53 protein-coding genes (1 of these 53 running past the window's edge) are annotated in these 53,626 nt (G+C 59.5%); 25 read left to right on the top strand and 28 right to left on the bottom strand.

The window, feature by feature from the left end:
- Positions 1 to 1,986, top strand: partial view of a DUF4175 domain-containing protein gene (locus Q4G20_RS05280; protein WP_303342333.1) — the 3' portion only. It extends 405 nt beyond the left edge of the window; the window shows 1,986 of its 2,391 coding nt (coding positions 406–2,391); the start codon falls outside the window, past its left edge; its stop codon occupies positions 1,984 to 1,986.
- Between the two features lie 3 nt (positions 1,987 to 1,989).
- Complete coding sequence (locus tag Q4G20_RS05285) at positions 1,990 to 2,142, top strand: hypothetical protein (protein WP_303342334.1); 153 nt, start codon at positions 1,990 to 1,992, stop codon at positions 2,140 to 2,142.
- Positions 2,143 to 2,496: 354 nt separating this feature from the next.
- Here the strand turns inward: Q4G20_RS05285 and Q4G20_RS05290 are convergent, their stop codons facing one another.
- Complete coding sequence (locus Q4G20_RS05290) at positions 2,497 to 3,129, bottom strand: ribonuclease T2 (RefSeq protein ID WP_303342335.1); 633 nt, start codon at positions 3,127 to 3,129, stop codon at positions 2,497 to 2,499.
- Between the two features lie 176 nt (positions 3,130 to 3,305).
- On the opposite strand from Q4G20_RS05290, the gene Q4G20_RS05295 reads away from it, so the two are divergent.
- Positions 3,306 to 4,040: a DUF1013 domain-containing protein gene (locus Q4G20_RS05295; RefSeq protein WP_303342336.1), complete on the top strand. Its 735-nt coding sequence runs from the start codon at positions 3,306 to 3,308 to the stop codon at positions 4,038 to 4,040.
- An 87-nt stretch (positions 4,041 to 4,127) separates the two neighbouring features.
- Positions 4,128 to 4,367 carry a hypothetical protein gene (locus Q4G20_RS05300; protein ID WP_303342337.1) on the top strand — a complete coding sequence of 80 codons (240 nt, stop codon included), beginning with the start codon at positions 4,128 to 4,130 and terminating at the stop codon, positions 4,365 to 4,367.
- 8 nt (positions 4,368 to 4,375) lie between these two features.
- On the opposite strand, the gene Q4G20_RS05305 is transcribed toward Q4G20_RS05300, so the two are convergent.
- Together Q4G20_RS05305 and Q4G20_RS05310 are read right to left on the bottom strand one after the other, a co-directional pair.
- Positions 4,376 to 4,630 (bottom strand): GlsB/YeaQ/YmgE family stress response membrane protein, encoded by a 255-nt coding sequence (locus tag Q4G20_RS05305; protein ID WP_303342338.1) that lies wholly within the window; start codon positions 4,628 to 4,630, stop codon positions 4,376 to 4,378.
- A 70-nt stretch (positions 4,631 to 4,700) separates the two neighbouring features.
- Positions 4,701 to 6,167, bottom strand: a complete 1,467-nt coding sequence (locus Q4G20_RS05310; RefSeq protein WP_303342339.1) for an NAD-dependent succinate-semialdehyde dehydrogenase — start codon at positions 6,165 to 6,167, stop codon at positions 4,701 to 4,703.
- 151 nt (positions 6,168 to 6,318) lie between these two features.
- On the opposite strand from Q4G20_RS05310, the gene Q4G20_RS05315 reads away from it, so the two are divergent.
- The 3 genes from Q4G20_RS05315 (at position 6,319) to Q4G20_RS05325 (ending at position 7,970) form a co-directional block, all read left to right on the top strand.
- Positions 6,319 to 6,984: a DUF1236 domain-containing protein gene (locus tag Q4G20_RS05315; RefSeq protein WP_303342340.1), complete on the top strand. Its 666-nt coding sequence runs from the start codon at positions 6,319 to 6,321 to the stop codon at positions 6,982 to 6,984.
- Between the two features lie 109 nt (positions 6,985 to 7,093).
- Positions 7,094 to 7,510, top strand: coding sequence for a BLUF domain-containing protein (locus Q4G20_RS05320; RefSeq protein ID WP_303342341.1), 417 nt, complete (start codon positions 7,094 to 7,096; stop codon positions 7,508 to 7,510).
- A 34-nt stretch (positions 7,511 to 7,544) separates the two neighbouring features.
- Positions 7,545 to 7,970: a BLUF domain-containing protein gene (locus Q4G20_RS05325; protein WP_303342342.1), complete on the top strand. Its 426-nt coding sequence runs from the start codon at positions 7,545 to 7,547 to the stop codon at positions 7,968 to 7,970.
- A 53-nt stretch (positions 7,971 to 8,023) separates the two neighbouring features.
- Here Q4G20_RS05325 and Q4G20_RS05330 read toward each other — a convergent pair whose 3' ends face one another.
- Both Q4G20_RS05330 and Q4G20_RS05335 read right to left on the bottom strand, forming a co-directional pair.
- Positions 8,024 to 8,218 (bottom strand): DUF1127 domain-containing protein, encoded by a 195-nt coding sequence (locus tag Q4G20_RS05330; RefSeq protein WP_303342343.1) that lies wholly within the window; start codon positions 8,216 to 8,218, stop codon positions 8,024 to 8,026.
- A 181-nt stretch (positions 8,219 to 8,399) separates the two neighbouring features.
- A complete protein-coding gene (locus Q4G20_RS05335) occupies positions 8,400 to 9,116 on the bottom strand; it encodes a 16S rRNA (uracil(1498)-N(3))-methyltransferase (protein WP_303342344.1) in 717 nt (238 codons plus the stop codon).
- 11 nt (positions 9,117 to 9,127) lie between these two features.
- On the opposite strand from Q4G20_RS05335, the gene ubiA reads away from it, so the two are divergent.
- The 3 genes from ubiA (at position 9,128) to Q4G20_RS05350 (ending at position 12,596) form a co-directional block, all read left to right on the top strand.
- Positions 9,128 to 10,066 carry a 4-hydroxybenzoate octaprenyltransferase gene (ubiA, locus tag Q4G20_RS05340; protein WP_303342345.1) on the top strand — a complete coding sequence of 313 codons (939 nt, stop codon included), beginning with the start codon at positions 9,128 to 9,130 and terminating at the stop codon, positions 10,064 to 10,066.
- A gap of 62 nt (positions 10,067 to 10,128) precedes the next feature.
- Positions 10,129 to 12,282 carry an OmpA family protein gene (locus Q4G20_RS05345; RefSeq protein ID WP_303342346.1) on the top strand — a complete coding sequence of 718 codons (2,154 nt, stop codon included), beginning with the start codon at positions 10,129 to 10,131 and terminating at the stop codon, positions 12,280 to 12,282.
- Positions 12,279 to 12,596, top strand: coding sequence for a hypothetical protein (locus tag Q4G20_RS05350; protein ID WP_303342347.1), 318 nt, complete (start codon positions 12,279 to 12,281; stop codon positions 12,594 to 12,596). Before Q4G20_RS05345 ends, Q4G20_RS05350 begins: the two co-directional genes overlap by 4 nt.
- Before the next feature lie 256 nt (positions 12,597 to 12,852).
- Here Q4G20_RS05350 and Q4G20_RS05355 read toward each other — a convergent pair whose 3' ends face one another.
- The 4 genes from Q4G20_RS05355 to gyrA form a co-directional block, all read right to left on the bottom strand.
- On the bottom strand, positions 12,853 to 14,034 hold the full coding sequence (locus tag Q4G20_RS05355) for an amino acid aminotransferase (RefSeq protein ID WP_303342348.1): 1,182 nt from the start codon (positions 14,032 to 14,034) through the stop codon (positions 12,853 to 12,855).
- A complete protein-coding gene (sseA, locus tag Q4G20_RS05360) occupies positions 14,035 to 14,889 on the bottom strand; it encodes a 3-mercaptopyruvate sulfurtransferase (RefSeq protein WP_303342430.1) in 855 nt (284 codons plus the stop codon).
- 74 nt (positions 14,890 to 14,963) lie between these two features.
- Positions 14,964 to 16,040, bottom strand: coding sequence for an AI-2E family transporter (locus Q4G20_RS05365; protein WP_303342349.1), 1,077 nt, complete (start codon positions 16,038 to 16,040; stop codon positions 14,964 to 14,966).
- A 69-nt stretch (positions 16,041 to 16,109) separates the two neighbouring features.
- Entirely contained in the window at positions 16,110 to 18,803 is a 2,694-nt protein-coding gene (gene gyrA, locus Q4G20_RS05370; protein WP_303342431.1) for a DNA gyrase subunit A, read from the bottom strand.
- A 311-nt stretch (positions 18,804 to 19,114) separates the two neighbouring features.
- Between gyrA and Q4G20_RS05375 the strand changes: the two genes are divergently transcribed.
- The 15 genes from Q4G20_RS05375 to Q4G20_RS05445 all read left to right on the top strand — a co-directional run bounded on the left by Q4G20_RS05375 (position 19,115) and on the right by Q4G20_RS05445 (position 30,797).
- On the top strand, positions 19,115 to 19,942 hold the full coding sequence (locus Q4G20_RS05375) for a hypothetical protein (RefSeq protein WP_303342350.1): 828 nt from the start codon (positions 19,115 to 19,117) through the stop codon (positions 19,940 to 19,942).
- Positions 19,943 to 19,970: 28 nt separating this feature from the next.
- Complete coding sequence (locus tag Q4G20_RS05380) at positions 19,971 to 21,740, top strand: DNA-directed RNA polymerase (RefSeq protein WP_303342351.1); 1,770 nt, start codon at positions 19,971 to 19,973, stop codon at positions 21,738 to 21,740.
- A 94-nt stretch (positions 21,741 to 21,834) separates the two neighbouring features.
- Complete coding sequence (locus Q4G20_RS05385; protein ID WP_303342352.1) at positions 21,835 to 22,068, top strand: hypothetical protein; 234 nt, start codon at positions 21,835 to 21,837, stop codon at positions 22,066 to 22,068.
- Positions 22,061 to 22,696: an ssDNA-binding protein gene (locus Q4G20_RS05390; protein WP_303342353.1), complete on the top strand. Its 636-nt coding sequence runs from the start codon at positions 22,061 to 22,063 to the stop codon at positions 22,694 to 22,696. The genes Q4G20_RS05385 and Q4G20_RS05390 overlap by 8 nt, the downstream gene beginning before the upstream one ends.
- Positions 22,696 to 23,115 carry a RusA family crossover junction endodeoxyribonuclease gene (locus Q4G20_RS05395; protein WP_303342354.1) on the top strand — a complete coding sequence of 140 codons (420 nt, stop codon included), beginning with the start codon at positions 22,696 to 22,698 and terminating at the stop codon, positions 23,113 to 23,115. Before Q4G20_RS05390 ends, Q4G20_RS05395 begins: the two co-directional genes overlap by 1 nt.
- Before the next feature lie 3 nt (positions 23,116 to 23,118).
- Positions 23,119 to 23,487: a hypothetical protein gene (locus Q4G20_RS05400; protein ID WP_303342355.1), complete on the top strand. Its 369-nt coding sequence runs from the start codon at positions 23,119 to 23,121 to the stop codon at positions 23,485 to 23,487.
- 134 nt (positions 23,488 to 23,621) lie between these two features.
- Complete coding sequence (locus Q4G20_RS05405) at positions 23,622 to 25,121, top strand: toprim domain-containing protein (RefSeq protein ID WP_303342356.1); 1,500 nt, start codon at positions 23,622 to 23,624, stop codon at positions 25,119 to 25,121.
- The gene (locus tag Q4G20_RS05410; protein WP_303342357.1) at positions 25,121 to 25,333 is read left to right on the top strand and encodes a hypothetical protein; all 213 of its coding nucleotides are present in this window, start codon (positions 25,121 to 25,123) and stop codon (positions 25,331 to 25,333) included. Before Q4G20_RS05405 ends, Q4G20_RS05410 begins: the two co-directional genes overlap by 1 nt.
- Entirely contained in the window at positions 25,330 to 27,150 is a 1,821-nt protein-coding gene (locus Q4G20_RS05415) for a DNA polymerase (protein ID WP_303342358.1), read from the top strand. The genes Q4G20_RS05410 and Q4G20_RS05415 overlap by 4 nt, the downstream gene beginning before the upstream one ends.
- Before the next feature lie 232 nt (positions 27,151 to 27,382).
- Positions 27,383 to 28,099, top strand: a complete 717-nt coding sequence (locus Q4G20_RS05420; RefSeq protein WP_303342359.1) for a DNA adenine methylase — start codon at positions 27,383 to 27,385, stop codon at positions 28,097 to 28,099.
- Entirely contained in the window at positions 28,096 to 28,845 is a 750-nt protein-coding gene (locus Q4G20_RS05425) for a hypothetical protein (protein ID WP_303342360.1), read from the top strand. The genes Q4G20_RS05420 and Q4G20_RS05425 overlap by 4 nt, the downstream gene beginning before the upstream one ends.
- Entirely contained in the window at positions 28,824 to 29,324 is a 501-nt protein-coding gene (locus Q4G20_RS05430) for a dATP/dGTP diphosphohydrolase domain-containing protein (protein WP_303342361.1), read from the top strand. The genes Q4G20_RS05425 and Q4G20_RS05430 overlap by 22 nt, the downstream gene beginning before the upstream one ends.
- A 10-nt stretch (positions 29,325 to 29,334) precedes the next feature.
- On the top strand, positions 29,335 to 29,613 hold the full coding sequence (locus Q4G20_RS05435) for a hypothetical protein (RefSeq protein ID WP_303342362.1): 279 nt from the start codon (positions 29,335 to 29,337) through the stop codon (positions 29,611 to 29,613).
- A gap of 32 nt (positions 29,614 to 29,645) precedes the next feature.
- The gene (locus Q4G20_RS05440) at positions 29,646 to 30,521 is read left to right on the top strand and encodes a hypothetical protein (RefSeq protein WP_303342363.1); all 876 of its coding nucleotides are present in this window, start codon (positions 29,646 to 29,648) and stop codon (positions 30,519 to 30,521) included.
- Positions 30,522 to 30,635: 114 nt separating this feature from the next.
- Positions 30,636 to 30,797 carry a hypothetical protein gene (locus tag Q4G20_RS05445; protein WP_303342365.1) on the top strand — a complete coding sequence of 54 codons (162 nt, stop codon included), beginning with the start codon at positions 30,636 to 30,638 and terminating at the stop codon, positions 30,795 to 30,797.
- A gap of 582 nt (positions 30,798 to 31,379) precedes the next feature.
- On the opposite strand, the gene Q4G20_RS05450 is transcribed toward Q4G20_RS05445, so the two are convergent.
- The 19 genes from Q4G20_RS05450 to Q4G20_RS05540 all read right to left on the bottom strand — a co-directional run bounded on the left by Q4G20_RS05450 (position 31,380) and on the right by Q4G20_RS05540 (position 52,830).
- Positions 31,380 to 31,592 carry a hypothetical protein gene (locus tag Q4G20_RS05450; protein ID WP_303342366.1) on the bottom strand — a complete coding sequence of 71 codons (213 nt, stop codon included), beginning with the start codon at positions 31,590 to 31,592 and terminating at the stop codon, positions 31,380 to 31,382.
- Positions 31,593 to 31,602: 10 nt separating this feature from the next.
- Complete coding sequence (locus tag Q4G20_RS05455) at positions 31,603 to 32,121, bottom strand: N-acetylmuramoyl-L-alanine amidase (protein ID WP_303342367.1); 519 nt, start codon at positions 32,119 to 32,121, stop codon at positions 31,603 to 31,605.
- Positions 32,118 to 32,297, bottom strand: coding sequence for a hypothetical protein (locus tag Q4G20_RS05460; protein ID WP_303342368.1), 180 nt, complete (start codon positions 32,295 to 32,297; stop codon positions 32,118 to 32,120). Before Q4G20_RS05460 ends, Q4G20_RS05455 begins: the two co-directional genes overlap by 4 nt.
- Before the next feature lie 338 nt (positions 32,298 to 32,635).
- Positions 32,636 to 33,415, bottom strand: coding sequence for a hypothetical protein (locus tag Q4G20_RS05465; RefSeq protein WP_303342369.1), 780 nt, complete (start codon positions 33,413 to 33,415; stop codon positions 32,636 to 32,638).
- A gap of 247 nt (positions 33,416 to 33,662) precedes the next feature.
- Complete coding sequence (locus tag Q4G20_RS05470) at positions 33,663 to 34,211, bottom strand: hypothetical protein (protein ID WP_303342370.1); 549 nt, start codon at positions 34,209 to 34,211, stop codon at positions 33,663 to 33,665.
- Positions 34,212 to 34,241: 30 nt separating this feature from the next.
- Positions 34,242 to 34,544 carry a hypothetical protein gene (locus Q4G20_RS05475; RefSeq protein ID WP_303342371.1) on the bottom strand — a complete coding sequence of 101 codons (303 nt, stop codon included), beginning with the start codon at positions 34,542 to 34,544 and terminating at the stop codon, positions 34,242 to 34,244.
- Between the two features lie 67 nt (positions 34,545 to 34,611).
- Positions 34,612 to 35,496, bottom strand: coding sequence for a DUF5309 family protein (locus tag Q4G20_RS05480; RefSeq protein WP_303342372.1), 885 nt, complete (start codon positions 35,494 to 35,496; stop codon positions 34,612 to 34,614).
- A gap of 19 nt (positions 35,497 to 35,515) precedes the next feature.
- Positions 35,516 to 36,439, bottom strand: a complete 924-nt coding sequence (locus tag Q4G20_RS05485) for a hypothetical protein (protein ID WP_303342373.1) — start codon at positions 36,437 to 36,439, stop codon at positions 35,516 to 35,518.
- A gap of 8 nt (positions 36,440 to 36,447) precedes the next feature.
- A complete protein-coding gene (locus tag Q4G20_RS05490) occupies positions 36,448 to 36,693 on the bottom strand; it encodes a hypothetical protein (protein ID WP_303342374.1) in 246 nt (81 codons plus the stop codon).
- A 49-nt stretch (positions 36,694 to 36,742) separates the two neighbouring features.
- Positions 36,743 to 38,734, bottom strand: a complete 1,992-nt coding sequence (locus tag Q4G20_RS05495; RefSeq protein WP_303342375.1) for a hypothetical protein — start codon at positions 38,732 to 38,734, stop codon at positions 36,743 to 36,745.
- Positions 38,735 to 38,741: 7 nt separating this feature from the next.
- The gene (locus tag Q4G20_RS05500) at positions 38,742 to 40,334 is read right to left on the bottom strand and encodes a hypothetical protein (RefSeq protein WP_303342376.1); all 1,593 of its coding nucleotides are present in this window, start codon (positions 40,332 to 40,334) and stop codon (positions 38,742 to 38,744) included.
- Positions 40,306 to 41,022 (bottom strand): hypothetical protein, encoded by a 717-nt coding sequence (locus Q4G20_RS05505; RefSeq protein WP_303342377.1) that lies wholly within the window; start codon positions 41,020 to 41,022, stop codon positions 40,306 to 40,308. The genes Q4G20_RS05500 and Q4G20_RS05505 overlap by 29 nt, the downstream gene beginning before the upstream one ends.
- Positions 41,023 to 41,364 (bottom strand): hypothetical protein, encoded by a 342-nt coding sequence (locus tag Q4G20_RS05510; RefSeq protein ID WP_303342378.1) that lies wholly within the window; start codon positions 41,362 to 41,364, stop codon positions 41,023 to 41,025.
- Between the two features lie 58 nt (positions 41,365 to 41,422).
- Positions 41,423 to 46,561 (bottom strand): hypothetical protein, encoded by a 5,139-nt coding sequence (locus tag Q4G20_RS05515; protein ID WP_303342379.1) that lies wholly within the window; start codon positions 46,559 to 46,561, stop codon positions 41,423 to 41,425.
- A gap of 9 nt (positions 46,562 to 46,570) precedes the next feature.
- Positions 46,571 to 48,463, bottom strand: a complete 1,893-nt coding sequence (locus Q4G20_RS05520; protein WP_303342380.1) for a lytic transglycosylase domain-containing protein — start codon at positions 48,461 to 48,463, stop codon at positions 46,571 to 46,573.
- Positions 48,464 to 50,260 carry a hypothetical protein gene (locus Q4G20_RS05525; RefSeq protein ID WP_303342381.1) on the bottom strand — a complete coding sequence of 599 codons (1,797 nt, stop codon included), beginning with the start codon at positions 50,258 to 50,260 and terminating at the stop codon, positions 48,464 to 48,466.
- Between the two features lie 15 nt (positions 50,261 to 50,275).
- The gene (locus tag Q4G20_RS05530; protein ID WP_303342382.1) at positions 50,276 to 50,584 is read right to left on the bottom strand and encodes a hypothetical protein; all 309 of its coding nucleotides are present in this window, start codon (positions 50,582 to 50,584) and stop codon (positions 50,276 to 50,278) included.
- Between the two features lie 157 nt (positions 50,585 to 50,741).
- Complete coding sequence (locus tag Q4G20_RS05535) at positions 50,742 to 52,352, bottom strand: hypothetical protein (protein ID WP_303342383.1); 1,611 nt, start codon at positions 52,350 to 52,352, stop codon at positions 50,742 to 50,744.
- Positions 52,353 to 52,362: 10 nt separating this feature from the next.
- Positions 52,363 to 52,830 (bottom strand): hypothetical protein, encoded by a 468-nt coding sequence (locus Q4G20_RS05540; protein ID WP_303342384.1) that lies wholly within the window; start codon positions 52,828 to 52,830, stop codon positions 52,363 to 52,365.
- Between the last annotated feature and the right edge of the window lie 796 nt (positions 52,831 to 53,626).

Genomic DNA, 53,626 nt, shown 5'->3' on the forward strand with positions numbered 1-53,626 from the left:
CGTGATCCGCTGGGGCTGCGGCTGATGGGGGCTGTGGCCGCTGTGATGGCGATCCTGTTTGGCGGGGTGGCACAGATCGGGCAGGGGCTGAGCGCGATTGCCGCGACCGCGACGGTTTCGCGTCCTGCTCCGGTCGTTGTTGGCCCCGCTTGGGAAGGTTGGGCGGAACCCCCGGCCTATACCCGGCGTCCGGTGATGTATCTGAATACGCTGGAAGATGATGCGGTTGATCTGCCCAAGGGGTCGGTTCTGACCTTTCGCCTCTATGGTGGCGGGGCGGTGGTGCAGGATGTCGGGCCGGACCTGTCGGGCGGGGATGCGCCGTCGTTTCGGGCGGATCAGTCGGGCGTTGTGACGGTTGGGGATCGTCGGTTCGCGGTTTCGGTCGCGCCGGATGATCCGCCGGTGATCCAAGCCGGGGCGGCGCCCGTGCGGCGTGCCGATGGTCGGCTGGTGCAGGACTACACCGCCAGCGATGATCACGGTGTGGCCCATGCGCAGGCGGTTATTACGTTGGATTTACCGGCGGTTGACCGGCGGTTTGGTCTGACTGTCGCCCCCGAGCCGCGCGACGATCTGGACTTGAACCTGCCTTTGCCGCGTGGTGATCGTCGGCAGGTGCGCGGCGAGTTGGTGCAGGATCTGGCGCGGCATCCGTGGGCCAATCTGCCGGTGGTGCTGACCCTGCGCGCGGTTGATGGCATTGAACAAGTGGGGGAATCCGCGCCGATGCCCACGATCCTGCCGGGGAAGCGGTTTTTTCATCCTTTGGCCGCCGCGCTGATTGAACTGCGCCGCGACGTGTTGTGGTCGCGCGACAACGCCCCCCGCAGCGCCGAGATTTTGCGCGCCGTGACCTGGCAGCCTGATGGGTTTGTCGCGGATGATCTGTATGGTGAATTGCGCGGTGCGGTTCAGATGCTGGAAACGGGCCTGACCCCGGAACAGCGCGACCGGCTGGCCGATGCGTTGTGGCAGGCCGCGATGCAGTTAGAGGATGGCGGCTTGTCCGACGCGCTAGAGGCGATGCGCCAAGCCCAGCAAAAACTGTCCGAGGCGATCCGCCAAGGCGCCAGCCCCGATGAAATTCAACGGCTTATGGATGAATTGCGTGCGGCGACGGATGCCTATACCCGGATGCTGGCCGAACAGGATCAGCGCGACCCGGCGGAACGGTTCACCCGCAATCAGCAAAGCCAGCCCATCACCGGCGATCAGATTCAACAGATGATGGATGAGATTCAGCGTCTGATGAACGAAGGCCGCATGACTGAGGCGCAGGAATTGCTGAACCAATTCAATCGCATGATGGAAAATCTGCAAATCCGGCAGGGGGATGGCCGTGGGGGCGGCGATGGTCCGGGCGGCAGCGGCGCGCAGGGGCAGGCGATGAACCGGCTGGCCGATACGCTGCGCGATCAGCAAGATTTGTCGGATGATGCGTTTCGCGATTTGCAGGGATCGGGGCAGAGGCAGAGCGGTGATTTGGCCGACCGTCAGCGCGCCCTGCGTGAAGATTTGGGCCAGCAGCGCGGATTGCTGCCCGGTCAGGGATCGGATGCGGGCGACCACGCCGCGCGTGAATTGGACAATGCCGGTCGCGCCATGGAACAGGCCGAACGCGCTCTGCGTGACGGCGATACGGGCCGCGCGATGCAGCATCAGGCCGATGCGATTCAGGCGATGCGTCAGGGGATGCGCGCCTTGGGCGACATGCTGACGCCACAGCAGGGGGCGCAGGGGGAACCGGGCGAATCGTCGGATCAGGCGGGGGGGCAGGGCGCGGCACAGCGTCCGGCATTGGACCCGTTGGGGCGTCAGGCCGGAGGGGGCAGCACGATCACCAGCGACGACCCTCTGGCCGAAGGCGCAGACCCGGCGCGGCGGGCGCGCGATCTGCTGGACGAAATCCGCAGGCGCAGCGGCGAACGCGCGCGGCCTCAGACGGAACGTGATTATCTGGGGCGGTTGCTGGATCGGTTTTGAACGATGTTGGACACCGTTAAAGTGGGCGTTGTGATGGCTGGGGTGTTCGGCATCCCGTTCCTTATCGGGGATGCGCCGCTGGTTCTGATCGTGGCTCTGGTTGCGGTGTTTGTCGCGGCGGGGTTGTGGCTGGCGCATCGGTTGTTCGACGATTAACCGCGCGGGGGTCTTTAGTGTCCTGCTGATGCGGTTGCGTTGACCAACAGAGCGACGGCGCCCGAGGATAGTGCGGATGCCTCCGGCGGGGATATTTGGACACAGAAGATTTTGCGCGTTGCACCCCATACCGCACGGGCGGCACAGGCACACACCACCCCGCCGGCACATGCGGGCAAGGTGGTGTGGCATCTCCTGTGACGGCCATCGGCGTCCCCGCCTGTTCCGTATGCCTCTTATGACACGAAAGCGTTAAGAAAAGCCTAACGCCATTATCTTCTGTGTGAAAATATCCTGCGGGGGTCCGGGGGTGCAAAACCCCCGGCGCGTGAGGCATTAGACCACGCTGAAACCTTACCGCATCCCCGGCATCGACACGCGCGGGCGGGGGCAATCGCGGCGGGTGTCGGGGGCGCAGTCGCGCGGGTGCAGGTCGCGGGTCAGGCAGATGCGCACCTCTTGCAGGGCATCGCCGGAACAGGTCACGGTCACGCCGTCGGGCGACATATCGGGGTTGGATTCCAGAAAGGCGGCCTCGATCACGTTCGGGGGCAGGGTGATGTTGCGGGTCAGGGCCTGCAAAACGTCGGGGATGTTGACCGCATCCCATGCCTGCCGCGTCGTGTCGTAATAGCCCCGCGCCGACAGCCCGGTGCAGCGGCCATGTTTCTGCCATTGATACCAAGCCAGCCCGCCGGACCCCATAATATCCGCCATGGCCTGACTTTCGCGCCGCGCGGGGTCGCGTTCGGGGGTGGTGCAGTATTCCGGCCAGCCCTGTTCATATTGCGGCCACAGCCCGTGAACCGTGAATCCCAGCCCGCTGCCCCTGCGACATTCCGGGGCGTTGCGGGCGTCGCCCGTGCGGTCGCACCATGCCGGCGACCATGACAGCGCCAGCACGTAATAATCAAACTGCCCGGCCACGTCGCGCGCGGCAAGGGGGGCGGGCAGGGCCAGACACAGGGCGGCAAGACAGGCTTTCATACCCGCCACCATAACCGCAATCGCGCCGGGCGGAAACTGCGGAATTTGCTTTCCTTGGGGCGCGGGAAATGCTAAAGAAACCGGCAATTCCCCCGAAAACGTGGAATGACCTGCGGGTCGAATGCCGTTTTCCCGGCTTTTCCAGTCATGTTCGGGGCCGCGCCAAGGAGATGCACATGAACAAGCCGCTGATGGCCAAGGCAACCGCCGTGTGGCTGGTTGATAACACCACGCTGAGTTTTAAACAGATTGGTGATTTCTGTGGTCTGCACGAATTAGAGGTGCAGGGGATTGCCGATGGTGATGTGGCCGCGGGCGTCAAGGGCTATGACCCGATTGCCTCGCATCAGTTGGATGCTGATGAAATCAAACGCGCCGAGGCCAGTCCCACCTATAAGCTGCGCCTGAAGCACAACCCCGCGGCCGAGGGCGAAGAAAAACGTCGTGGCCCGCGTTACACGCCGCTGTCGAAACGTCAGGATCGCCCGATGGCGATTTTGTGGCTGGTCAAATTCCACCCCGAACTGGCCGATGCGCAGATTGCGAAACTGGTTGGCACGACGAAACCGACGATTGCCTCGATCCGGGAACGCACGCATTGGAACATTCAGAACATGGCGCCGATTGATCCGGTGGCCTTGGGGCTGTGCCGTCAGACCGAACTGGACGCCGCCGTTCAAAAGGCCGCGAAAAAGCGCGGGGGCGAAGGCGATGTGATGACCGATGACGAACGCCGCAAACTGGTCAGCACCGAAGCGTCGCTGTCGATGCCGGACGAACCGCGCCTGCCGTCGTCGATTGCCGGGCTGGAAAATTTCAGCCTGACCCGTGACGATGAAAAGCCGGAACCGGAACTGGATGCCGACAGCTTCTTCAACCTGCCGGATGGCGATGACGACGACGACGCCTGATCTGGTCCTGTTGGCCAGCGGGTATCATGCCGCTGAAATGAACCCTGCCGCAGCGTGTTTGCCGCGGCAGGGTTTTTTATTGTGCTGATGGATAATCAGATCCACGTCACGCATCAGAATTGGGCCGTGGGCATGGGTGGGATGCGGCTATGTGTGGCCGCATCGCAGGCTGATGAGGCCGCCCGGCTTTTGCGTGATCTGCCGCCGTCGCGCCGCCCGCGCCGGTCGTGGTATTACTGGGTAATCCTGACCCTGCGTGTGTGGTGGGGCGGGATGGGCGCCGCCCCGGTGCCGGTTCCGTCCGGCATCGTCCTGCGCCGGGATTAATCGCGCGATTAGTTGCGCCCGCGAATGGCGCGCACGCCCCAGATCAGGATGCAGGCGCCGATGATGCCGACGATCACCTGACCAATCGCGCCGCCTGCGGTGCTGCCAACCAGTGCGCGGAACAGCCAGTTGCCGAACACCGAACCGATGATGCCCAGCACGATGTTCATCAACAGACCCGTATTGGCCTTCATCAGATTTGACGCGATCCACCCCGCCAAACCGCCCAAAATGATCGACAAGATCAGCCCGAAACCTTCCATAACATGCCCTTTCTGGTCACAATTTCGGGAATAATGCGCGGCGGGGTGGTTGGTTCCGCCGCGCTGCGGGTCAAATCGACAGGCAGATATATTTCAGTTCGGTAAAATCATCCAAACCGTGATGGCTGCCTTCGCGCCCCAACCCCGACTGTTTCACGCCGCCAAAGGGCGCAACCTCGGTCGAGATGATGCCCGTGTTCACGCCGATGATGCCGTATTCCAGAGCCTCTTGCACGCGGGTGATGCGGCCAATGTCGCGGGCATAGAAATAGCTGGCCAGACCAAAGATGGTGGCGTTTGCCTGTTCGATCACCTGTTCTTCGGTGTCGAATTTGAACAGAGGGGCCAGCGGGCCAAATGTTTCTTCGGTCGCGACCTTCATATCGGTGGTGACGCCGGTGGCGACGGTGGGTTCGAAAAACAGCCCGTCCAGCGATTTGCCGCCGGTGATGATCGTGCCGCCCTTGGCCGTGATGTCGGCGATGTGGTCCTGCACCTTTTCCACGGCGTCTTTGTTGATCAGCGGCCCCAGTTTCGTGTCGCGGTCCATGCCGTCACCGATTTTCAGATCATCAACCGCCGCCGCCAGCTTTTTGGCAAAGGCGTCATAGACCCCGGCCTGAACGTAAATCCGGTTCGCACAGACACAGGTCTGGCCGTTGTTGCGGAATTTTGATGCAATCGCGCCCTGAACGGCGGCGTCCAGATCGGCGTCATCGAACACGATGAACGGCGCGTTGCCGCCCAATTCCATGCTGCATTTCAGCACCTGATCGGCGGCCTGTTTCAGCAGGATGCGGCCCACCTCGGTCGATCCGGTAAAGGTCAGTTTGCGCACCAGCGGGTTTTCGCAGAACTCCTTGCCGATGTCGGATGACCGCGACGACGGGATGACCGACAGGATGCCTGCGGGCAGGCCCGCGCGTTCACCCAGAACCGCCATGGCAAGCGCCGATAGCGGCGTTTCCGCCGCAGGCCGCACGACAAAACCGCAACCAACGGCCAAGGCAGGCCCCGCCTTGCGCGTGATCATCGCGTTCGGGAAATTCCACGGCGTGATCGCGCCCACCACGCCGATGGGCTGGCGAATGACGGTCAGGCGTTTGTCGGCCTGATGACCGGGAATGGTTTCGCCATAGAGCCGCTTGGCCTCTTCCCCGAACCATTCGATGAAGGACGCGCCATAGGCGATTTCGCCTTCGGCCTCGGTGATGGGTTTGCCGCCCTCGGCGGTCAGGATTTTCGCCAGATCGGCTTTGTGGTCGATCATCAGGTCGAACCATTTGCGCATAATATTTGCGCGTTCTTTGGCCGGGCGCGCGGCCCAGTCGCGCATCGCATCCGCCGCCGCCGTGATGGCACGGGCGGTCTCGGCCCGGCTCAGATCGGCCACATGGGCGATCACATCGCCGCGCGCGGGGTTGGTCACGGGAAAGGTCGCGCCGTCATCGGCATCCACCCATTCCCCGGCCACAAAGGCGCGGGTTTCCAGCAGGCTGGGATCGGTCAGCAGGGATTTCAGATTCGTGTCGGTCATGGTCGCCCCTTTGGTTTGGGGCATGTGACCACGCCGCCGCCCAGTTGTCAAAGCGGCGCAGGTCACGCGCGGGTGAATATATGTGAAGCCTGCGTGTGGAACGCGCCCCGGCGGCCTGCGTTATCCCGCCAGCAAATCAAGGAGATATGATATGCGCAAGCTGTTCATGACGACCGCCGCCGCCCTGACGCTGACGGGTGCCGCATTCGCCGAAACCGCCGCCACGGCGGCCACCGATCTGAATGTGCGGTCGGGGCCGGGCGTGTGGCATGATGTGGTCGGCACGCTGACCGCAGGTCAAGACACCACCGTTCTGGGCTGTATTGAATCGGCCAACTGGTGTCAGGTGACGGCGGGCGAGCTGACCGGCTGGTCCTATGGCGATTATCTGAACGTCGCGCAGGGCGATCAGGTGGTTGCATTGTATCCCAACCGTCAGGTGGTCGGCGTCACCGTGATCGAGGCCCCCGCCACCGATAACACCGCCCAAAACACCGCCGTGGGTGGCGCGACGGGCGCGGCCATGGGCGCATTGGTCGGCGGTCCGGTTGGCGCGGTCGCGGGTGCCGTGATCGGCGGAACCGCAGGCGGCAGCGCGACCGTTGTTGCCCCCGCCGAGGCTGTAACCACCTATGTCACCAGCCACGAGGTCGCTCCGGTGATCCTGGACGGTGAAGTCGTCGTCGGCGCGGGCGTCCCCGACAGTGTGACCATCTACGACATCCCGGATCAGCCGGATTATCGTTATGCTGTGATTAACCGTCAGACGGTCTTGGTGAACCCAGACAGCCGTCAGATCGTTTACATTTATCGCTGATCCCTCTTGGCGATTATGGGGGCGGTGCCGAAAGGCACCGCCCTTTTTTTACGCTATTGTGGCGACGGCTAATAAATGCAAAGCTGATCTGATGTCGAAAGGACGCCTGGTGTTAACACTTTGCCATGTCGTCCTATATCGCAGTTCCGCATTACTGCCCGCACAATCCGAACCGGAACGCGACATGATTAAATGCGCGCGGATTAAAAACGCCGGATTGCAAATCACCGGCTTTCTGCATCGCGAACATGACATTTATTATCAGTGGCTTGAGGGTCCGGCCGAACATGTCGGCCCCTTGGCGGATGTGATCGCCATGGATCCGCGCCATGCCGATTTTGACATTCTGCACCGCGCGGCCAATCAACCGCGCCGCTTTGCCGATTGGGCTATGGGATATTCCGACGCTCAGCAAACATCGCTGTTTGATTGGGCGTCACAGATGGATGTGTCGCTGCGTCGCATCAATCCGGCGCAGATTTTGAATTTCCTGACCGGACAGGCGGCATTGCAGCGGGCGGGCTGACATGCCGTGCTGTTAACGATTGAAAGGACGCCTGATGCTGACACTCTGCCACGTCGTCCTGTATCGCAGCGTGGCGGTGTTGCCCGCCGAATCCGAGGCCGAACGCGACATGATCCGGCGCGCGCGGATCAAGAATCGCGATCTGTCCGTCACCGGATTTCTGCATCGCGAATATGACGTTTATTATCAGTGGTTTGAAGGTCCGGGCGAAAAAATCAACGATCTGATGACGGTGATCACCGCAGACCCGCGCCATTCGGGCGTCGACATTCTGCACCGCGCCGCCAATCAGCCGCGCCGCTTTGCCGATTGGGCGATGGGGCATTCCACCACAGAACACACATCGCTGTTTGATTGGGCGTCACAGGCGAATGTGTCGCTGCGTCGTATCAACCCGGTCCAGATTTTGGATTTCCTGACCCGGCAGGCGGAATCGCAGCGGGCTGCATCTCAGACATGAAAAAACCCCCGCAGCAGGGTGCCGGGGGGCGTTTCATCTGGCTGGGCCGGGGGTTACCCCATGCGCGCGATGTGGTCGATGTCAGCGCGGCACAAACCAATGTCGTTCAGTTCGCGTTCCGACAGACGGTCCAATTCGCGGCGGGTGATGCGGGCATCGTTCCACGCGGCGAACAGGGCCTGAATCCGCGCGACAAAACCGCCAAAACCACGCGCGGCGTTGCCGTGGGTCATGTCGATCGTCGTCATCATATCACCTGTTCATCAATGGCCCCGAATGGGCCGTTTTCGATGCCCCGGATATAGATGCTGCACCGCAGAAAAAACAGCCTTGCCAATGTCAAAGCCGCTATGCAGTTTCTGCAATCGCGTTCACAAAACCTTTACTTTTCAACGCAAAAATCTGTGGAAAAACAAAGGTCAGCTTTGTTTACCAATCCCCTAACGCGGATTGCCACAACGTCAACGCAGATACCGCCGCCGTATCGGCGCGCAGGATGCGCGGCCCCAGACTGATTCGGGTGACGTGATCCAAGCCGGACAGATGCGCACGTTCCGCCGCCGAAAAGCCGCCTTCGGGACCGATGAGAATCGCCCACGGCCCCCGCGCCAGCCCCGCCAGCGTTTCGGCGGGTCCGGCCATAGCCTCATCCGCCCACAGGATGCGGCGCGCGGGATCCCATGACGCCAGCAGGCGCGACAGCGGCATCAGGTCATCCACGCCGGGAACAAAGGTTCCGCCGCATTGTTCCGCCGCCTCGACCGCGTGGGCCTGTAGCCGGTCCTGCCGGATGCGTTCGGAATTGGTGTGGTCGGTCTGAACGGGCATGATGCGCGCGGCGCCCAGCTCGGTCGCTTTTTCGACGATGAAATCGGTGCGGGCCTTTTTGATGGGCGCAAAGATCAGCCACAGATCGGGCGGGTTTTGCTGCGGCGCGGTCTGGTCCTGAACGGTCAGCACGCCGCCGCGTTTGCCCGCATCCGCGATCACAGCCCGCCATGCGCCATCCCGCCCGTTAAACACGGTCAGCGCGTCCCCCGTCCGCATCCGCATAACGCCCGACAGGTAATGCGCCTGCGCGGCGTCCAGCGGAACCGCTTGTTCCGGGGACAGGGGGTGATCTATGAACAGTCGGACATTCGCCATAGGGGCAGGCTATGCAAAATCACCACCAAACACCAGAGACCGTCAGCGACGCGCCCGCCGGAAACTGGGTCGATCGGTATGCGCCCGCGCCATGGCGTCCGTTTCTGAGGCTGTCGCGCGCGGATCGACCGATTGGCACATGGCTGTTGCTGATCCCGTGCTGGTGGGGGATTGGCCTTGCGATGATGGCGGATGGCCCGCAGTGGCGCGATGCGTGGATCGCGATTGCCTGCGCGATTGGGGCATTTGTGATGCGCGGCGCGGGCTGCACCTGGAACGACATCACCGACCGCGATATTGACGCGCAGGTCGCGCGCACGCGGTCGCGCCCGCTGCCGTCCGGGCAGGTCAGCCTGCGCGGGGCCTATCTGTGGCTGGTGGCGCAGGGGCTGGTGGGGCTGGTCGTGCTGCTGACGCTGGGCTGGGCCGCGATCTGGATGGGGGTGGCGTCGCTGGTGCTGGTCGCGATCTATCCCTTTGCCAAACGGTTCACATGGTGGCCGCAACTGTTTCTGGGGCTGGCGTTTAACTGGGGGGTGATGCTGGCCTATGCCGCGCATATGGGGCGGCTGGACGCGGCGCCGGTCGTGGCGTGGCTGGGCGCGATTGCGTGGACGATATTCTATGACACGATTTACGCGCATCAGGACGCTGACGATGACGCGATGATCGGGGTGAAATCCACGGCCCGCCTGTTTGGCGATCGCAGCCCCGCCATTCTGGCCGGATTCGCGGCGCTGACGGTCGCGGCCTTGGCCGTGGCGATTGCGCTGCCCGGTCGCAATCTATTGATTGCGGGGCTGGGGCTGGCCGGATTTGGCGCGCATCTGATCTGGCAATTGCGGGTTTTTGAACCGAAACAACCGCTTATTTGCCTGCGCGTGTTCCGGTCGAACCGCGATGCGGGTCTGATCCTTGCGCTGTTTCTTGCCGTGGCGGGGCTGGTCTGATTGCAGCCCCCGGCCCGCGCGGTTAAAGATCGCGCACCTGCAACAGCGGCGGAGCCTGACGAATGGCGCGATATATCCCCCGGACCTTGGCCAACCTGATCGCCCTTGGCGCGGCGGGGGGCCTGTGCTGGTGGGGCGCGCAGATCGCCGCCGACTTTATCGAGGATCGTTCCGCCCGCGATGTGACCATGGCCCTGCAACTGGCCGGTCAGGATTGGGTGCAGGTCCACAGCAACGGGTTGCGCGTCCACCTGTCCGGCATCGCTCCGTCCGAGGTGGACCGCTTTCGCGCCGTGACCGAGGCCGCAACCGTCATCGACGCCAGCCGTATTCGCGACAATATGACCGTCGCATCGGTCGCCGCCATGACGCCCCCGGAATTTAAGGTCGAATTGCTGCGCAACGATCAGGGCATTTCGCTGATCGGGCTGGTGCCTGCGGCTATGGACCGGGTGGCCGTGCTGCGCCGTCTGGGCCGCGACACCGCCGCCCCCCAAGTGACCGATCTGTTAGAGGCCGCCGATTACGACATCCCCCCCGGCTGGGACGCAGCGATGCGGTTCGGCATGACGGCGGCGCAACTGGCCGCGCGGGCGAAAATCTCGATTGCGCCGGGGCGGGTGCATGTCACCGCCTTGGCTGACAGCCGCGCGGAAAAGGCCCGGCTGGAAGATGCTCTGCGCGCTGCCCTGCCCGATGGGGTGGTGCTGGACACCGATATTTCTGCGCCGCGCCCGGTGATCCAGCCCTTTACCCTGCGTTTTGTCATCAATGACACCGAAGGCGCGCATTTCGACGCCTGCGCCGCCGATACGGATGACGCGCGGGCGCAGATCATCGCCGCCGCATCTGACGCGGGGCTGGGCGCGACGCCGCCTTGCACGCTGGGCCTTGGGGTGCCGTCGCCCGATTGGGGCGATGCGGCGGCGGCGGCGATTCGTGCCATGGGTGAATTGGGCGCGGGGGCGGTCACGCTGTCGGACGCCGATATTGCGCTGATCGCGGATCAGAGCGTGGATCGCGCGCGGTTCGATGCCGTGGTGGCGCAACTGGAAACCAACCTGCCGCCGGTCTTTACCCTGCACGCGGAACTGGAACAGCCGGTTGACGCACAGGCCGCGCCCATCGAATTCATCGCCGTGCTGTCCGACACCGGCACCCTGTCCATGCGCGGCCGCATCGCCGACGACCGGATGCGCGAGGCTGTGAACAGCTTCGCCCGATCCCGGTTTGACGTGGCCCAAACCACTCTGCGCAGCGACGATAACGTGCCGGGCGGCTGGACCGTGCGCGTCATCGCCGCGCTTGAGGCGATGGCCGATCTGAATATCGGCAGCGTGCAGGTGACGCCCGATCTGGTGACGCTGACCGGAACGTCGGGGGATCCTGACGCGCCAGACCGCGCGGCCACGGCCTTGGCGCGGCGTCTGGGGGCGGGGGCGCGCTATGATCTGGCGATCCGCTATGACCGGAGGCTGGACGCGACGCTGGGCCTGCCCAATGGCGATGAATGTGTGGCGCAGCTGAACATCATCATGTCGGAATCCGAAATCGGGTTCGAACCCAGCCGCTCATCCATTGCGGGCGATCCCGCGCCGACGCTGCAACAACTGGCCGCCGTGATGACCGATTGCGCCGATTTCCAGATCGAGGCCGGAGGCCACACCGATTCGCAAGGCTCAGCGGGGTTTAACGCCGATTTGTCGCGGTCGCGCGCGCAGGCGATTGTCGCGGCCATGGGCGCGGCGGGGATCAACACCGCCAACATGACCGCGCGCGGTTACGGCGAAAGCCAGCCCATCGACACCAACGACACCCCCGAAGGACGCGAGGCCAACCGCCGGATCGAGTTTCGCCTGCTGTCGCAGCGGCCAGTCAACAGCGCGCCTCTGCCTGCGCCGGTGACGCTGACGGGGGTGACGGATCAGGTGGCCGACCCGGCCCCCACGGATGCGCCCGAATACGGCCCGCCCATGCCCGCGACCGATGCGCCCGATCTGATGCACGGCCCGAACCTGCCCGCGCCGATGTCCGGGGCGGGGGCCGTTCCCGCCACCATCGGCGTCCCCGAGGAATATCAACAGCCGGACGACACCCTAGACGGGGACGAAGAAATGCTTACGGTGCCGGTGCAGACGCCCGATGTCGAAACCCCGCGCCCCGCGCCGCGCCCCGACGCCGCGGATGACGCGCCCCAGACGGACCGCGCCGAATGAACCGCACCGAATTCATCACCGCCGCCGCGCTGATTCTGTTCGGCGCCTTTGTTCTGGGCTGGATCGCCAGCTGGCTGATTCACCGCATCAGCCGCCCAACCCGCGCGAATATGTCGGAACTGGACGAACTGGCCCAGCAACTGCACAACACCGAAGAAGAACGCGACGAAGCGATCAACCAGATCACCCGCCTGCGATCCGAAATCGCGCAACGCGAGGCCGAGGCCCGCGCCGCCATGGACGGCCTGCGCGACAGCCGCAGCGAAATCGAAGAACTGCGCGATTACATCGAACAGAAACTGAACCGGCGGTAATGCGCGCGGATGGCGGGTAAGGGGGGCCAGCCCCCCAATCGCGTGCCGCGATTTCCCCCCGGGATATTTGCACACAGAAGATAGGACGGGCGTTCGTTATTCCGGAGACGGCAGGCTGCGGATCGCCGCACCCCGCTTTATCTTCTGTGCAGAAATATCCCGGGGTGAGGCGGATCAGGAAAAGGTCCAGTGGACCTTTTCCCCGCCGAACGCCCCCTTGGGGGCCGAGGGGCTGGCCCCTCTGACCCCGGTTTTATCAGATGCCAGCGTCGATGATGGCGCGGGCCAGCACCGGCACGGTGTCGCGGTTCAGGCCCGCGATGTTCAGGCGCGAATCGCCCACCATATAAATCGCCGCGTCGGTTTTCAGGCGCTGCACCTGTTCGGGCGTGGCGCCCAGACGCGAGAACATGCCGCGGTGATGGGCGATAAAATCGAACCGGTCGCTGCCCGACAATTGGCGCAATTCGGTGGCCAGTTGATCGCGCAGGCCCAGCATGGTGTTGCGCACGTCCTCAAGCTCGGCGGCCCAGTCGGCCCGCAGGGCGTCGTCGGTCAGGATCGTGCTGACGATGCGCGCGCCATGGTCGGGCGGGAAGGAATAGTTCTGGCGGTTCAGAAACGCCATCGACCCCTGCGCCAGATCGCGGGCGGCGGTGTTTTCCGCCAGAGCCATCAGGATGCCCGTCCGTTCGCGATAAATGCCAAAGTTTTTGCTGCACGACGCGGCGATCAGCACTTCGGGCAGGGATTGCGCGATCAGGCGGGTGGCCTGAGCGTCCGCGTCCAGCCCGTCGCCAAAGCCCTGATAGGCCAGATCGACCAGCGGCACCGCGCCCGATTTGTCCAAGATCGCGACGATTTCCGCCCATTGATCCATGGTCAGGTTCGCGCCGGTCGGGTTGTGGCAGCAGCCATGCAGCAGCACCAGATCGCCTTTGCCTGCGCGGGCGATGTCGGCCTTCATCCCGTCGAAATCAACGCCGCGCGTTTCGGCGTCGAAATAGCGGTATTCGACGAAGGGAACGCCCATGAATTTCATAATCGACAGGTGGTTCGGCCAGGTCGGATCGGACACATAGACCGTCATTCCCGGATTGGCGAGCCGCGCCAGTTCCAATGCCTGACGGATCGCGCCCGTGCCGCCGACGGTGGCCAGCGTGGCCAGACGGTCGCCCGGCACATCGCCCAGCACCATCTGTGCCATGGCGTTGCGATAATCGGGTTCGCCCGCCAGCCCGGTATAGGCTTTGCTGGTCTGGCTTTCCCAGATCCGTTGTTCGGCGGCCTTAACCGCGCGCATGACGGGGGTGACGCCTTGGGGGTCTTTGTAAACGCCGACGCCAAGGTCGATTTTGCCCTGACGGGTATCGGCCTTGAATTCCTCGATCAGCATCAGGATTTTGTCAGGGGCTTGGGCGTGCAGATTGGACAGCATTCAGGCGTCTCCGGTTGCGATATTCAGGTCGTCAAAGCTGCCCCATTCGGTCCAGCTTCCATCATAGAGCGAGTGATTCCGATGCCCCAGCCGTTCCAGGGCCAGCGACAGCGTGGCGGCGGTCACACCGCTGCCGCAGGTGGTGATCACAGGGCGGTCCAGATCCACCCCCGCCGCGTCAAAGGCTGCGCGCAGGTCATCGGCGGATTTCATCGTGCCATCGGCGTTATACAATTGCCCGAAGGGCAGGTTCTTTGCCCCCGGAATATGGCCCGACCGCAGGCCGGGGCGGGGTTCGGGCGCGTCGCCCCGGAACCGTTCGGGGCTGCGCGCATCCACGATGACATGATCGCCCAGCTTGGATGCGGCCGCGACCTGAGTCACATCGCGCACCAGCCCGGCCTGACGCTGCACGGTGATGTGGCGGTCGCGCAGGATGGGGGGCATGTCCTCGATGTCGCGGCCTTCGGCCTGCCATTTGGCGAAACCGCCATCCAGCACGGCCACATCGGTTTTGCCCATCAGGCGGAATGTCCACCACACCCGCGCCGCGCTGCGCACATCGGAATGGTCATAGATCACAATCTGATGCCCGTCGCCAATGCCCATGGCGCGCATCCGGCTGATGAACAATTCGACCGGCGGCGCCATATGCGGCAGCTTGCTGCGGCTGTCCGAAATCGCGTCGATGTCAAAGAACCGCGCGCCGGGGATATGGGCGGCGTCATATTCCGCCCGCGCATCGCGACCGCTGGCGGGCATGTGCCAACTGGCGTCGATGACCCGCAAATCCGGGTCATTCAGATGCGCCGCCAGCCATTCGGTTGACACCAGTGTTTTCGGATCATCCTGCATGGCCATTCCCCCCATCCTGTTCCGGCCACAGGAATACCCCCGCCGGTCGCGCGCTGCAATGGCGATCGCGGAGGTCAGGCGGGTTGGTCATCCTCGGACCCGTCATCGGGCAGGCCCTCGCGCGACAGCATCACCGCGACCGGGCGCAGCCATTCGATATGGGCGCAGACGATCATCAGCGCGACCATGATCGGCACCGCCAGAAACATGCCCGGCACGCCCCAGACTGCGCCCCAGAACGCAAGGCTGATGATGATGCCAAAGCTGGACAGCCGCAGCGTTTGCCCCAGCAGCATCGGGTCGATGATGTTGCCGATCACGAATTGAATCGCGGTGCAGACCGCCGTCACCAGTAACGACACCTGCACATCGCCGGTTTGAACAAAGGCCACCACCCCCGCAATCACCGTCGCCGCAATCGACCCGACCGAGGGGATAAAGTTGAACACAAAGGTAATAATCGCAACCGCCATGGCCAGCTCCAGCCCGGCGATGCGGAACACCAGCCAGACGGCGGCGGCGGTCACCAGACTGACGATGGTTTTCACCACCAGATAACGGTTCACGCGATGCATGATGGATGTGATGATGCGGCGCGCGGTCTGGGCCTGATGCGCGTCTCCGGTCAGGCGTTCGACCTTGATCGGGAACCAGACCTGTTCCACGAACATAAACCCCACGAACAGAATAATCAAAATGCTGCCCGACAAAATGCCCGAGGCCTGACCCGCCATCGACCGGATCCAGCCGGTGATGTTGAAATTGGCAATCGCGGTCATGACGCGTTCCTGCACGTCTTCCCCGAACTGAGCGGTCAGGCCGGGCAGGGCGGCCTGAAACCGTTCCGCTGTGTTCACCGACAGGCGGACGATTTCGTTGATCTGCGTCAGGATCGTGGTTGAAATCCACATCAAGCCCAGTGCAATCAGCGCCAGGGCCAGCGTTGTGGCCAGCCAATTCGGCACCTTAAGCCGTTTCGAAATCGCGTGAATCGCGTCCGAGGTCAGCGAAAACAAAATAATCGCGATCAGCAGCGAAATCAGAATAAACCGCGCCTGCACCAGCATAAACAGCAACAGCGCAAAGGCGATGATGCCCAAAAATACGGTTTGCAGCCGTTCGCGCAGGGCCTGTTGTTCTTGTCTGTCCACGCATATCCCCAAAATAATGATGCGCCAAAAAAACCGACCCCTGAATCACAGGGGCCGGAAATAATCGTGTCAGGTTTCGGGTTCGTCGGTCAAGGATTCAGGCGCGCCTTGTTCGGCAATCCGGGCGACGGACACAACTTCTTCGCCACCTGTGGTATTGAACACACGCACGCCGCCCGCCGAACGGGACCGGAAGCTGATGCCGTCCACCGGCACCCGGATCGACTGCCCGGTCGAGGTCGCCAGCATGATCTGATCGTCGCTGTCCACCGGGAAGCTGGCGACAACCGCGCCGCCGCGCATTGCGCGATCCATGGCCATCACGCCCTGACCGCCGCGCCCGCGCACCGGGTAATCATGGCTGGAACTGATCTTACCCGCACCGCGGGCGGTGATGGTCAGGATCAAATCCTCGGCCGCGGACATTTCGGCATAGCGTTCCTGCGTGATCGTGCCTTCGGTGACGGTTTCGTCGTCGTCATCCGCCTCGGCCCCGTCATCCAAAGCACCGGCGACCGCGCGGCGCATTTTCAGATAAGCGGCGCGTTCCGCGGGGTCGGCCTCGAAATGGCGGATCACGGCCATGCTGACCACGGTGTCATCACCCGCCAGACGGATGCCCCGAACGCCGGTGGAATCGCGGCCCTTGAACACGCGAACGGCGGTCGTCGGGAACCGGATCGCGCGACCGGCAGCAGTCAGCAGCATCACATCGTCATCTTCGGTCGCCATGCGCACCCCGATCAGCGACGTGCCTTCGGGCAGTTTCATCGCGATTTTGCCATTCGCGCGCACGCTGCCGAAATCCGACAGCGCGTTGCGGCGCACATCGCCGCCATCGGTGGCAAAGATCACCTGATAATTGTCCCATTCCGTTTCCGGCGCGTCCACCGGCATCAGCGCGGCAATCGACACACCCGCGCCGATGGGCAGGATGTTGACGATGGCCTTGCCCTTGGCGGTGCGCCCGCCCAGCGGCAAACGCCATGTTTTCAGGCGATACACCATGCCGTCGGTGGTAAAGAACAGCAGTTCCGTATGCGTGTTGGCGACGAACAGCGTGGTCACAACATCGTCTTCTTTGGTCGCCATGCCCGACAGGCCCTTGCCGCCGCGACGCTGAGCGCGGAATTCGGCCAAAGCCGTGCGTTTGATGTAACCGCCGCTGGTGATGGTGACGACCATATCTTCGCGTTCGATCAGGTCTTCGTCGTCCATATCACCGGCCCAGTCGGTGATCTCGGTCCGGCGCGGCACGGCGAACAGATCGCGGATTTCGCGCAATTCGTCGCTGATGATCGCCATGATCCGTTCGCGGCTGGCCAGAATCGCCAGATAATCGCGGATCGCGTCGGCCAGTTGTTGCAGTTCGTCCGTGACCTCTTTTACGCCGATCTGCGTCAGGCGTTGCAGGCGCAGGTCCAGAATCGCGCGGGCCTGCGTTTCCGACAGGTTATAGGTGCCGTCGTCGTTCACCGGATGGCGCGGATCGTCGATCAGGCGCAGATATTCCACGATGTCATGCGCGGGCCAGCGGCGGGCCATCAGACGTTCGCGCGCCTCGGTCGCGTCAGCGGATGCGCGAATGGTGGCCACAACTTCGTCCACATTCGACACCGCGACGGCCAAACCGCAGAGGATATGACTGCGTTCACGCGCCTTGCGCAGTTCATAGGCGGTCCGGCGGGCGACAACCTCTTCGCGGAAGGTGATGAAATGCGTCAGAAAATCGCGCAGCGCCAGCTGTTCAGGCCGCCCGCCATTCAGCGCCAGCATGTTGCAGCCGAAACTGGTTTGCAGCGACGTAAAGCGGAACAACTGGTTCAGCACCACATCCGGCGTTGCGTCGCGTTTCAGTTCCACCACGACCCGCACGCCCTGACGGTCGGATTCGTCCTGAACGCTGCTGATGCCTTCGACGCGCTTTTCCTTGGCCAGTTCGGCGATGCGTTCGATCAGGCTGGCTTTGTTCACCTGATAGGGGATTTCGTCGATGACGATGGCGAAACGGTCTTTGCGCGGTTCCTCGATATGGGTTTTGGCGCGGATGATGACGCTGCCGCGTCCCTCCAGATAGGCTTTGCGCGCGCCGGACCGGCCCAAAATCATCGCGCCGGTCGGGAAATCGGGGCCGGGGATGATGTCCAGCAGCCGTTCGGTCGGCAGGTCGGGATTGTCGATCAGTTCCAGCGTGGCGTCGATCACCTCGCCCAGGTTATGTGGCGGAATATTGGTGGCCATGCCGACGGCAATACCGCCCGCGCCATTGACCAGCATATTCGGAAAACGCGCCGGCAGAACCGTGGGTTCGCGGTCTTTGCCGTCATAGTTGTCCTGAAAATCAACGGTATCTTTGTCGATGTCCATTAACAGGAAATTGGCGGGTTTATCCATCCGCACTTCGGTATAGCGCATGGCGGCGGGGGGGTCGCCATCCATCGAACCAAAGTTGCCCTGACCATCCAGCAGCGGCAGCGACATGGAAAAATCCTGCGCCATGCGGACCAGGGCATCATAGATCGCCGCGTCGCCATGCGGGTGGTATTTCCCCATCACATCGCCCACCGGACGCGCCGATTTGCGATAGGGTTTGTCGGGGGTATTCCCGCTTTCGTCCATAGCATAGAGGATGCGGCGATGCACCGGCTTCAGCCCGTCGCGCAGATCCGGAATCGCGCGGCTGACAATCACCGACATCGCATAATCCAGATACGAGGTGCGCATTTCCGACGAAATGTCGATCACCGGCCCGTCATGCGCCATCACGCGGATTTCGGGGGTGTTGTCGTCGTCTGGCTGGTCGGTTTCGGGGGTGTCAGTCACGGCATGTCCTTCGGGCGTCTGTTGCCAAAGGCTCTATCCGATCAGGCGTTTGGGTGCAATCGCGGGGGCAGGATATTGAGTATTAAGCGCATGTGGGCCTTTGGGCCTACCTTCAGTGGCAAAAGTTAGTCAGGCGAATCACAGATCAAAGGGTTAGCGTCCTAAATAGTTTAGTGGGTCCATATACACCACAACCCCTTGTGTGGCACAAAATTGCCACCCTGCCTTGGACCCATCCAATGAAACCCAGAATGAAAACATGGTGGGCAGACATGCCCGACCCCGTGCTGATGGAAACAGCATGGGAACGTCAAATGAACCTTTCCGGGATGGAGGCTTACGAAGCATCCCGGTATCGGGAAGGCACAACGGACCTGAGAGGAAGCGCCTCGGACACGAAGGCAGGTCAGAAGGTCATCAGACGCCTTCTGGAAGTCACGGAGACCGCCCTTGAGGCCCTCCAACGCGAATCCGTAGCCGTGGCCCCTAGACACAGAACCAGCCGTTCAGCCCGCGCTACGCTGGTTCTGGTGCCTGCCGAAACGCTGGCCCTTTTGACCCTCAAAACGATGATTGATCGGGCGGCGGGCTGTCCCAACCCGAACGAGGGTGTGAATTATCAACAGACCTGCGTTCAGTTGGCCGGTGTGGTGGAAACGGAGTTGAACTTTCGGAACTGGGTTAAGGAATCTCGGAACGCGGCAAAGGCGTATGCCGAGGCTGAGGGCCTAACGAAGGTCCCAAGGTCCACGGCTGATCGGATTCTGGCGGAGTCTAAAGTTACCCGATCAGCGGTTTGGAAGTGGAAACAGACATTCACCGCCCTTTCGGAATACTCTTGGACCACCCAAGAGAAACATTATTGCGGCGATGCTTTAATCACCACAACGATCAACGCCCTTCCAGACCACTTTGAGACCCACAACGCCACTCACAAAGGCGTCCTGCGTAAATACCTGCGCACAACCGAGGCGTTCCGTCACGAATTGGAACGCATCGAACATCAAATATCCATCCACCAGACAGTCAAAAAGCCCATGCTGACGAAGCCAAAACGCTGGGTTCTGGTGAATGACTGATTTAGACCGATCCAAAGGAACGAGCAGAATGACTAAACACTACGCCGGAGGTTACTTCCTGAACAACGAGCCGATTGTCCGGGGGTTTGGACCCAATGCCCACACCGCCGCCGATTTAAGCCAAATCAGCAATTACGCCGTGGAAGCACTTAATGCCATCCAAGAAACCCCTTGGCGGGTCAACCTGTTTATTCTGGATACTGTCTTAGCGTTCCAGAAACGGGGAAAAGACCTTGGGTTCACCGGGCGAAACGGCTTTGAGACCGTCCTTAAGATTGCCCGCCCGGATAATCCCAAGAATGACCCAAAGAACCCTGTGAACCGCCGCCTGACAGAAGAAGAATGGGCCTGTCTGGACCGCGACGGCAAACAGCGGATCAAGAAAGAAACGGCCCGGGAGTATAAACGCTACGAGGAAGAGTTGGGCGTCTGGCGGGCAACGGCACGAATTGTCAAGCTGGCCGATGAAATGTCCCAGTTTGATCGGTTCTATTTCCCGCATAATATGGACTTCAGAACCCGCATTTACCCCATCCCGAACGACCTGACGCCCCAATCCAACGATCTATCCAAGGGCCTACTGCGGTTCGCCCGTGGAACCCGTTTGGGGGAGGCCGGGGTGTTCTGGCTGGGTGTGTCTGTGGCGTCTCATTGGGGCGAAGACAAGCTGTCTATGGCGGATCGGTTCGCGTTCGCGTCCGAGCCTGAGTTCTTCGAACAGTGTATGCAGTGGGTTCGTGACCCTATGACCAACCAAGGGTGGCTCAAGGCTGACAAGCCGTTCCAGTTCCTTGCAGCGGCGCATGAGTGGGTCACAGCGCAGGGCCTCCCGGATGGTCCCGAAGCCTTTGTGTCCTACCTGCCGGGCAACCTCGACGGGTCATGCAACGGCGCGCAACACCTTAGCATCATGGCCCGCGACATGGTGGGGGCAGAGGCGACAAACTGCTGTGACCGGGACACACGGTTTGACCTGTATATGTCGGTGGCTGATCGCGTTTGGGGTCAGGTCCAGACGGACGCGGAGAAAGGACTGGACGTAGCTGTTGAGTGGGTCCCCCGGCTGCTGTCGGCATCCGACCGCCGAACCGTGGTGAAGCGGGCGGTGATGACCGTGCCTTATGGTGTCACCGAATACGGCGTGGCCGGGTTCATGGAGAAGGACGGACATGTTGACGGCATGGACAACGAATGGGACGCGGCGCGTTACATGCGTGACCTTATCATGGCGTCGATTGACAGCACTCTGTCGAATGGCCGCGCGCTGCAACGGTGGTTCCAAGCCTGTGCGGTTCGGTGTGCTGAGGCGGGTATGCCGCTGACGTGGGACACCCCGGCGGGCAGCAAGGTGACACAGGCGTATCGGAATGTCGTTCAGAACCGGGTTTTGTCGTATGATACGCGGTTCTATCTTTATGCGGAACCCGAAGAATACGAAACCAAGGAGGAGTTTCATAACCGCATCGGTATGGATGTTCGTAAAATGGGGTCTTCCGCTCCGCCCAACGTGGTTCATTCCTGTGATGCCAGTCATTTGCAGATCACCACGGTTCGGATGGCGGATGCCGGTATTCGGGACTTCTCGATGATCCATGACTCCTTTGGGTGCCCTATGGCCTATGTCGGACTTATGCGGGATATTCTGCGCCAAACGGCGGTGGATATGTATTCTGGGGATTACCTGCAAATCTGGAAAGAGAGCGTTGAACGGTATTCCGGGCTGGTGATGCCGGAGCCGCCTGAGGTGGGGGATTTCAACGTGTTCGAGATTTTAGGGTCGGAATACTTCTTCTCGTAAAAGTGTTTCCACAAACGGCCTGAATAGAAGGAAGAACCCGGCGTTCATTCGTCGGGTCTTTTCTTTCCTTAGACCCATCCAAAGGAAACCCTGAATGTTCCTGAACCACCTGCTTTGGTCCGACCCGTTGGACCGCCTCAAGAAACACGCCCAGAAGCAACGCGAAGCTCTTCGCTACGTTCTCAACGACGCCGACGAAAAGGCAACCATTGCGCGGCATCAGATTGCCCTGAACCAAGAAAATCTGCGGCAGGCTTTGGCTGACACAGAAAAAGCTAACCACATCGCCGAAAAAATCGAAACTATTTTGGAAGAACTGAATGACTGAGAAGAAACAACGCGGCACCTGTCTGGTCACTCCCACCGGCATTGCCAAATATGCGTGGCTGAATAAACCGGATAACGGCTTTAACGGCAAGGAAGAACCTGCGTTCAAGGTCCGCATCCTGCTGGACGATACCGATGAAAACCGTGCGTGGTGCGATAAGGTCATTGAGACGGCCAAAGCCGATGCCCGCCGAATGGGCGTTAAGCTGAAAAAGGTCCACAAAATCCCGTTCCAATTCCCTGAGGATCAAGACGAGGACGACTTTATCCCCCAAGAAGGCCGCGAACGCCCTCGTCTGGACGAAGACCACAAGGGCCGGATTTTCTTTGAGACCAAATCGAAGTTCAAGCCCGGCCTGATCGACAGCGCCCGCAACGCCCTTCCCGAAGACGTCTTCATCATGTCTGGTGACAAGGCCCGCGTGAAATTCGAAATCAACCCCTACGAAGGCTTAGGGTCCGGCATTTCGTTCCGCCTGCGGACGGCTCAGTTGGTCGAAAAGAACACCAGCTTTAGTGGCGGACATGGCCCCGACACCGACGGATTCGAAGACATTGAGGACGGCTATGTGGCCGACCAAACGACCGGCGGGGAGGATGACGACGACGAGGACGAGATTCCCTTCTGATGGAGACCATCTTCACGATCCCCGCAACGCCCGTCCCGGCGTCCCGCCCACGGGTCTTTGGGCCGGGGCGTGTGGCCTATCCTAAGGCCCATTTGACCTACGAACAGTTCCTCAAGAACACCCTGCCACAGCACTGCAAAACAGCCGCCGAAGGTCCTGTAGAGGTCCGGCTTCTGTTCGTCATGCCACCCTACAAAACGTCGGCCTACCCGGTCCACCGGGCCGACGTGGACAACCTCGCAAAGCTGCCTTTGGACGCAATGACCAAATGTGGGTTCTGGACCGATGACAGCCTTGTGTCTGTCCTGTCGAGTTCCAAGCGGTTTGCCAAAGCGGGGGAGGAACCCCACACCAAAGTTCGGATCATTCCCATCACAGGAGGCCCGGAACACCATTCACAGGAGGCGTTTCACGCATAGACCATGAGTGAAGAACGAAAAATTCACCCCCTACAACGTGCGTGGCTGGCGGGTGTGTTTGAAGGGAAGGCCCAAATAACCCAAAAACTGAATGTTATCCGTATCGACTCGTTCAGTGAGCCCACGCTGACCCGGTTTGCCGAGGCCGCTGGCGTCGGAACCGTCACGCGGCATCCCAACAGCCCGAACCAATGGAAATACGTCACGAACAGCCTCGACGGCACCCGTGACCTGATCCTGATGGTCCTTCCGCTCCTCAGCCCCAACCGGGCCAAGACCGCCACAGACCTTCTGAGGCGGATCGAAAGGAACCCAACGTGGCAAAAGAAACACGCGAAGAAAGCTGCCTCGTCCGTCACCAAGCCTGCCTAAAGGAGGACTGCGGGAGTTCCGACGCAGCGGCGGTTTATTCAAGTGGTTGGATACGCTGCTTTAGTTGCGGGGCCAATTACCACGACCCAGACAATCCACCTGAGGGGTCCCTTAGACCCGTCCAAAGGAACACCATGAGCGAATACCGATGGATTACGGGGGAACCTGTCGCCTTAACGGCACGGGGGATTCCCGAAGATGTATGCAAAAAGTTTCACTATTGGGTCGGGACCGTCCCCAAAGATTACCCCTGTAAAGAAGGATCGGCCATGTCGGCCATGCGGGGTAAGAAGGTCCAGATTGAGAATTACTACGAAGATGGTGTCCGGGTTGGGCAGAAGCTACGCGACCGAAACAAAAACTTCGTGGTGATCGGTAAGATTGGCAGTTCCCTGTTCGGCAAAAACGCCGCACCTGCGGGGTCCAAACAGATTGTCATCACGGAGGGGGCGATTGACGCCCTTTCCTACGCCACGGCCCGCAAGAACTGGCCGGTTGTATCCATCCCGAACGGGGCGGATGCTGCGGTCAAAGCCCTAAAGGACAACCTCGAATACCTTGAGTCCTTCGAGTCGGTCATCCTGTGTTTCGACAACGACGAAGCCGGTCAGGCCGCCTTGGAGAAATGCAAGGGCATCTTGTCCCCCGGCAAAATGAAGATCGGTCGTCTGTCCAGCGAATATAAGGACTTCAACGAAGCTTTGGACGCTGGGGACATTAAGGCCATCCTCGGCGCTGTCTTCAATGCCGAGGAGGTCCGACCTGACGGGCTGGTCGAGGTGGAGGACGTCTGGGAAGACGCTCTGAAACCCATTGAGTGGGGCCTGCCGTGGTTTCTGGATGATCTGACTCAGCTTACCTACGGACGTCGATATGGTGAGGTTTACGCCTTGGGTGCTGGAACAGGGGTCGGTAAGACGGACTTTCTGACGGAGCAGATAGCCTATGATGTTCAGACCTTGGATCAAAAAGTGGGCCTTCTGTTCCTTGAGCAAAAACCCGTCGAAACCATCAAGCGAATTGCTGGCAAGATCGGCAACAAGCGGTTTCACATCCCCGACGCCGACTGGACACCTGACGACTTCCTAAAGGCGGCTGAACCGCTGCGGGGGAAAGTCACCCTGTATGACTCCTTTGGGGAAACCGAATGGGACCAAGTGAAGGTCCGTATTCGGCACATGGCTGTGTCCAAAGGCATCAAGCTATTTTACGTCGATCACCTGACGGCAATGGCGGACACAGGCGACGAAAAGGGCAGTCTGGAACAGATCATGAAGGAAATGGCGGGACTGGCGAATGAGCTATCCGTCATCATCCACTTTGTGTCCCACCTGTCCACCCCCGACGGGACACCACATGAAGAAGGCGGTCGGGTCATGATCCGGCACTTCAAAGGCTCGCGATCCATCGGGTTCTGGTCATTCCTCATGCTGGGTCTGGAGCGTTCGCAACAGGCCGAAGATGAAGATGAACGGCATACGACGACCCTAAGGGTTCTCAAGGACCGATACACAGGGAGGGCCACAGGCCACACCCTGCTTCTGGGCTATGACCTCGAACGGGGTCGCCTTGGACCAATCCAAGACACGAAACTCAGCGAAGATAAACTCAAAGAGGCTGCGGAGGGCTTCTGATGAACCTGAATGAAAACACCACGAACGACGCCGACCTGCAACTGCGCCATCTGGCCCTGACGCTGGCTCTTCGGGAAATGGAGTTCTGCGAAGGGTATTACCCCCTGATCCAGAACGCGGCTGACATTTACGACTTCATGACCAAGGGTCGGACGCCGCGTGGCCCAATCGTTGATGGCGCCGTGGTTGATATTACGGATTACCGGAAATGATGCAGAACGTCGAAGATGAACATATCATTTTCGCTGACTGTGAAGGCGACGACTTTCTGCCCAGCCTGTCCCGAATGTGGCTGATCCAGCTTGCACAGGGGCCAGAGGGAGAGGTCGTGGCCTATGCGGACCAGCCGGGATACCGGCCCATCAGCGAAGCCCTGAGCATCCTTAAGAACGCCCCTGCCGTCGTCTTCCATAACGGCATGGGTTATGACTTGTTCGCCATCAACAAGCTGTATCCCGGAACCCTCCGGGCTGAGCAGATCATCGACACGCTGATTATCAGCCGTCTGATGGACAGCACCGCCACCCGCCACTCCCTGAAAGACATTGGGGAGGCGCTGGGGGTTCGCAAGGGGGATCACGACGACTTCTCCCAATTCACCCCCGAAATGGTCACATACGGGATTCAGGACGTTAAAATCCTGCAAGCCGCGTGGACGGGAAAGGCCCCGAACGGGCGCAAGTTCCAGCCCTTTGGGGCCTTCTGGCGGAAACGCTACGCCGCCTGTGAGACCGAGTTTAAGACCGCCTATGTGGTCCAGAAACAGACCAACCACGGGTTCCGCTTCGACTATCCCAAGGCACAGATGCTGGAGGCGGAATTGCGACAAGAGCAGGTGAACCTTGAACGGGAATTGCAGGATATTTTCCCGCCGATTGTTACGGAACGGTACTCGGACAAACAGATCGACAAGACCACAGGTAAGCCCAAGAGGCTCAAGGATCACGTCGAGGTGTTCAATCCGGGTTCCCGCGACCAGATCGCACAGCGCCTGATGGCAAAGTATGACTGGAAGCCCGTCGATATGACCCCCACGAAAAAACCCAAGATTGACGAAACGATCTTGGGGAATCTCGAGTATCCCGAAGCACAGGCCATGAGTCGCTATATGACCCTTGGTAAAAAGCTTGGGATGCTAGCCGACGGGGCAAACTCGTGGCTGAAACTGGCGGATCACAAGGATGACGGGACGTATTACCTGCACGGTCAGGTCAATACGTTGGGCGCAAGGACGCACCGGATGAGCCACTTCAAGCCGAACATGGCGCAGGTGGACAAGGACCCCCGGATGCGGTCGCTGTTCTTGGCCGACCCCGGTTGGGATTTGGTCGGGGTGGATGCCGAAGGTCTGGAACTGCGGGAATTGGCCCACTTCCTGCATCCATATGACGGGGGGCGGTATGTCGAGATTGTCCACTCTGGGGACAAGTCCAAAGGGACCGACATTCACACCATGAACATGAGAGCCGCTGGTCTGCATCTGCGGGACAGCGCCAAAACTATGATCTACGCCCACAACTATGGCTGCTTCGACAAGAAGCTAGGTCTCATTGTTCAGGAAGACGCCAAGAACGCCGGTAAGCCGGTTCCTAAGGGGTCCCCGAGTAAACTTGGCGCAGCACTCCGCGCCAACATCGAGTCCGGCATCGTCGGGCTTGGCCAACTAATCGCCAAATGCAAAGCGGCGCATAACAAATACAGCGCCTTGCCCGGACACGATGGGCGGTGGATTCCGTCGGCCTCCGACCACTCGGCCCTCAACACCCTTCTGCAAGGTAACGGGTCGATTGTCATGAAGAAAGCCCTTTGCGTCTTTGACGACGAAATGACCCGCTTGGGTCTTCTGGATAAGTTCGCTTACTGCGGGAATATCCATGACGAGTTCCAGCTAACCAGCCATCCCGACATTACCGAAAAGGTTATGGAAGTCGGAAAATGGTCAATCACACGAGCCGGTGAACTTCTAGAGGTGCGTTGCCCTCTGGTTGGTTCTGCCGACCGTGGCAAAACATGGACTGACACACACTAATGACTGAGAAACAAGACACCAACCCCGCAGTCTTCATCACGACTGGCGGGGCGAAAACCTATGCGGATTTGCTGCGGCGGGAATACACAGATGTTCGGCGCGTTTACATCTCACCCCACACTAAATTGGGTGAAATGCAGGGATACGCAGTGAGTTACCAGAGGTCCACTGGGCCTTTCCTGTCCCTGACAAACGCCGATGTGGAGATTCTGGATTTGGCGGGGGAACCCGTGTGAAATACCTCGGAAGCAAAGCCCGAATTTCAGATCAGATCGTTAAGATCGTTCAGGCCGAACGTCGTCCCGGTCAGGTCTACGTTGAGCCTTTCCTTGGCGGGGCTAACGTCATTCATAAGGTTTCTGGCGAACGCATCGCCGGAGACCTTAGCCCCTATGTCGCAACCCTGTGGAACGCCGTAGCAAACGGCTGGACACCGCCGCAGGTCGTCACTGAATCTGTATACGCAAAACTTAAAAGGGACCGTTGGGAAGACCCCCTGACGGCCTATGCAGGGTTCGCGATGTCATTCGGCGGTAAGTTCTTCGGAGGCTACCGACGCGACAAGGCCGGGACAAAAGGCTGTCCTGAAAACGAGAAAACCCAGAGCCGCCGGTCCTACAACAGCATGGTCAAACAAGCGTCGGGCATGGCGGGGGTTCGGGTGTTTAACTGCGGATACGAAGATCTCCCCATCCCGGCCAACAGTCTGATCTACTGTGACCCTCCCTATGCAGGGACCACAGGATACCATGTGGGGCCTTTCGACAGTGCGGCTTTCTACAAGTGGGCCGAAGATAAAGTGAACGAAGGACACACCGTCTTCGTCTCCGAATACACTGCGCCAGACCATTGGGATAAGGTCTGGGAAAAGCCCATGAACCGAACGCTGTGTAACAACGCAGGGGGTCGCAGGGGAACGGAACGTCTGTTCCGGGTGGTGCCGTCATGACCCACCCCGTAGCCTTCATTGACGCAGACATTCTGCTTCACCGGGCGGTATCCTTCTGTGACGCCGACTTTGACGGGGAGCCGTCGGGTGACCCTCAGCAAGCCCTGTGGCATTTCAACAAGATGCTGGACCGCTGGCTAAAGGACGTGGGGAAGACCAGTGACTACTATCTGGTCGTCTCCCCCAGCAAGAACTTCCGGCACGGTCTTTACGACCAATACAAGGCCAACCGGAAGGACATTAAGCCCCACCCCGCCTTTGCAGAACTGAAAGACCTCGTAAAGCAATACGAAATGACGATCTGGGAAGACGGGATCGAGGCGGATGACCTTATCGGCATCCGTGTAACCGAAGACCCCAACACGGTGGCTGTGTCCGCTGATAAGGACTTTGCCACGGTGCCTTGTCGGTTGTTCATTCCGGCGTCCCATGGGCGGACCAAAGGTGACTGGCATCAGTTTACCGAAGGCGAGGCCAATGTGAACTGGCTTCGACAAGCCATGACCGGGGATACAGTGGATAACTACAAGGGTGTCCCACGGGTCGGTAAGGTCAAGGCAGAGAAGTGTCTTCCGGTCCCCGAGCCGGTGAGGGTGATGTGGCCCAAGGTGGTCTCAATGTTCAAGGCCGCTGGCTTGGACGAATCCAATGCAATCTTGATGGCACGACTGGCCCGTATCCTGCGGGCTGGGGAATATGATTTTGACACGAAAGAGGTGAAACTATGGGAGCCACCCGTGAAATGATCCGCACCTGCTACACCTGCAAGTTTTGTGACCAAGAGTGCGCTGACGTTCCGGCAGGCACAGGTTGCACCACAGACTGTGCGAGAGCAGCGTGGGGCGAATACCCAGACTGGACGCCAAAGGACGAAGCGGTTGACGGATCCAACCCCAAGGACCTGATCGGAAACACCAAGCCAGACTACCAGAACGTCCCCCTTGGCCCCCTCTACGAAATCGGTAAGGCCCTGCTAGACGGGACCCGAAAATACGGACGGTTCAACTGGCGGGATCAGCCTGTATCCGCCAACGTCTATATCAACGCCGCCCGCCGCCACTTGGACAAATGGGCGGCTAAGGAAGAACTGGCGGATGACTCCAAGGTTCACCATCTGGCTCACGCAGCGGCCTGCCTGATGATCCTGATCGACGCCCAAGCCCATGACAGCCTGAAAGATGACCGCGTAGCTGATGCCTACGTCATCCGGGCAAGCAGCAAATAAGGAAGTCCCAATGTCTGTTTCTTACATCCGACCCGCCCCCGTCCGGCTGACCACCGGTTGGTATATTGATACCGACGGTGGTCTGACCGCTTACACTGCCTGCACTGGACACGGGACGGTCAGCCGAGACCCTCTGTGCCTTGATACCCTCTTGGACGACTTGGAGGCTGATATTGACGCCGTGACCAACGGCCACGAACAGAACCTGACAGCCCCGTGGTATGATCTGATCGAGTTCTTCCGAGACGCCGCCGACAAACTGGAAGCCAAGCTCCACGGCGCTGACTAAGCGTCCCTTAGACCAATCCAAAGGAAAGCTGAATGAGTTTCAAACCGATGCTTGCGGCAGCGGCCCCGGAAGACCTGTCTAAAATCAGGCTTCCGGTTCTGGTTTCACCAAAGCTGGACGGCATCCGCTGTGTGGTCCACGAAGGGGTCGCCAAAACGCGGATGCTTAAGCCGATCCCAAACGATTACATCCGTGGGCTTCTGTCAAAACCAGAATACGAGGGCTTTGACGGCGAGATTGTGACATACTCCGGCGGGGTCTTAGGGCCTCTGGATGACTTCAACACCGTTCAGGGCAACGTCATGCGCAAGGGCGGAACCCCTGTGTTCCGCTTCTATGTGTTCGACAACTTCACTAAACCCAACACTCCGTATGCCCGACGATTGCAAACGGTTCCTTACGATCCCGAAGGCCCTGTGCATCGTCTTGAGTGCCTTTACGTCAGCCGTCTGGACGGGCTTCACGAGGCCATTCGGGCCTACGAACAGGACGGACACGAGGGGACGATGGTCCGGTGTCCCAAGGCCCCCTATAAGTATGGCCGCTCGACTGCCAAGGAACAGGGTCTGTTGAAGATCAAAAAGTTCTTCGATGATGAGGCGAGCATCACGGGGTTCGAGGAACTTCTGTCCAATAAGAACACCGCCACCAAGAACGCCCTTGGGTCCACCGAACGATCCACCCACGCATCCGGAATGGTTCCTCAGGACACGCTGGGGGCATTGATCGTTCGATACAAGGACGTGGTGTTCTCCATCGGGACAGGCTTTACGCAGGCCCAACGTCAGGACCTGTGGACCAACCGTGAGTCCCTGCTCGGTCAAAAGGTGACGTTCAAATATCAAGAACTATCCCCGGCAGGTATCCCCCGGTTCCCCGTGTTCCTCGGTATTCGGAGGGACCTGTGATCCTGTCGTTCACTCAACTGGAAGACCTTTGGACCCGTCTAATGCAGGTCCTCAGGTTCCACTTCCAATACCAATACCCGACCCGTTTCCCCAAGAAATACCAAAGGAGTTCCTATGAACCCATATGAAGACCTGACCCGTCAGTTGGAAGAACTGGCACTGAAAACCGAACGTCGTGTGGGCCAGCACCCCGATGTTGACCTGATCCGCGAAGCGGCAGCGACCATTGTGGAAGCGTCCGCTAAAACCCCGGCTGTCCGTAAGGTGGCTAAGTGACCGGGACGTGGTTCGGCATTGGGGCCGTCTTCGCCTGTATGGTGTTTGCGGCCTCGGTCCCCGTCCTGATTGAAACCTTTATGGGATATGAAGATGGCTGAGTATAAGATCACTAACATTGTCGTTATCACTGACGACGAAACGACCGAGTTGGGGTCTGTGAAGGACTTCCGATGGCTGGACAGCGGCGGTTTTGAGTTTACCGAGTGTCGGGGTGATAAGCGAGTAACCGGACGAATGGTCCCGAAGGTGCCTTATTCCGTCATGGTGACGGAGGAGACCGTCCATTGAGTCTAGCGCATCAGGGGGAGCAATGCGTGGCGCTTAAGGCCCTGCTTCCCCTCGTCACGAAGCTGCAAAGCAAGTCGCCCCTAGAAGTGACAACACCCTCTGGACCTGTAGTCTTGTCTTGGGACGCCGCACACCACCGAGGCGTTGCACGATTCGCCTCAGCCGTCGTGACCTTCGCCCCGATGGCAGGTAAGTTCACCTTCCAATAAAAAAAAATAGCCCCACCCTTGGAGACCTTACGGTCACTCCTTGGGTGGGGCTTTTTATTTGTCCTTTAGACAGGTCCAAGGGTCATCGGCGGATGGCCTTAGTGGCCACGATGCGGCCATAGATGGCCACAACAGCCGACAGCGCGGTGATGACTGACAGGATCACACCGACGATCTCGGTTTGCAGGTCCAGATGGACGGTGTAGCCGAAGATGCTCAGGATCGACGCCACAAGAGCGACGATACCGGCAATGACAGTGCGGGATGCGAAGGCGGATTTAGTAAAAGCGAACATTGGGTTTCCTTTAAGCGGGTTGGGTAAGGCGGCGGGTCAGTGCGTCGATGAAACGGACGATAGCCTGCCAGACGCTGACCGAAGGCTCAGCGGCAAGGGGCTTGGTGTCTTTGGCCGTGGCCCACCACGACCGGACGTCAAATCCGGGGCATTGGGTCGGCACTAAGTCTTTGTGGCCCACCACTTGAGCGTCCGGGTAACGGGTCAGAATGTCTTTCAGCAGGTTAACCGTGGCGGTCTTTTGGGCGTCCGTGCGGTTGTCCACACCGACGTCGGGACCAGTCCCCCGGTTCAGCCCCCCGGCACAACAGATGCCAATGCTGTTCGGGTTGTGCCCTCGGACATGCGCGCCGGTGACACTTTCAGGCCGACCGGGTTCAACCAGACCGTTACGACGGATGAAGTAATGATAGCCAATGTCGTTGAACCCCTGACCTTTATGCCAGTTACGCACATCGGCGGCGGTGATGTCCTGATCCTCGAACGTGGCCGAGTAATGCAGGACGATATATCGGATCGGGCGGCTCACTTGAACACACCTCCTTCAGTGATCTTGAAAATACGGAAACGGACCCACTCGAAGATACGGATGATGGTCCAAATGATCGCCAGTAGGGCGGCGACGGGCGGCAAGATGTGGGACACGGAGCCGACGACCACCAAGATGGCCGTGGCGTCCCCAGCGTCCTGTAGGGCTTCTTTCATTTTATTTTCTTTCGTTGGCTCCGAGAACCAGCACGAAGGCTCCCAACGCAAGGGCTACAGGAGGCCAGTGTGGGCTAGCGAATAGGAAGACCCCCAGAGCTACGCTCAGGGTGTCCTCGATGCTGTCCCAAAGGTCCCCGCCATTGCGCAGGTCTATGACCTCTTTGATGCCGTAGATTAGACTGATCCAAAGGACCGACGGGACGAGTCCAAAGGCGGCTGCGGAATACGCAAGGAAGGCTCCAAGGACGAAGTGATAGACCGCCTCGGCGGACCTTCGGTATGACTGACTAGCTGGGCCGGTTTGGTTTGTCGGGGTGAATAACTCACAGATGACCTTAAGCAGCGGCAGACTCGTATTTTGAACGTAAATACGCGCGGACCTCCGCACAGGCGGTGTCGTAGTCTGGGTGGTCAATGAGGACGCTGACAATATCGCCATAGTCCCCCCGCGCCCCCGTGACCGAACCACCTGATGCAATTTCGGACAGGAGCAGGGAGGCGAATCTGGCCTGCATCGCGGTCGACAGGGGCAGGACCACATCTACATCTCCACCCGAGCGGGCGCGGATTTCGGTGGGGTGCAGCGCGACCTCCAGCAGAGTCAGTCCAGACCAGTTGGCGGCAATCGGTATGTCACTGCCGCTCCACGAGCCGACACGGTTCCGCAGGGCGACCGCGCCCGACGCGCGGATTCGTAGGACTGTGTTTCCTTCGTTATTGATCCCGCGCGTCCCCGCTTCCGTTAACTCTGTGTGGCCTACCAGTCCGGGGTCCCCCGTGAGGGTCAGATTACGGACCACCATGAAAAGACGCGCGCCTTGCAAATCCGCAGGGTGGGGAAGCGTAAGCGCGGCACCGGTATCTGAAACCGTGATCCAGTCCCCGTCTGTGCTTACCGCTCCCCGGACTGCCGCGTTAAACAAGGCCCCAGCCGCACCGCCATTGCGAAACCCGACTAGGTTGTCCCCATCCCGCAGTAGGTCGGTTGCCCTGAAGTGAATGGGGATTGCCCCGCTTTCGTAGTAGGCCGTCAGCCGGTGCGGCTCTTGACCCTGAGAATTCGGAAGAGCTGCTGACGAGACGGGCATCCACATCCCCGAAGCGATCCCGATCATACCCACCCCGTCAATTGCTTAGCCGTGGTTCCCGTCGTCCTGACACGAACCGCCGACATGGGGTAAGTTCCCGGAGGCAGTGGATTGGTCGTGTAGGTCACTCCGTCGAGGCCGACATAGGACACAGCCCCAAGTTCCCCAACCGTCAACACGCGGATCGGCTTCGGAAGGTTTGTTGTGTTGTGTGGAGTGATCTTGAAGGCAGCCGTAGCGGGACCCTGTGGGTGTAGGTAGGCGGTGTTTGCCATTAGATTAGTCCTTCATATGGGTTACTGACCGCCATATAGAGGCCGTCAGTCTTACGAATGTCGTTATCGAGTTGGGCCTCAGCCACGAGTGCTTGGAAGGTCTGCTCAAAGCTCTGCTTCCGTTCGTCCACGAAGGTATCGGCGGCGAAAACCAAGGCCGCATACGCCAATAACGCCGTGAGGTCAGCCCAAGACCCTGAGTCCCCATAGCCCGTCTTGTAGGACACCAGCACTTCGTCTTCAGGGCCAACGCCCACTTTATGGAACAGCATGACGTTCTTGCGGATTGTGTAGCCGCCACCCTCGCCCGTGTCCGAAAGCCTGCGGACTGTTTTTCCGTTGATCTTCACGAAATTGATCGTGAGGAAGTCCGGGATAATGACTGCAAGGGAACCCTTTTGAATAAGTGTCTTGTCTTGGAGGTCCAGTCGAAGGATGGTGCCGAGGCGCTTAACGGCCAGAGAGATGAACACGTCTGTCTGCGCCTCGGTGCAATCCGTCCGGTTAAGAATGTCAGTGAACAGGGAGCGCACTTCCTCTGCGGGCATGTGTTTTCCTTTGGATTGGTCTAAGGAAGATCAGTGGTCAAAACGGGTGTCCCCAGAGACGATAAACGCCTCCATGTTGTCTGACCGGAGCTTCTTGATGATTTCGTTTGCGGGGGCCGACCACAGGTCGAAGCCTTGCCGCAGCCAAATGTTTGCCAAGGACTCTGGGACGGCGGCCACATGGGTCAGTCCGTCTAGGTTGATCCTGAAGTCATCTTTGGAGTTCTGAAGTTGTCTCCAGAACAGTGGCGTTAGTTCCTGCTCCGTGGTGATAACCCCGGAGCCGTCGTCTTGCAAAATAAGCGCCTCGTGCGGCGCAGCGGTTTGGTTCATAGTGCCTCAATGGGAAAGGGCCTCAGGTTTAACCTAAGGCCCTCGTTTAGACCCGTCTAAAGGATGATTAGCTCAGGCCCTTAATCAGACCCGAAGCCTTCCGGTTGGAGTGCTTCAGACCGAACTCACCGACCATCATGTGGCGGTCGCTGTCGCCCGTCTTCGCCAGACCGGTGCGGAACCAGTTGCGCAGGACGGCCAGCTTCCAGTTCTTGGCCTCATACATCAGAGCATCCGTGGCCCGCAGCAGGCGGTTCTTCACCACCCGGACAGTGCCGAAAGGGTCCTCATAGATGTTGATGACGTTCGACAACTTCTTGTCGCCATGGTCCACGTTCAGGGTGCGGTTGGTGGCCGAAGCCCATCCCGCCACCACAACGGTATCGGAGGGTTTGACCATCAATACCGAAGCGTCCGACCCCTCGTTATACATCTTTTCATGGGTGGCGATGACATGGGCTTCGGTCAAAGCGCCCCCCGCATCGGTGGTGGTTTCCGTGGCGATCTGGGCTTGGACGCCTGCAAATTCACCGGGGGTCCCTGCCGAGGCTTCGACATAGGTTTGACCGGTGCCAACCAGCGAGTGTTCCAAGTCCATCTTCAACAGCTTGCCCGTTTTCATCATTTCGCGGGCGGTCTGCTTGTCGCGGCCATAGGTCTTCACGGCTTCGGCGGTGCCGGACACACGGAAGGTTTCTTCCAGAATCTGGGTGCCGTTCGACCGCATGACCGGCTGATCGCGGGTCGAGTCTTGGGCTTCCAGACCCTCGACCTTGGCGTTCTTCGCCACAGCCCGCAGTTGGTCCTCCTGCCACTGATACAGGGTGTTGTTGACTTTCTCGTCTTTGATGGACGACTGGAACGGGGTGTCCGTCGGGTCGATCAGAGAGATAAAGTCCGACACGTCTTCTTTTTTGCCGACCAGATCGAACGATTTCAAATGGGTGGTCATATTGGTTATCTCCTAAGGATTATTGGTCACGCTGGGCAGCGAGAAAGGCTGCGGTTACGTCGTCAATGTCGCCGGTGGCTCGGGCCTGTTCGACCAGACGACTTGCGTTTGCTTTGGTGGTGTCGCTGCGGCTTTCGGGTTTGCCAACAACTTTCTTCGGGGCCGTCACGGCTTTCTTGACGACCGTTTCAGATTTCTTCTGAGCCTGATCGTAAAGCATGGCCTTTCGCATCATCACGATGGCGGCTGGGTCCACGATTTCATTCACCGTGGTTTGGTCCATCCCTTGACCGACAGCGTAAGACCGCAGGTCATTATACAGGGTGTCCGACCACTCAGGGATTGCCTGACGGATCGCCGGGATAGCCTGTGCAGCGGCTTCGCGGATGAAGGTCTGACGGGTCGCCTGCGCCTGTTCCAAGAAGGACGACGCCTCATGGTTCAGGGCGGCGAGTTCAGCTTCAGCGGCTTCTTTATTCGCCTTCAGGTCATTGAACTCCTGAGTGCCTAGCTCCCGATGGGCCGCCCACAGATCAACCTTGCTGTATTTCTCAGCAACTTCCTGCGCACGTTTGATCCGGGCGTCGTAAAGCTGGGCAAGGAACATGCCTTGGGCTTCCACGGCCCGGTTCTGGGCGTGGACATGCTGCGCTGACTTGGCGATGGACGCGCGGTCGGCGTAAAGACGCTCAAGGTCCTTCCGGTTTACCGACTTCTTCTCCTCGCCAATGAGGATTTCAACGGTGTCTTCAGGGACTCCCTCAGACGGCTCAGCGTCGGCGTCAGGTGCTTCGCTGGCTTCGCCCCAGCCGCCCTCGTCTTCGCCGCTCTCCGGGGCATCCTGTGGGCTCTCCGGGGCATCCTGTTCGTCGGTTTCTTCGGCGGACTTCAGGTATGCCTCAACGGCGTCGTCTTCGGTGTATTCTTGAATATCGGGGTCCATCGACACTCCTAGTCACGGGTCATTGTTTCAGCCGCAATCACGACAGTCTCCATCGAGGACAACAGGTCGGTCAGGGCTTGATTGCTGCGGTAAGCTACTTCGCGGGCGTCGCGGTCGGCACAACCAGAACCGAAGAAGCGGTTCTGATAGTCCTGACGCAAAGCCCCGACGGCGAACTCAAAGGCAGGGGATTTCATCATCCGCCGCAAGTCCGCCGCCCAAAGCAGGATTTCCTGTTCGGTGGGTTGCTTCATGTTCACCTGTGGCCCCTCCCTTAGATGGGTCCAAGGGAGGGTCTTGGGGTTACGGGTTATAGAAGGCTTTCTGCGTGTCGGCGGCTTCGGCCAAACGCAGTTCTTCCTGATCGACCCAGAAGTCATTCTCGACTTTCTGGCGCTTGGTGTCGCTGTCGAAGCGTCGGGTGGCTGTGTCACTCTGAATACGCATACGGTCGGTTTCCGCCTTCATGCGGTCAGTCTCAGCTTTGGCAGTCATCGCTGTTGCCTGTGCCTTGGCATACTCAATCTGGGTCTTGAGCATTTCCATCTGCAATTCCTGCATCGGATCAGGTTCAGGCGGTTGGACTTCTTCAGGCGGCGTTAGGAAGGTCTCAAGGTCCTCAACGCCGATCTGCTCCAGACCCCGGCGGATCACCTGATAGCGGCGATCATAGGTGTATTGTGGGGCCAGCATCGGGTCTTGCGAGAACATGGCATCAATGCCTTGCCACTTCTGGGCTTCACGCTCCCGCTCGCCGTATCCGAGGGTCAACTCAATGGACGCCGCCGAACGGTGTTTCCAATGTGCCGGGTTCACTTCGGCCTCAACACCAGACAGTTCGACAACCGTCTGTTGGTCCATGTGGTCAACCGCCGTGTTGTAGATCAGGAAGAACAAGTCCTTCATGAAGACGCCAAAGCGGCGGGCAATGGTCTTGGTCCGCTGTTGGGACGCTGAGATCAACTGTTCGACCATGCCTTCCGCGTTCTGGGAGGAAATGGCGTCTTTGTTCAGACCTTGGGACAGTTTGGAGATACCCGTGACCTCCTCTTTGTCTTCGTCAATCATTTGGATCAGCGAAAAGACGTAAGGGTTCAGGGGCGCTTGGGGGATCGCCGCGATACCGTCCAGACGGCGGACGTTGACGATACCACCTAGGCGGTTGTCCAGAAGCTCCGCAGGGTTGGCTAAGGTGCCGTTCAGGACCTGCTGTCGGGGGTTATTGGTCATCAGCGAGTGGTTGATGATTTGTCGGATCAGGACCGTTCGGGCGTTCTGCACCGGGATCACCGCCGCCGCGAAGTTGTCCCCAATGTAGGTGTGCGGGATAGGCAGCGGGACATAGGCCGCAAAAGGCACGACCGACACACGCTCCTTGTCCAAGACCTCGCCGCCTGCGTAGCTGACCTTCCATAGACGGGCCTTCCCACCACCTTCAAGATCAGCCCGGATGTAGCACTCATAAAAGGCCGCCTCAGCCGTGGCAGGGTCGTGGCCGTCGTCCATTAGACCCGATCCAATGGAATACATCCGCTGGGACTTTTCGTAATCGAACAGATGGTCTGACGAGGCCCCGTATCGCATCTTCTCTGCGACGGTCTCACCGTAGGTTTCAACGAACCAACTGCGGGTCTTCAGGCTGCGGTGGCAGACAAAGCGGGCGGTTTGGATGGTTTCTGCGCCCGATGCAATCAAGAAGTCCTCGGGCGGGATGGCGATAACCTTGATGCCCTTCTTGTGCGTGAACACCCGGTAGGTTCCCGAATACAGGCCCTCAGGGGTGATCTCGGTCTCAACGAACTCGTAGCTGTCGTGCTGTGACACGGCGGCGGTAAGCTCTTCAGGCGTCAGCGCCTCGAACTCAAAGTCATCTTCAAGGGTCTCCTCGTCGTAGAACACCTTCAGAACGCCGATGCGGCCTAACAAGGCGTCGGTGCAGGTGGAATACAGAAGGTCTTCCCCGGCATTGTCCCGGAAGAACACTTGCTGGGTAAACTCAGTGGCCTGCTTGGCGTCATCCACGGTCTCCCCACGTTCGGGGCGGAAATAGACGATGCGGTTGGAAGCAGAATACGCCTCCAATACGGTTGAACGCATGGAGTCCACAGAGTCGAACACGTCGCGGCTGACATACTTCGAGTCGCCTTTGTGAAGAGGCTTTGGGGCCTCCCCGCGATAATACGACAGCACATTACTGCGTTCGCTTGCCAGCTTCGAGTCTGTGAAGTGTTCCGAGTTTGAGATTGCCTTGGCGATGACCGCAGAGATTTCGTCTTTGGTCAGTTTCTTTCCCATAGCTCTCCTAGATAGCTTCGAGGTAATATGCCTCAGTGTTGGTGATCGGGTTCCAGACGCCATCGTGGATGTGGTTCACAATAGCCAAGGACATAACGCAGTCATCGTGACAGCCCTCCTCGGCCTCCAGCTTTCCGCTTTCCTTGACGACATAGGTGAGCATTTCGCTGATCGTCGTTTTGTCGTTCAGCTCGACCTCGCCTTTGCGGAGAGATGCCCTGAGGTCGTCAATGATAAGGGGCTTGGTCTTTGAGTCCGTCCTGAAGCCCAATTGCGGGGTGTCCAGATCGTCAATCTTGTCTTCGGTGACGTGGGTGAAGACATTGGGATACGCCCAGACCTTATACAGCATCCCGACCGTCAGAAGACCGTGGTTGTTGCTCTCGACGGCGATCTTTGCGTTGTTGAACAGTGTCCCCAGACGATACAGAACCTCTGCGAAGTAGTCGGGGTGGACGTGACCACGCCAGACAGCGACCTGACGTTTCCGTTCGTCCAAGACCTGCGCGACTGAGTAGTCACCGCCCCGGACGCCCATCGCCACGTCCGCGCCGATGTAGTAAGTCCCGCCGGGGTCGATCTCGTCGTAAAGCAGAAGCTCCCCAACGGGGTGTGGACGGAACTCCGATAGCTCCAGCGCCATGCGGTGCTTTGGACCAGTCAAAAGGTCGGCCCGTTTGGTCAGGGCTTCAGGATCAAACACAGGCCGACCCGTCGTCAGGAAGGCTTCTTCAGGAACCGCCGGATACTCCTGCTTAAACAGGTCCGGGCCGTTCTGCGCGATCTTACGCCGACGCCAGTAAAGCTGGGCGTCGTCAAGGTCGAAGCGTGTGGCCAGTGTGTGTTCTTCGGGGGTCCTCTCGAAACCATCGGGCGGCTTTGTGCGGTATTCAGGATCGAGGAACCACGGGATGAACAGCGGGTAGTAACCGTTGGTCCCATCGACAGCGCCCTTCCACATTTCATAGAAAGGTCCGGTTACGCCGTTGGCCGTGGACTCAATATAGATTTCTGTATCGTCCGCGTCGGGGATGGATTGCAAAAGACCGTTCAGGTTTTCGCGGGCTGACGACTCTTTCCAAAAAGCCAACTCAGAAAGGTGGGCGTGGGTGATCGTTTCACCGCGCGCGATGCCGTCACCTCCGGCAGTAGCCACCATGTAAGAGGAATCCAGTTTATCAAAGACAATCTCCTTTTTGGATGAATAGCTGGTGGATGGCTTCAGGATGGCCGGGGTGTTCTCAAAGAACCGCTTCGTCATGTTGAACAGAGCGGTCGTTGAGTCCGACTTGTGGGTCACAACGATGGCTTTCTTGGCCGTGTTCTGGGAAACTCGTTGATACAACCTGCCGCCAACGCCTGTGGACAGACCCTGCTGACGGGCCTTCAGGATGATGATGCGGACGCGGCCTGTGGCGGCGATCTGGTCGCGGATGGCACGGTCTAACTCACGCTGGGCGTGGTTCAGACTAAAGGGAACGATCTGGGCGCGTTTGGTTCTGATCTTCAGGGCGTGTCGGCAGTAATAGTCGAAGTCGTCTCGGAGGCGGCGGCGGACGGCTAAAACTGCGTCACGATTCTTCTCCAAGGTTAAGGTCAAAGTCGAAGTCTCCTAATTCCGCCTCCATTTCGGCCAGACCTGCTTCCATGTAGTTCTGAACGCTGGACATGATTTTCAGGTTCTTTGCGCGCTTATGCTCGTAGTCCCTGCCCATACCGCGTTCGCGTGGGGTTTTCGGCTGGAAGGACTCAGCGTCGATGACTTTGTATTCGTCCTTGGCGAGTTCCAAAAGCCAGTCTTCCGGGGCGTTTGCGTTGATGTTGTGGTTGACGGTTGCGGCTTTGGAATGGGTGTATTGGGCCAGTTCTTTCAGGGCCGTGACCTGTTCCTTGGGGTTCAAAGCACCAGACCGGACGAGGCACTCCATCAGCCACAAAGGGTTGACTTCAAGTCCCGTGCGTTCGCGGGTGGCGTCATCGAGGAACTTATAGTTCCCCGGATCAACCATTTTTGTGGCTTCATTCAACCGTGCCGCCACTTCCTGCCGGGACATTCCATATCTCCATTTGCGGGCCTTGAACCCTGCCAGCTTGCCGGTCAGGGTGTTGGCTAAGTGTTGTTCTTCAGAGGGTGGGGCTTGGGGGTTAAGGTGGGGCCAAAAGTCGATCCCAGCCTCCTCCATGATCCGGGCCTTAATGTCCTCGTCCTCTAGGTGGGGATATTCGAACCACTCGGTCAGCAAGCGTCCCGTGCGGGTGCAAACTTCAGGGGTGATCGGGGAGGTCATTTAGAAGTCTCGCGGGCGGGGTGGCATGGGGATGACGTTAGGGCCGAGGTCTTCGGGTTCTTCGGGTTCGTGGGGTTCCAGCGCCCGTTCTTCATAGACGCCCTCATCGACCCGATCAGATACCCAATCAATAATACTGAACTCGGAGGGACCATAGTTGAAAAAGAGTTTCCAAAGTTGGTCAATGTCCATCAGACCAAACTCGAACGCCCGGACCCCCTCCGTCAGGATTGCGATCCGTTCGTATTCGGGGTGATGGCCGCCTGAAGGGTCTTCCGGGTGGCCCGTGATGATCTGCCACAGTTCACGGTCCAGTGCGTTAATTCGATCAGATGCACTCATGGTGTGGTCCTTTCTTTGAGCCCGTCCCTTAGACTGATCCAAGGGACGGGACGTTTCGTTAACTTACAGCGGTTGGTAGCATGGAAGCCGGTTTCGGTTCTACGGCTTTGCGTTCGGGCAGAACACCACCCATAGACTCGAAGACTTCCGGGTCGATGCCGTTGGCGATCAGGATTTCAACGAAGTAGTTGTAATCCCCATTACCGAGTTCCTGCATCACTTCCAGAACCGTCGCTTGGCCCTTTTCGGCTTGCGCTGGATGGAACCCGAAGGAGTCATGGATCAGGTTCATGATCTTCAGGTCACCGTCTTCAGACATGCGGCGGTGGGATTCCCGCGCCACATAGGCATCCATCGCGTGAATGGCGAAGGCCCCGAACCCCCGGCTGCTTTTCTTGGTCTCGCCTGTGTTGATGCCGAGATAGACCTCACGGCCCTCAAAGGGGACCATGTGACCTTCAAAGGTCGGCGTCTCCTTCGGCTTCCATTCCAGAACAGCACCATCGGGCAAGGGAACCTTGATGGACGGATGATCCTTCAGGATTTTGGTCAGACTTTGCGAGAATTGCAGGAACTGTGACGCGCCGGGGTAAGACCGGGCGAAGTCACGGACGGTTTCGCGTTCGAGACGCCCGAAGAACTCAGAGTCTTGAACAGAAATGACCGCAGCGTCGGAGTTTCCAAAACCACAGATGCTTTTCCGCTTCCACCGCCCGCCCTTCTTGGTGTCGTCCGTCTCCACGAACCACTTGCCGTCATCTTTGACCACGCGCCAGCGTCGAATATCGTCAGAGACGTATTCGCCGTCACTGTCGTATTTGGCAATCGACAGTTGCAGACCTTCGGGCGACAGAAGGGCAGCTTCGCGGGCGCGGGGGATTTGCATAAGACCTGCGGTTTTCCCCACGCCCCACAAGGAAGCGCCGTCGGCTATTTCCTCCAAGGCCGCTTGGAAGGATTTAGTGCGGGTCTGGGGCGACGTATCATATTGGCGCGTCCCGACAGCCTTCTTGAACACCTTGCGGAGAAGGCTGTTGGGCAGGTCCAGTTCCAGAAGCTCCGGGACCCGTTGGGCCACCCTCAGCCCTGAATCAAGGTAGGCGTCAGGCGCTGCCGTTCGGTCTGGATCAGCGTTTGGATCACGCGGACTCAAACCCGTCGCCTCAAGTTCAGGCAGCGATCCAGTCAGAAGACCGGACAACTGCAAGGCGTTGTTCGACCCGTCCAACTGAACAACCCAATCGGTCGTGTAGCTTTGGGCAATGTCAGCCTGAACCTCAGGGTCTTGAAGCAAAGCTGATGGCCCCATAGTCTTGGCCTTTTCACGGTGACGGGCTTTCGCCCATGCCGCCATTGAGGCCACCTCGTTCGCTACGCCAAGGGCTTGGAACGGCCCTTCAGCGTTCCCTACGATTTCACCCAGACGGGTGGTCTTACCGCCCCGGTCGGTCAGTATATCCCGACCGGTTGGGTTGGCTGCCCAATGGATCAGACGTGAAATAGTGTCCCCCTCGAAGATCGCTGCGCGGCGGTCATACGGGGATTTCTTATCGACGCCTAAGAGGTTGCCAAAGGAGTGGAGCATGTAGTTAAGACCTGAAGGCCCACCCGTCGGGTAACGCTGATCTGTCTTGACTAGACCCTTCATCAGATCGCCCCCTTGGGAACTGGCCGACCCGTGGCCTGCATAAAGACGCCCACGGTCGTCAACGCTCCATGCCTGATGTGTCGTCAGGTGGCTGCGTTCGCCATCCTTTCCATGAAGATACAGGATTTGAGACAACGCCCGCAGAGGGGATTCGTCGTGTTTCGGTTTAGGCTTGGTAGTGGACTTGTCCCCTTTCTTCTTCCCCTCATCGACCACAGGCCGCAACCAATCCTTAAGAACCCCCGGACGCCCCCCGTTCAGCGCCGCCTCGATCTGACGAAGCATAGCCGAGGAATAGGCGATGGGCCGCTCTTGCAGGCCGTTGATCGCGTTCAAGATCGGCTGATGCGTGTCGTTGACCTCCGTGGGTTTCTTAAAGGCTTTGTGACGCCCAACCTGCGGGTTATCGACAGTGAAGGGGGCTTCTGGACCATCCGGGGACGCCATACGCCCAACCATGCGGATTGCCTGTGCGGCTTGAACAGCGCGGTTAAGGTCGGGATCGAGGATTTGGACCTTAAGGGTTCTCAGGGCCTTCTTCTTGGCGTCTGTGATAACCTTCCCATCGGACTTCATCACGTCGCCGCCACGGGCCGGTTGGATCAGCTTAATAACGCCTTGATTGGCCCACGACGTTAGAACCCCCATGACGGTCTGGAGGGCGTCTGCGCGAGACTGGACGTTTCCTTCAGGCACGTGTTTCTTGATGAAGGCGTCCGCCAGCATGTTGACCGAAAGACGCTCCGTAGCCAGTTCATAGAACAGCGCCTCAACCCGGCCCGAAGGGGACTTGTCCAGTTGGGACATGCGGTCACTCAGGAGGTCGCCATAGGTTTCGGCCAACGCCTTTGCATCTGCGAAAGCGTCGATACGGTCGTCAACCATGTTCTTAAGACTGTTGCGGTTTCCTTTCTTAGGCTGTGGGCCAACCTTAGGCTCATCCTGCGCCACGGCCTTGGTCGCCGGGTCTGCGTCAAAGCCGAACTCAAGCTGATCGGGGTCGGCTTCACGTTCCTTCGCACGGGCCTCGAGGTCCTTCAGGATTTCATCGACCGGGCGAACATACTCATAGGGCTTGTTGCTTCCTCCTTGCAGATCAAACGACCCCTGACCGTTCGCGTCCCAGCTTGCGGGCGCGGCGTTCAGGTTGGCGTGGTGACGCTCCATGAACTCTTTGACCGTCATCTTGCCGGTTTCGTTCTGGGCCTTTACAGCCTTCTTGCGGGCGCTGAGTTTACGCTCCTTTGGATCAGCCTTAGGGTCGGCGTCTTCGCGTTGGATGCGGTAATCGTTGCCGACCCGAACCAGACCGGAGAACTCCTTGGCCCAATGGCTGTAATCCGCCGGGTTCGGGAATAGACGACCAAGGGTGTTTGTCACAAGCTCGTGTCGGTCTGCGTCCGTCATGTCTGGGCGGTCGATGGCGTTCTTCAAGGCCATCAGCGCGTCGTAGGCGTGGTGGTCTAGGTGGTCTTTCCGGGCCTCAATCGCCGCTACTGTGTTTTGGGCCTGTCGTGCGCCTTCGCGGGCTTTCTGGGTCCCTCGGTTGTTGTTAATCCCTGTCTTAGATGCATCCAGTTTCTTCAGGATGGCCTCAGGGCTTTTGGCTAAATCCGCAGCCAGTGCCTTGTTGTAGGAATGGCCGGGGTTGATCCTGTCACGGATCATAGCCTGTAGGTGAACAGCCTCCTCGTTGTCGTTCTTGGTGAACGATTTAATATCCGCGCGGAACCGAACAGCCGTCCCATGTGGGATCAGCCCCTCAGACTCCATCTTGGTGAGTTCGTTATAGATTGTCCGAGGGCCTTTACCCGTGGCTAGTTCCCACTTGCGGTGGCCTTTCTCGTAATCGTTGTGGAGGTCCGTTCGGTCATTGCGGAACATGCTTTCAGTGGCCTGCCAAGCAAGACTATGCTGTGGACCTTGGGGATCGCGCGGCGGGGTGCCATCAGGCTGTCCGTTGGATGGGTCCAAGGGACCATCACGCATAGCCTGTGCGGCGCGGGCCTTTTCGATCAGCGCGTCCATTTCTGAGGTATCACGCGGAGGGATCAGACCCTTTGTGGTGGCGTGTTCGACCGATTCCACATACCGCTTCAGTCGGCTGCGGCGGTTGGTCAGGTTGTCCAGAAAGCGGGCGGTGCGGTTGACCGCCACCCCACCCGCGAATGTGCCGACGCCCGCAGGTCCAGCCAGACCGTGAAGCGGGATGCCCATACGCCCAATCCCCGACCGTCCGTCGAAGGGGTCAAGGAGACGAGTCCATTGGTTCAGACCGCCCAGATCGCCTTTGGCGTCGGTGAATTGGGTCAAACGCTGAGTTTGCGTCAAGACGTCCATCAGGCGGTAAGCGTCAGGGTTTCCGGGGAAGGACTCACCGATACGCTGGATGGCGCGGTCGGATACAGCGGACTTCATGTTACCCGACTGGCCTAATGCGGTGTTCACCACAGAGGTTAAAGCATCAACCGAATGGGCGAACCTATCGGCAGGGCCGTCGGTAAGGTCGGCCTCAAGAGACGCAAGTTGTGCCTCAAGGGCGGGGTCTTTGGCGTCCTTACGCAGGCGCATCGCAAGGATTTTGGCTTCTTCCCGGAGGTCCTTGAGAACCCCCTTAGCCAGACCCTGCGCGCTGTCCTGACTGTCCGTGGTGTTGACTTTGGCGATCTGGTCGTCCGTGTTTTGGTTGTCGCGGATGCGATCACGCAGGGCTTGATCGTGGTGGTCGTATCCGTCGTTGTCAACACGGGAGAACAAGGTTCCCGGCTGTCCAGTGACGACGTTAACACCACGTTTAGCAGGGACCGCCACAGCGTCCATCGACGCCATAGTGCCGACACCCATGATGCCCTCACCGACGGCCTCCTTCATGTCCAGATGGAAGCCGGATTCGGTTCCCAGCGTCTCGCCTGTCTGCTGGACGACGCTTTGGCCTGCCTCGGTGCCGCCTTCACTACCGGCCCGCCGGAGAGCGCCTTTGCGTCCCAGAGGGATGGTATTCAGCGCGCCAGAGGCGGCGGCTGTCCCCAGACCTGCCAGCCGGTCGCCTGTGGTCAGGTCTTCGCGTCCGTCATTTTGAGCGCGGGCCATAGCGGTAGGACCGGCGACCTGTGCGCCCTCAAAGATCACAGGGGCCGCGACGCCCCCGACGATCCCGCCGATGGGGCCGCCCACAGCCGTGCCAACGGCAGCGCCACCTGATCGCATCAGCGCAGCGCCAGCGAGGTTGCCTAGCTGTTCAGCCCCTGCTTTAGGCAGGTATTCCCAGCCGAAGCCGAGGGGACCGTCGCCGTTCATGAAGCGTCCTGATGCCGAGTCATAACCGGGCGTGGCCTCGACCAGACCGCGCAGGGTTTGTTCGCCCGGCAGGCCGTAGGCGGCGGCGGTGTCGGCCATGCGTTCGGCGGGTTGGTCGATGCCTTGCTTGAACGCAGCACCCCAGCCGTTGAAGGGGCCGCTGATGGACTCGTCAATGGGACCGGCTTTTTTCTTCAGGATTTGACTCGCTTCTGCCTTAGCCTCAGCGAGGATTTCTTCAAGAGTGGCCATTCTTTTTCCTTAGTTACTGCCCCAGCTAAACCAGCCTTTTCGTTTAGGAGCTTCTTCTGGAGGGTCTGACAACGCACCAGCGGGTTGACTCAGTGCGGGAGGCGGAGCGTTTGCAGTCAAGTGGTCTGACCAGATTTGCCGCCTTGTGTCTAAGCTAAGCGATTGCCACTGCTGACGGGTGTATGCAGTGCCATCTGGAGGGACATGCAGGGGTGTGCTGTGCGGGACACTGTTAGACGAGTCCAATGCAGGGGCAGACGGCTGCTGGTCTGATAAGGCGCGCGATACGCGGTCGCGTGTTGCTTGAGGCAGCGCCTTCCACTCCTCATTAGACAAACCGCTTCCCACCGGACTAGCCTGCGTCCCGGAGGATGCTGACCCTTGGTTCGTGAAGGTCGCCGGGGCGTCATGTCCGGGACCCCGTTTACCTCGGGGAATGATATTACCGTCTGCGTCAAAGGGAGCCTCATGGTCAAACCATTGAAGCTGCGGCCACGCCTGACGCTGACCAGAATACTGACCGTGAAGGGACCGGTAAGAGTTAACGGATCGTTCCAGCAGGATGCCAAGACGTTCCCTAAGAACGTCAGGGTGTTGGAGATACCCATTTAGGTCGCCACCAATAGCAGCGAGAACCCGCAGGGCGTCTTGTTCGGTCATAACACCGGGACCAACAACTTGAAGGCGGAAGCCGCCAATAAGGCTTTCAATGTCACCTTGGGCCACCTTACGCTGAACCTCAGGGTCGTTTAGATCAACACCCCTGATCGTCTTCTGCATTGACTGTAAGTCTTGCCACAAGCGGCCCGCACCCATAGTTGGGTCGCCATCAAGATACTCAAGGATAGAGTGAATTGACTGAATGTTGTTGCGCCCGGTCTCAAGGTCCTCTCGCATCTTCACCATGTTGGCGGGACCCGGCATTGCCTTGTCGCCACCGGCATTAGAGCGAGTCACTTGGACAATCTGTGAGGCAATCTCAGGGGGTAGTTCTTGCCCGCCAGAGTCAACGATCCGACCATCAGCCGTGTAGAAAAGATCGCCACGGATAGAGCCGTCAGGCATTTGGACCGGACCAGCCGGGGTGCGCCGTTGACCAAGGGCAGCGCTGCTGAGACCATTCGTGAATTGGGTCTGTTCCATACGGAACGCATGGTCCCGCTCAGCCCTTGCCGCTTCCATGTGGGCAGCTTGGCGGTCCTTGATGTCCTGCCGTTCGTTCTGCTTACGCTGAGACAGGACCCCGGCCATGTTCTGACCCGCCGCTGCCAAACCAGACGCCCAATCGTCACCCGACAGGATGCCCGTCCCCAGCGCCAGTAACGATTCAGCCCGGTCGTTGGTAAGCCACGGGGCCTTATCGTTCAGCCAGCGGCCCATGGCGGAAGGTTCGTCCTGCGGCGGGGCAGGGAACTGTTGGTCAATCATCCCTGAAAACGCCCCGCTGTCATAGGACGTCGAGGGCGTAAAGGACGTGCCTTGGACGGGTCCAAAGGAGTTCGCGCCCGCCGGGTTCCCGCCTCCAGCGATCTTCTGGACGTAATCACGGGTTTCTGTGGGAAGTGACCCTAGGTCCCCGTCCCACTTGTCTGCGTTGCCCACTCCCCAATTATAGGCAGCCAGCGCGCGGTTTATGTCCCCCGGATACCGGTTCTGCAAGGCGGACATATATTGCGCACTGAAGCGGAGGTTGTCCTCAGGGTCTAGGGGGTTGGTCAGAGGGGACACGCCAAACCCCGGCTGTCGGGCCGTGTCCGGCATGACTTGGCCTAGACCCAAGGCCCCCACGGGACTCTTGGCGTTGGGGTCCCAGCGTGACTCTTGGTTGACCAAGGAGCGGAACAGGGTGGGATCGACGCCGTATTGGTTGGCGTAACGATCTGCTACTGATTTGAAGGGCATTTACCCGAATCCTTTCATAGCTCCCGCGATGGTCGGGATGGCTCCGACAATCGTTTGGAAGGGTGACTGACCGGGGACAGTTTGTGTTGACGTGCCGCCGTAATTGCCGCCGATTGTTGCCATGTATTGCTGCGCAATTGCCTGCTGCTGCTGGCTTAAGGCGAGTCGATTGTTGATCTCATTCTGCTGCTGCGCTTGGAGGACAGAGGCGAAGTCCAATGCCGCTTGGGAGCCTGTCTGGGACATAGCCTGCCCACCCTGCGCCATGCTCTGGCCCAACTGTGCGAGTTGCGCCTGAAGCGTGGCGTTGTTCTGGAAGCCCTGAAGGGCAGACTGCTGACCTTGAACCGCGAAGTTACCGGCGGCGGCGTCGGCAGATGCCGCAGCTTGTCGGGCGGCTGACGCGCTGTTCAGACCGTTAAGCTGGTTTCCCAAGGACTGCTGTAGGAGAGCATTTCCTGACACCGTTTGGTCAAACAAACGAGCGTGGGCGTCTTGACCGAACGCTGTGCTATTCGCCGTCTGGTTGAACGCTTGGTTATTCGCAGCCTGCTCAAAGCCTGCCTTCGTTTGCGTCTGGTCGAAGTTACGCGCGTAGCTTTCGTTAAGCATCCCGACATTTGCTGCCGTCTGGTTGAACGCTTGGTTATTCGCAGCCTGCTCAAAGCCACCACGGGCTAGTGTCTGATCGAACGCCCGCGCGTTGCTGTCTTGCAGGAAACCGGCGGCGTTGAGCGCAGTCCCAAGCACCGCGTTATTCGCCTGTTTGTTCCCTAAGGCCGTCCCAAGGCCCTGCTGATAAGCGTTGGACCGCATGGTGGACGAAATGTCCCCGGCCTGTCGCAAAGCGTTTTCGTGGGCCTTGGACTCCATGAGTGCCGCGCGGGTCGAGTTCATGCCGCCTGCGCCCGAAGCCGCCGCATTGATTTCGGCCTGAGTTCCACGGAACCCCTCGTTGACGGTGCGGACGGCGGAGTTGATCTGGTCGTTCAGGTATGGATTGTTTGACAGAAGCTGGGCGTCGCTGAGGATACCCTGAGCAGACCCATCACCAAACAGATGGGACGCCCCCCCTAAGATGGTGTTCCCATTAGCCTGCGCCTGTCCGTAACCCGTGCCGATCTGACGCTGGAGGTCTGATGCTGTGGCACCGGCCTGAGTGGACCCTGACGCCGTAAGTCCTGAAAGCTGACCCGCCCCGGACAGCGCGTTATTCAGACCCGCCTCCTGCGCTGCGGCCAGACCGTCCGTGGCCTTTTGAGCCTGCGTCTGCCCTTGGGTAGTGATGCCCTGCATCTGCTTGATAGCCCCCTGCGCAGACCCGAACCCGGCAGCGGCTTGATTAGCTAACCGGCTAGTCGCTTGGTGGCCGCTATTGCCCATCTGTTTGGCGATGGTTTGCATCTGACCCGCACCGCCCGAGAGGGACCTTGCATGGCCGCGCTGTGCTTGCGCCGCGTTACTGGCCGATTGGGTGACGCCGCTGATGGCAGAGTTTGCCCGGCCTAGAGAGGTCTGCGCTGCGTCAGCCTGTCCAAACAGGTTAGCCCCCGTCTGGCTCATCAGGCCCCCTGACCGTGAAGCGTCAAGACCCCCAGACCACCCTTGCTGTATGGCTGCTAGCTGGCCTTGGTTCAGGCCCGCAGTGGGGTTGCCGATGCTGTTCAGACCTTTCAATGCCTGCTCATAGCCCTGCTGCGCGTGGCTAAAGCCTTGCTTCAGGTAGTCCTGCTGTGGTTCCCACGGTTTTGACTCACTGGTCGTTGTCTTTTTAGTGGGCTTGAATAGGCCACCCATAGGATCTCCTTTGGATTAGTCCAAAGGCAGATACCGGAACATTTCTGCCCACTCCCCTTCTGCGGTTGTCCGCATGTGGTCGAGCCTGAAGCCTAGCCTTTGGATGAACTTTCTTTTTTTAGGGTCGTGGCTTTCGGTCTGGAAAGCGAAGACAGGGACGGACAGTGACGACGCGATCAGCCGCAAGTCCCTTCGATATGACTCAAGGACCCGCTTTGTGAACGGGACCTTGGTTGTTGTATGCAGCACGACGCCGAACCAGAGGAACTCAAGATCAACCGTGTAGTCAGGCCCAAAGTCGAACGACAGGACGTGATCGGTCATTTCTTCAGATACTCCACCACCTCGGTCAGGGCGGCTGTTAGCTGATCCACCTGTCGCCGGAGTCTTGATAACTCGTCTTCGAGGCGTCTGCCGTCCTGCCCAAGTCGAGGGGGCGGTGCGGGTCGGTTCGGGGTGAGTTCCGTTGTGGGTTTGAACGTCATCGACGCGCCAGCACCACAAGGTCAACGTCGAACCCAGAGAGCCTGCACGACGAGCCTTCTGGGAACGTGAACCGGATCGAGACGTAACGCCCGTTGGTCCTGAAGTTCAAACGCGATGTTGCAACCGGATCAAAGGACGAGACAGGCCCCCACTCTGCGGGCAGCGCGGGAAGGGCCTGCGCTGTCGTCTGCACACCAACAGCCCCCAAGGCGTCTGGGTTAGCGATCTGCAAGACTAGTGACCGCAAGAGTTTGGTGTCATGAAGTGCAACGCCTAGTTCGTCAAAATCTGCCATCAGGAGGCTACAGGACGCAGGCCAGATCAAGGCTTGGTCCGCATCGTTGGAAACCGCGCCCCCATTTTCTGGGTCATAGAAGAAAACTCCACGGCCCGTCTTTGCGCTGTCCCCTGCGGCGGTTAGCATCAAAGACGACGCGACGTTTGACGCAAAGTTCCAACGCTGTGATAGCTGGTTCCAATTAGCCAGCCCGTCCCACGTCACGGCCTTGTCGGACACGCCTTCAGGGTGACTCACGGAAGCGCCACTGGTGACGTTGGGAAGGTCAATGAAGGACCACGTGTCGGACTCGTAGTTGTAAACCGCAGCTTCGTTACACCCACGCCCGTCGTGGTCAAAAGCTGCGTCTGTGGCGGTCGGGTAGGCGAAGATAACCTCTGACTGGCTGGGGTTGCTGAAGACCCGGCAGAGGTGGCGTTGATTGTAGTCAACCCGCGAAAATACACGATGGCGGATGCGTCCTGCGGCTACGGACTCATAAGACACACCGTCCGTCTTGATAATATCCGACTCCCCGAAGACGTAGTGGTAGTGTTGGACTTCGGCCACACAGTTCTGGGACATGATCGGCAAGTCACTGAACAGACGCTCAAAGGTGAACACGAAGCTCCCACCAACATATCCCATACGCCACACCTCGTTGGTCCCATAGATGATGAAGTGGTCGCCCAGCGTCAGGCCATCGACTAGCTGTCCGTCACAATTCAGGACGGTTTCGCCAGCGAGTGAGTTCGTTTCGGCTGTATCCCAGCGAGGCCGGACGCCGGACTGAATGGCGTCAGACCACTTGACCATGCTTGGATAAGCTGTGGCGGTCTTTGTTACGTTAAGGGCGACAAGAAAATCCCTGTAGTGTCTCAGGGCTGCTGTCGATTCGTTCGTCTGCCATCCGGGAATGACCGAGTAGCGTGACTCAGCGCCTGCAAGCGAAAGCGGTGGACCAGACTGCGTGTTTACATAGGATACGTTTCCGACGCGCGTGGCTATGGGAACGCCGACGACCGGGTGTTTGGTCGCTGGGGACACGTCATGCACCGCCCCGGCTTTGATCCGCTTCATCGCGCCGTCTTGATACAAAACAGTCACTGACTTGTTGGATCGACTTTCTGAGTCGTCAGTGGCAAGCACGGGATAGGCTGTATGACTGACTGACAAGACCGGCGGTTTGAACACAGGCGAGCGCGAAACACCGGACCCGTTAAAAGATACATTACGCGCTTCAGCAAACACCCCCAAGGGTAAGTCGGGGGCGGCGCGGTCGGTGACGACGCCTTTTAGTCCTAACTCACGGACGGGGATGTTAACCATTTTGGTTCCTTTAGAGCTTAGCCGCCTCGGTGAAAAATGCGTCCATATCTGCGTCCGTCTTTCCCTGAAGCTGGGCTAACTGTAGGACCAGCGGGTTGGTTCGGTCGACGGACGATGGGCGGACGGCGGCAGTGGTTGCCAGAAAATGCTGATCGGGGTCTTCGATCTGACTGAGCATCGCAAACACGGGGTCGGGCAGTATACCCTCGAAGAACCAGTCTTCAGATTCCTTTGGACTGATCCAATGAAGGATGCGAAGCATCCCGACAAGTTGCCGGAAGCTGATTGCGTCGGGGACAGGCACAGGCGCGGGAATGTAGGGACCGACAGGCTGGGCTACAACCTCACGCCATAGATCGGGATATTCGTCTTCGGTGATCGTGAGGGGTATCCAGCCGAACTCCGGGTGATCTAGCTCAAGGTCAATGTGCGTGTGCGTTTTTGACGAGTAGTGTGCGGTTTTGAACTCTGAAGTCATCCTTAAGCAATCCTTAGCCAAAGTGTTGTTTCAGAGGTGCGTCCACCTCCCCCGAAATTAGACCACCCGGCTGCGTTTCTGGAATTCCCCATGCATCTCCACGATCCGGAAAGTGGCTTCGCATCTGAATAAGAAACACCTGCGACACACGCGGGGCGGAGATGAGACCCGGCCACCACGTCCCCAAACGCGGAAACAGAGTAGTCGGCTAGGTTTGTAGCCGCGAGGACATATGTCCCCACCAGACCCTGATCTGCCTCTGACAGTAGCGTTCGGACGGCGAACGACGACAGGCTATGCGTGTGACCGGTCTCAGACACGCTGTTGGTGCTGGTTGCGGTGATCGCTGTCGGTGTCCCAAGGCTGATCGTGCGGTTGGACGACAGGTCGCCCCCGCCTGACAGGCCGCTGCCTGCGGTGATGGTGGTGGTTGTCGGGGGCACACTGGCTAGGGCGCGTAGGGCGCTAGGCGGGATGCGGACAGCGGTGGCGTTATCGGCACCAGACAGGGCGACTATGCGCGCAGATGTAGCTGGGGGTTCGGCGCTGTAGGGCAGACTGCCCAAGTCTAGGCTGATGGTGCGGTCGGCAGCCATGTTCCCGCCCCCGGACAGGCCCAGTCCGGTGTTGATGGTGCGGGAATTTCGGACCACAGTTCCGTCCACGGACAGGGTTCGGTTGGTCGACAGATCACCGCCACCTGACAAGCCAGAGCCTGCGTTGATGGTGCGGGAATTTCGAACCACAGTTCCGTCCACGGACAGGGTTCGGTTGGTCGACAGATCACCGCCACCTG

It is taken from the genome of Paracoccus sp. (in: a-proteobacteria) (assembly GCF_030538495.1).
In the GTDB taxonomy this organism is placed as follows: Bacteria; Pseudomonadota; Alphaproteobacteria; order Rhodobacterales; family Rhodobacteraceae; genus Paracoccus.

Bases quoted from the DNA above. Each gene is read 5' to 3' on its own strand.
- Q4G20_RS05335 (WP_303342344.1), bottom strand. From the start codon at position 9,116: ATGGCGAATGTCCGACTGTTCATAGATCACCCCCTGTCCCCGGAACAA.
- Q4G20_RS05390 (WP_303342353.1), top strand. From the start codon at position 22,061: ATGACTGAGAAGAAACAACGCGGCACCTGTCTGGTCACTCCCACCGGC.
- Q4G20_RS05485 (WP_303342373.1), bottom strand. From the start codon at position 36,439: ATGGACCCCGATATTCAAGAATACACCGAAGACGACGCCGTTGAGGCA.
- Q4G20_RS05415 (WP_303342358.1), top strand. From the start codon at position 25,330: ATGATGCAGAACGTCGAAGATGAACATATCATTTTCGCTGACTGTGAA.
- Q4G20_RS05425 (WP_303342360.1), top strand. From the start codon at position 28,096: ATGACCCACCCCGTAGCCTTCATTGACGCAGACATTCTGCTTCACCGG.
- Q4G20_RS05380 (WP_303342351.1), top strand. From the start codon at position 19,971: ATGACTAAACACTACGCCGGAGGTTACTTCCTGAACAACGAGCCGATT.
- Q4G20_RS05520 (WP_303342380.1), bottom strand. From the start codon at position 48,463: ATGCCCTTCAAATCAGTAGCAGATCGTTACGCCAACCAATACGGCGTC.
- Q4G20_RS05375 (WP_303342350.1), top strand. From the start codon at position 19,115: ATGAAAACATGGTGGGCAGACATGCCCGACCCCGTGCTGATGGAAACA.
- Q4G20_RS05405 (WP_303342356.1), top strand. From the start codon at position 23,622: ATGAGCGAATACCGATGGATTACGGGGGAACCTGTCGCCTTAACGGCA.
- ubiA (WP_303342345.1), top strand. From the start codon at position 9,128: ATGCAAAATCACCACCAAACACCAGAGACCGTCAGCGACGCGCCCGCC.
- Q4G20_RS05310 (WP_303342339.1), bottom strand. From the start codon at position 6,167: ATGACCGACACGAATCTGAAATCCCTGCTGACCGATCCCAGCCTGCTG.
- Q4G20_RS05345 (WP_303342346.1), top strand. From the start codon at position 10,129: ATGGCGCGATATATCCCCCGGACCTTGGCCAACCTGATCGCCCTTGGC.
- Q4G20_RS05330 (WP_303342343.1), bottom strand. From the start codon at position 8,218: ATGACGACGATCGACATGACCCACGGCAACGCCGCGCGTGGTTTTGGC.
- Q4G20_RS05475 (WP_303342371.1), bottom strand. From the start codon at position 34,544: ATGAACCAAACCGCTGCGCCGCACGAGGCGCTTATTTTGCAAGACGAC.
- Q4G20_RS05530 (WP_303342382.1), bottom strand. From the start codon at position 50,584: ATGACCGATCACGTCCTGTCGTTCGACTTTGGGCCTGACTACACGGTT.
- Q4G20_RS05460 (WP_303342368.1), bottom strand. From the start codon at position 32,297: ATGAAAGAAGCCCTACAGGACGCTGGGGACGCCACGGCCATCTTGGTG.
- Q4G20_RS05480 (WP_303342372.1), bottom strand. From the start codon at position 35,496: ATGACCACCCATTTGAAATCGTTCGATCTGGTCGGCAAAAAAGAAGAC.
- Q4G20_RS05350 (WP_303342347.1), top strand. From the start codon at position 12,279: ATGAACCGCACCGAATTCATCACCGCCGCCGCGCTGATTCTGTTCGGC.
- sseA (WP_303342430.1), bottom strand. From the start codon at position 14,889: ATGCAGGATGATCCGAAAACACTGGTGTCAACCGAATGGCTGGCGGCG.
- gyrA (WP_303342431.1), bottom strand. From the start codon at position 18,803: ATGGCGCATGACGGGCCGGTGATCGACATTTCGTCGGAAATGCGCACC.
- Q4G20_RS05355 (WP_303342348.1), bottom strand. From the start codon at position 14,034: ATGCTGTCCAATCTGCACGCCCAAGCCCCTGACAAAATCCTGATGCTG.
- Q4G20_RS05325 (WP_303342342.1), top strand. From the start codon at position 7,545: ATGCTGACACTCTGCCACGTCGTCCTGTATCGCAGCGTGGCGGTGTTG.
- Q4G20_RS05435 (WP_303342362.1), top strand. From the start codon at position 29,335: ATGTCTGTTTCTTACATCCGACCCGCCCCCGTCCGGCTGACCACCGGT.
- Q4G20_RS05300 (WP_303342337.1), top strand. From the start codon at position 4,128: ATGGATAATCAGATCCACGTCACGCATCAGAATTGGGCCGTGGGCATG.
- Q4G20_RS05490 (WP_303342374.1), bottom strand. From the start codon at position 36,693: ATGAAGCAACCCACCGAACAGGAAATCCTGCTTTGGGCGGCGGACTTG.
- Q4G20_RS05440 (WP_303342363.1), top strand. From the start codon at position 29,646: ATGAGTTTCAAACCGATGCTTGCGGCAGCGGCCCCGGAAGACCTGTCT.
- Q4G20_RS05445 (WP_303342365.1), top strand. From the start codon at position 30,636: ATGAACCCATATGAAGACCTGACCCGTCAGTTGGAAGAACTGGCACTG.
- Q4G20_RS05510 (WP_303342378.1), bottom strand. From the start codon at position 41,364: ATGAGTGCATCTGATCGAATTAACGCACTGGACCGTGAACTGTGGCAG.
- Q4G20_RS05305 (WP_303342338.1), bottom strand. From the start codon at position 4,630: ATGGAAGGTTTCGGGCTGATCTTGTCGATCATTTTGGGCGGTTTGGCG.
- Q4G20_RS05470 (WP_303342370.1), bottom strand. From the start codon at position 34,211: ATGCCCGCAGAGGAAGTGCGCTCCCTGTTCACTGACATTCTTAACCGG.
- Q4G20_RS05285 (WP_303342334.1), top strand. From the start codon at position 1,990: ATGTTGGACACCGTTAAAGTGGGCGTTGTGATGGCTGGGGTGTTCGGC.
- Q4G20_RS05400 (WP_303342355.1), top strand. From the start codon at position 23,119: ATGAGTGAAGAACGAAAAATTCACCCCCTACAACGTGCGTGGCTGGCG.
- Q4G20_RS05385 (WP_303342352.1), top strand. From the start codon at position 21,835: ATGTTCCTGAACCACCTGCTTTGGTCCGACCCGTTGGACCGCCTCAAG.
- Q4G20_RS05495 (WP_303342375.1), bottom strand. From the start codon at position 38,734: ATGGGAAAGAAACTGACCAAAGACGAAATCTCTGCGGTCATCGCCAAG.
- Q4G20_RS05410 (WP_303342357.1), top strand. From the start codon at position 25,121: ATGAACCTGAATGAAAACACCACGAACGACGCCGACCTGCAACTGCGC.
- Q4G20_RS05525 (WP_303342381.1), bottom strand. From the start codon at position 50,260: ATGGGTGGCCTATTCAAGCCCACTAAAAAGACAACGACCAGTGAGTCA.
- Q4G20_RS05515 (WP_303342379.1), bottom strand. From the start codon at position 46,561: ATGGCCACTCTTGAAGAAATCCTCGCTGAGGCTAAGGCAGAAGCGAGT.
- Q4G20_RS05290 (WP_303342335.1), bottom strand. From the start codon at position 3,129: ATGAAAGCCTGTCTTGCCGCCCTGTGTCTGGCCCTGCCCGCCCCCCTT.
- Q4G20_RS05535 (WP_303342383.1), bottom strand. From the start codon at position 52,352: ATGGTTAACATCCCCGTCCGTGAGTTAGGACTAAAAGGCGTCGTCACC.
- Q4G20_RS05395 (WP_303342354.1), top strand. From the start codon at position 22,696: ATGGAGACCATCTTCACGATCCCCGCAACGCCCGTCCCGGCGTCCCGC.
- Q4G20_RS05295 (WP_303342336.1), top strand. From the start codon at position 3,306: ATGAACAAGCCGCTGATGGCCAAGGCAACCGCCGTGTGGCTGGTTGAT.
- Q4G20_RS05505 (WP_303342377.1), bottom strand. From the start codon at position 41,022: ATGACCTCCCCGATCACCCCTGAAGTTTGCACCCGCACGGGACGCTTG.
- Q4G20_RS05465 (WP_303342369.1), bottom strand. From the start codon at position 33,415: ATGATCGGGATCGCTTCGGGGATGTGGATGCCCGTCTCGTCAGCAGCT.
- Q4G20_RS05315 (WP_303342340.1), top strand. From the start codon at position 6,319: ATGCGCAAGCTGTTCATGACGACCGCCGCCGCCCTGACGCTGACGGGT.
- Q4G20_RS05450 (WP_303342366.1), bottom strand. From the start codon at position 31,592: ATGTTCGCTTTTACTAAATCCGCCTTCGCATCCCGCACTGTCATTGCC.
- Q4G20_RS05430 (WP_303342361.1), top strand. From the start codon at position 28,824: ATGGGAGCCACCCGTGAAATGATCCGCACCTGCTACACCTGCAAGTTT.
- Q4G20_RS05540 (WP_303342384.1), bottom strand. From the start codon at position 52,830: ATGACTTCAGAGTTCAAAACCGCACACTACTCGTCAAAAACGCACACG.